Annotated in this window: 47 protein-coding genes, 10 tRNA genes, 2 rRNA genes, 1 pseudogene and 1 riboswitch (1 of these 61 running past the window's edge); of the genes and pseudogenes, 10 read left to right on the top strand and 50 right to left on the bottom strand. The window is 39.6% G+C overall.

All coding sequences use genetic code 11. The features are described from left to right. Positions 1 to 1,996 carry the 5' portion of a DUF5689 domain-containing protein gene (locus BLR93_RS11965; protein WP_093214839.1) on the bottom strand. Its footprint begins 929 nt before the window's first position, so the window shows 1,996 of its 2,925 coding nt (coding positions 1-1,996); it begins with the start codon at positions 1,994 to 1,996; its stop codon lies beyond the left edge, outside the window. 187 nt (positions 1,997 to 2,183) lie between these two features. Next, the gene (locus BLR93_RS11960; RefSeq protein ID WP_093214836.1) at positions 2,184 to 3,095 is read right to left on the bottom strand and encodes an AEC family transporter; all 912 of its coding nucleotides are present in this window, start codon (positions 3,093 to 3,095) and stop codon (positions 2,184 to 2,186) included. A gap of 248 nt (positions 3,096 to 3,343) precedes the next feature. On the opposite strand from BLR93_RS11960, the gene BLR93_RS11955 reads away from it, so the two are divergent. The 3 genes from BLR93_RS11955 to BLR93_RS11945 all read left to right on the top strand — a co-directional run bounded on the left by BLR93_RS11955 (position 3,344) and on the right by BLR93_RS11945 (position 5,818). Beyond that, positions 3,344 to 4,213: an alpha/beta hydrolase gene (locus tag BLR93_RS11955; protein WP_093214833.1), complete on the top strand. Its 870-nt coding sequence runs from the start codon at positions 3,344 to 3,346 to the stop codon at positions 4,211 to 4,213. 309 nt (positions 4,214 to 4,522) lie between these two features. Continuing rightward, a complete protein-coding gene (locus tag BLR93_RS11950) occupies positions 4,523 to 4,852 on the top strand; it encodes an ArsR/SmtB family transcription factor (RefSeq protein WP_425440945.1) in 330 nt (109 codons plus the stop codon). Positions 4,853 to 4,873: 21 nt separating this feature from the next. Further along, positions 4,874 to 5,818, top strand: coding sequence for a cation diffusion facilitator family transporter (locus BLR93_RS11945; protein ID WP_093214831.1), 945 nt, complete (start codon positions 4,874 to 4,876; stop codon positions 5,816 to 5,818). Positions 5,819 to 6,307: 489 nt separating this feature from the next. Here BLR93_RS11945 and BLR93_RS11940 read toward each other — a convergent pair whose 3' ends face one another. The 7 genes from BLR93_RS11940 to BLR93_RS11910 form a co-directional block, all read right to left on the bottom strand. Then, positions 6,308 to 9,157 carry a YhgE/Pip domain-containing protein gene (locus tag BLR93_RS11940; protein WP_093214828.1) on the bottom strand — a complete coding sequence of 950 codons (2,850 nt, stop codon included), beginning with the start codon at positions 9,155 to 9,157 and terminating at the stop codon, positions 6,308 to 6,310. Next, the gene (locus BLR93_RS11935; RefSeq protein ID WP_093214826.1) at positions 9,154 to 9,675 is read right to left on the bottom strand and encodes an RrF2 family transcriptional regulator; all 522 of its coding nucleotides are present in this window, start codon (positions 9,673 to 9,675) and stop codon (positions 9,154 to 9,156) included. Before BLR93_RS11935 ends, BLR93_RS11940 begins: the two co-directional genes overlap by 4 nt. A gap of 183 nt (positions 9,676 to 9,858) precedes the next feature. Further along, a complete protein-coding gene (locus BLR93_RS11930) occupies positions 9,859 to 12,036 on the bottom strand; it encodes an FUSC family protein (protein WP_093214823.1) in 2,178 nt (725 codons plus the stop codon). Positions 12,037 to 12,368: 332 nt separating this feature from the next. Beyond that, positions 12,369 to 14,483, bottom strand: a complete 2,115-nt coding sequence (locus BLR93_RS11925; RefSeq protein ID WP_093214821.1) for a heavy metal translocating P-type ATPase — start codon at positions 14,481 to 14,483, stop codon at positions 12,369 to 12,371. Next, complete coding sequence (locus tag BLR93_RS11920; RefSeq protein ID WP_093214818.1) at positions 14,473 to 14,859, bottom strand: ArsR/SmtB family transcription factor; 387 nt, start codon at positions 14,857 to 14,859, stop codon at positions 14,473 to 14,475. Before BLR93_RS11920 ends, BLR93_RS11925 begins: the two co-directional genes overlap by 11 nt. A gap of 454 nt (positions 14,860 to 15,313) precedes the next feature. Then, on the bottom strand, positions 15,314 to 16,426 hold the full coding sequence (locus BLR93_RS11915) for a DUF1648 domain-containing protein (protein ID WP_093214815.1): 1,113 nt from the start codon (positions 16,424 to 16,426) through the stop codon (positions 15,314 to 15,316). Next, positions 16,427 to 16,822: a GntR family transcriptional regulator gene (locus BLR93_RS11910; RefSeq protein WP_093214813.1), complete on the bottom strand. Its 396-nt coding sequence runs from the start codon at positions 16,820 to 16,822 to the stop codon at positions 16,427 to 16,429. It lies immediately after the preceding gene. Between the two features lie 322 nt (positions 16,823 to 17,144). Between BLR93_RS11910 and BLR93_RS11905 the strand changes: the two genes are divergently transcribed. After that, the gene (locus BLR93_RS11905) at positions 17,145 to 17,345 is read left to right on the top strand and encodes a cold-shock protein (RefSeq protein WP_093214810.1); all 201 of its coding nucleotides are present in this window, start codon (positions 17,145 to 17,147) and stop codon (positions 17,343 to 17,345) included. Positions 17,346 to 17,512: 167 nt separating this feature from the next. Here the strand turns inward: BLR93_RS11905 and BLR93_RS11900 are convergent, their stop codons facing one another. Beyond that, positions 17,513 to 17,710: a hypothetical protein gene (locus BLR93_RS11900; RefSeq protein WP_093214805.1), complete on the bottom strand. Its 198-nt coding sequence runs from the start codon at positions 17,708 to 17,710 to the stop codon at positions 17,513 to 17,515. A 4-nt stretch (positions 17,711 to 17,714) separates the two neighbouring features. After that, a complete protein-coding gene (locus BLR93_RS11895) occupies positions 17,715 to 18,332 on the bottom strand; it encodes a sigma-70 family RNA polymerase sigma factor (protein WP_175559340.1) in 618 nt (205 codons plus the stop codon). A gap of 208 nt (positions 18,333 to 18,540) precedes the next feature. On the opposite strand from BLR93_RS11895, the gene BLR93_RS11890 reads away from it, so the two are divergent. Then, complete coding sequence (locus tag BLR93_RS11890) at positions 18,541 to 18,699, top strand: YvrJ family protein (RefSeq protein ID WP_093214799.1); 159 nt, start codon at positions 18,541 to 18,543, stop codon at positions 18,697 to 18,699. A gap of 85 nt (positions 18,700 to 18,784) precedes the next feature. On the opposite strand, the gene BLR93_RS11885 is transcribed toward BLR93_RS11890, so the two are convergent. The 3 genes from BLR93_RS11885 to BLR93_RS11875 form a co-directional block, all read right to left on the bottom strand. Next, the gene (locus tag BLR93_RS11885; protein ID WP_093214796.1) at positions 18,785 to 19,831 is read right to left on the bottom strand and encodes a DmpA family aminopeptidase; all 1,047 of its coding nucleotides are present in this window, start codon (positions 19,829 to 19,831) and stop codon (positions 18,785 to 18,787) included. Between the two features lie 103 nt (positions 19,832 to 19,934). Beyond that, positions 19,935 to 21,413, bottom strand: coding sequence for a Na+/H+ antiporter NhaC family protein (locus tag BLR93_RS11880; RefSeq protein ID WP_093214793.1), 1,479 nt, complete (start codon positions 21,411 to 21,413; stop codon positions 19,935 to 19,937). 141 nt (positions 21,414 to 21,554) lie between these two features. Beyond that, positions 21,555 to 22,196, bottom strand: a complete 642-nt coding sequence (locus BLR93_RS11875) for a methanogen output domain 1-containing protein (RefSeq protein WP_093214791.1) — start codon at positions 22,194 to 22,196, stop codon at positions 21,555 to 21,557. A gap of 664 nt (positions 22,197 to 22,860) precedes the next feature. On the opposite strand from BLR93_RS11875, the gene BLR93_RS11865 reads away from it, so the two are divergent. After that, positions 22,861 to 24,057, top strand: coding sequence for a chloride channel protein (locus tag BLR93_RS11865; RefSeq protein ID WP_342720566.1), 1,197 nt, complete (start codon positions 22,861 to 22,863; stop codon positions 24,055 to 24,057). 236 nt (positions 24,058 to 24,293) lie between these two features. Continuing rightward, entirely contained in the window at positions 24,294 to 24,905 is a 612-nt protein-coding gene (locus BLR93_RS11860; RefSeq protein WP_093214787.1) for a DUF421 domain-containing protein, read from the top strand. Between the two features lie 177 nt (positions 24,906 to 25,082). Here the strand turns inward: BLR93_RS11860 and BLR93_RS11855 are convergent, their stop codons facing one another. The 3 genes from BLR93_RS11855 to BLR93_RS11845 all read right to left on the bottom strand — a co-directional run bounded on the left by BLR93_RS11855 (position 25,083) and on the right by BLR93_RS11845 (position 27,496). Then, positions 25,083 to 25,382, bottom strand: a complete 300-nt coding sequence (locus BLR93_RS11855) for a putative quinol monooxygenase (protein WP_093214786.1) — start codon at positions 25,380 to 25,382, stop codon at positions 25,083 to 25,085. Positions 25,383 to 25,725: 343 nt separating this feature from the next. Next, positions 25,726 to 26,850 carry an MFS transporter gene (locus tag BLR93_RS11850; protein ID WP_093214783.1) on the bottom strand — a complete coding sequence of 375 codons (1,125 nt, stop codon included), beginning with the start codon at positions 26,848 to 26,850 and terminating at the stop codon, positions 25,726 to 25,728. A 94-nt stretch (positions 26,851 to 26,944) separates the two neighbouring features. Next, the gene (locus BLR93_RS11845) at positions 26,945 to 27,496 is read right to left on the bottom strand and encodes a TetR/AcrR family transcriptional regulator (RefSeq protein WP_093214781.1); all 552 of its coding nucleotides are present in this window, start codon (positions 27,494 to 27,496) and stop codon (positions 26,945 to 26,947) included. Positions 27,497 to 27,747: 251 nt separating this feature from the next. Further along, a riboswitch (purine riboswitch) is annotated at positions 27,748 to 27,847 on the top strand. 65 nt (positions 27,848 to 27,912) lie between these two features. Between BLR93_RS11845 and BLR93_RS11840 the strand changes: the two genes are divergently transcribed. Then, positions 27,913 to 29,097 (top strand): MFS transporter, encoded by a 1,185-nt coding sequence (locus tag BLR93_RS11840; protein ID WP_093214778.1) that lies wholly within the window; start codon positions 27,913 to 27,915, stop codon positions 29,095 to 29,097. A 354-nt stretch (positions 29,098 to 29,451) separates the two neighbouring features. On the opposite strand, the gene BLR93_RS11835 is transcribed toward BLR93_RS11840, so the two are convergent. The 12 genes and pseudogenes from BLR93_RS11835 to BLR93_RS11780 all read right to left on the bottom strand — a co-directional run. Then, on the bottom strand, positions 29,452 to 29,922 hold the full coding sequence (locus BLR93_RS11835; RefSeq protein WP_245690134.1) for a GNAT family N-acetyltransferase: 471 nt from the start codon (positions 29,920 to 29,922) through the stop codon (positions 29,452 to 29,454). 87 nt (positions 29,923 to 30,009) lie between these two features. After that, positions 30,010 to 30,912 (bottom strand): alpha/beta hydrolase, encoded by a 903-nt coding sequence (locus tag BLR93_RS11830; protein ID WP_093214774.1) that lies wholly within the window; start codon positions 30,910 to 30,912, stop codon positions 30,010 to 30,012. Positions 30,913 to 30,953: 41 nt separating this feature from the next. Next, positions 30,954 to 31,478 (bottom strand): GNAT family N-acetyltransferase, encoded by a 525-nt coding sequence (locus BLR93_RS11825; RefSeq protein ID WP_093214771.1) that lies wholly within the window; start codon positions 31,476 to 31,478, stop codon positions 30,954 to 30,956. A gap of 216 nt (positions 31,479 to 31,694) precedes the next feature. Then, positions 31,695 to 33,260: a UvrD-helicase domain-containing protein gene (locus BLR93_RS11820; protein ID WP_139184421.1), complete on the bottom strand. Its 1,566-nt coding sequence runs from the start codon at positions 33,258 to 33,260 to the stop codon at positions 31,695 to 31,697. An 8-nt stretch (positions 33,261 to 33,268) separates the two neighbouring features. Next, entirely contained in the window at positions 33,269 to 33,592 is a 324-nt protein-coding gene (locus tag BLR93_RS11815) for a UvrD-helicase domain-containing protein (RefSeq protein WP_093214765.1), read from the bottom strand. Continuing rightward, positions 33,585 to 34,649: an ATP-dependent nuclease gene (locus tag BLR93_RS11810; RefSeq protein ID WP_175559339.1), complete on the bottom strand. Its 1,065-nt coding sequence runs from the start codon at positions 34,647 to 34,649 to the stop codon at positions 33,585 to 33,587. Before BLR93_RS11810 ends, BLR93_RS11815 begins: the two co-directional genes overlap by 8 nt. Next, positions 34,640 to 35,500: an AAA family ATPase gene (locus BLR93_RS11805; RefSeq protein ID WP_093214760.1), complete on the bottom strand. Its 861-nt coding sequence runs from the start codon at positions 35,498 to 35,500 to the stop codon at positions 34,640 to 34,642. Before BLR93_RS11805 ends, BLR93_RS11810 begins: the two co-directional genes overlap by 10 nt. Positions 35,501 to 35,530: 30 nt before the next feature. Beyond that, positions 35,531 to 36,793, bottom strand: coding sequence for a neutral/alkaline non-lysosomal ceramidase N-terminal domain-containing protein (locus tag BLR93_RS11800; RefSeq protein WP_093214757.1), 1,263 nt, complete (start codon positions 36,791 to 36,793; stop codon positions 35,531 to 35,533). 98 nt (positions 36,794 to 36,891) lie between these two features. Then, positions 36,892 to 37,428, bottom strand: coding sequence for a P-loop nucleotide/nucleoside kinase family protein (locus tag BLR93_RS11795; RefSeq protein WP_093214755.1), 537 nt, complete (start codon positions 37,426 to 37,428; stop codon positions 36,892 to 36,894). Between the two features lie 81 nt (positions 37,429 to 37,509). Beyond that, positions 37,510 to 38,298: an alpha/beta hydrolase family protein gene (locus tag BLR93_RS11790; protein ID WP_093214752.1), complete on the bottom strand. Its 789-nt coding sequence runs from the start codon at positions 38,296 to 38,298 to the stop codon at positions 37,510 to 37,512. A gap of 457 nt (positions 38,299 to 38,755) precedes the next feature. Next, positions 38,756 to 39,427 carry a hypothetical protein gene (locus tag BLR93_RS11785; protein WP_093214750.1) on the bottom strand — a complete coding sequence of 224 codons (672 nt, stop codon included), beginning with the start codon at positions 39,425 to 39,427 and terminating at the stop codon, positions 38,756 to 38,758. Positions 39,428 to 39,841: 414 nt separating this feature from the next. Next, positions 39,842 to 40,180 (bottom strand): annotated as a pseudogene (locus tag BLR93_RS11780) (restriction endonuclease subunit S); the annotation flags it as partial. 201 nt (positions 40,181 to 40,381) lie between these two features. On the opposite strand from BLR93_RS11780, the gene BLR93_RS17800 reads away from it, so the two are divergent. After that, positions 40,382 to 40,681 carry a hypothetical protein gene (locus BLR93_RS17800; protein WP_139184420.1) on the top strand — a complete coding sequence of 100 codons (300 nt, stop codon included), beginning with the start codon at positions 40,382 to 40,384 and terminating at the stop codon, positions 40,679 to 40,681. 155 nt (positions 40,682 to 40,836) lie between these two features. Here BLR93_RS17800 and BLR93_RS11770 read toward each other — a convergent pair whose 3' ends face one another. From BLR93_RS11770 to sigW, 7 genes are all read right to left on the bottom strand, one after another. Beyond that, on the bottom strand, positions 40,837 to 41,643 hold the full coding sequence (locus BLR93_RS11770) for a TnsA endonuclease N-terminal domain-containing protein (RefSeq protein ID WP_093214743.1): 807 nt from the start codon (positions 41,641 to 41,643) through the stop codon (positions 40,837 to 40,839). Positions 41,644 to 41,971: 328 nt separating this feature from the next. Continuing rightward, positions 41,972 to 43,777, bottom strand: a complete 1,806-nt coding sequence (glmS, locus tag BLR93_RS11765; RefSeq protein WP_093214740.1) for a glutamine--fructose-6-phosphate transaminase (isomerizing) — start codon at positions 43,775 to 43,777, stop codon at positions 41,972 to 41,974. Between the two features lie 547 nt (positions 43,778 to 44,324). After that, on the bottom strand, positions 44,325 to 45,677 hold the full coding sequence (glmM, locus tag BLR93_RS11760) for a phosphoglucosamine mutase (RefSeq protein ID WP_093214739.1): 1,353 nt from the start codon (positions 45,675 to 45,677) through the stop codon (positions 44,325 to 44,327). 34 nt (positions 45,678 to 45,711) lie between these two features. Beyond that, positions 45,712 to 46,950, bottom strand: coding sequence for a CdaR family protein (locus BLR93_RS11755; protein ID WP_093214736.1), 1,239 nt, complete (start codon positions 46,948 to 46,950; stop codon positions 45,712 to 45,714). Further along, positions 46,943 to 47,770, bottom strand: a complete 828-nt coding sequence (gene cdaA / locus BLR93_RS11750; RefSeq protein ID WP_093214734.1) for a diadenylate cyclase CdaA — start codon at positions 47,768 to 47,770, stop codon at positions 46,943 to 46,945. The genes BLR93_RS11755 and cdaA overlap by 8 nt, the downstream gene beginning before the upstream one ends. A gap of 268 nt (positions 47,771 to 48,038) precedes the next feature. Further along, complete coding sequence (locus tag BLR93_RS11745) at positions 48,039 to 48,650, bottom strand: anti-sigma factor family protein (RefSeq protein WP_093215285.1); 612 nt, start codon at positions 48,648 to 48,650, stop codon at positions 48,039 to 48,041. Positions 48,651 to 48,666: 16 nt separating this feature from the next. Further along, entirely contained in the window at positions 48,667 to 49,230 is a 564-nt protein-coding gene (gene sigW, locus BLR93_RS11740) for an RNA polymerase sigma factor SigW (RefSeq protein ID WP_093214732.1), read from the bottom strand. Positions 49,231 to 49,394: 164 nt separating this feature from the next. Here sigW and BLR93_RS11735 point away from each other — a divergent pair, with 164 nt between their 5' ends. Beyond that, positions 49,395 to 49,553, top strand: coding sequence for an aspartyl-phosphate phosphatase Spo0E family protein (locus BLR93_RS11735; RefSeq protein WP_093214730.1), 159 nt, complete (start codon positions 49,395 to 49,397; stop codon positions 49,551 to 49,553). A 70-nt stretch (positions 49,554 to 49,623) separates the two neighbouring features. Here BLR93_RS11735 and rocF read toward each other — a convergent pair whose 3' ends face one another. From rocF to BLR93_RS11665, 14 genes are all read right to left on the bottom strand, one after another. Continuing rightward, on the bottom strand, positions 49,624 to 50,529 hold the full coding sequence (rocF, locus tag BLR93_RS11730; RefSeq protein WP_425440944.1) for an arginase: 906 nt from the start codon (positions 50,527 to 50,529) through the stop codon (positions 49,624 to 49,626). Between the two features lie 211 nt (positions 50,530 to 50,740). Next, positions 50,741 to 50,816: transfer RNA gene (locus BLR93_RS11725), tRNA-Ala, on the bottom strand. A gap of 5 nt (positions 50,817 to 50,821) precedes the next feature. Beyond that, positions 50,822 to 50,898 (bottom strand) — tRNA-Gly (locus BLR93_RS11720). A gap of 148 nt (positions 50,899 to 51,046) precedes the next feature. Then, positions 51,047 to 51,119 (bottom strand) — tRNA-Lys (locus BLR93_RS11715). A gap of 238 nt (positions 51,120 to 51,357) precedes the next feature. Then, positions 51,358 to 51,432: transfer RNA gene (locus tag BLR93_RS11710), tRNA-Gln, on the bottom strand. Between the two features lie 61 nt (positions 51,433 to 51,493). Beyond that, positions 51,494 to 51,579, bottom strand: a tRNA-Tyr gene (locus BLR93_RS11705). A gap of 64 nt (positions 51,580 to 51,643) precedes the next feature. Beyond that, a tRNA-Thr gene (locus tag BLR93_RS11700) sits at positions 51,644 to 51,719 on the bottom strand. Between the two features lie 4 nt (positions 51,720 to 51,723). Beyond that, positions 51,724 to 51,799, bottom strand: a tRNA-Val gene (locus BLR93_RS11695). 88 nt (positions 51,800 to 51,887) lie between these two features. Further along, a tRNA-Glu gene (locus BLR93_RS11690) sits at positions 51,888 to 51,962 on the bottom strand. A 277-nt stretch (positions 51,963 to 52,239) separates the two neighbouring features. Continuing rightward, positions 52,240 to 56,586, bottom strand: coding sequence for a S8 family peptidase (locus tag BLR93_RS11685; RefSeq protein WP_093214725.1), 4,347 nt, complete (start codon positions 56,584 to 56,586; stop codon positions 52,240 to 52,242). A 367-nt stretch (positions 56,587 to 56,953) separates the two neighbouring features. Next, positions 56,954 to 57,026, bottom strand: a tRNA-Thr gene (locus BLR93_RS11680). Positions 57,027 to 57,029: 3 nt separating this feature from the next. After that, positions 57,030 to 57,104: transfer RNA gene (locus tag BLR93_RS11675), tRNA-Asn, on the bottom strand. A gap of 79 nt (positions 57,105 to 57,183) precedes the next feature. Next, positions 57,184 to 57,299: ribosomal RNA gene (gene rrf / locus BLR93_RS11670) — 5S ribosomal RNA — on the bottom strand. A gap of 71 nt (positions 57,300 to 57,370) precedes the next feature. Next, a 23S ribosomal RNA gene (locus BLR93_RS11665) occupies positions 57,371 to 57,671 on the bottom strand; the annotation flags it as partial.

The raw sequence follows: 57,671 nt of genomic DNA, 5'->3' as shown, positions 1-57,671 counted from the left end.
CGGCATCGAATTCAAAAGAACTGCCTGCAGCACGAATGTTTTGAATGGTCACCCCGTTCATTCTTACTAGTTGTCCCTGGTTTGCTTCTGATAATTCGTCGACTATTTTAGGCTCTGGTACATCTTTTGCTTCTATTTTTTTAATAGTCGGATTAATGATCTCTTTTTCAGTATTATAAGTAGTCAATTCTCCACTGACTGAAACAATGTCCCCTGCCTGAAGACCATCCTGGCTTTGGTAAACATATATTCCGCCTGTTTCATCCTGAAGGTAAAATCCTTGAGCACCATACAATCCGGGTTCAGATACAATGGTCCCCTGTGCGCTTACCTGCTGGCCGTCCTCCATTTGGCGGATGAGGTTAATAGCAGATGCTTCCGGAAGCTCTGGGGTATCCTCTTCCGGTAATTCTTCAGGTTCCACATCAGGATCAATTGTGACAGTTTCTGTGATTAAATTGGCTGATCCCTTTTTCACACGCAAGTTTGCTTCACCGCTGACTCCAGCTTTGATTCTGACAAATAACGTTTCTGAAGCGGTTCCCTGGTCATCTGCTGTTAACTCAAAATAATCAGAATAGCCATAGTTAGAAGTCCAATGCTCCCCATCCAGGCTAAATTGTCCTACTTGCGTTCCACCATCCAGGTAGATGCCAAGGCGGAAATCACTGGTCGTTGAAAAACGTTCTAGCTGCTCGCCTGTCAAGCGAATTTGGAATTCCTGCATATCTCCCGGAAGTGTATCCTGATATACGAGACTGTACGTCGGATTGACAGCCTCCTCTTCCGAACCATAAGAGCCTGGCTGGAAGGTCGTGCGGTCGTACCACTTATAACCAGATGGCGGGTTGTTCCAAGGCTCTGTCTCCGGCTCTGTACTATTCTCCGGGATTTCAAAATCATGAAGCTCTGTAGGTTGATCCAACTCTATCCCTTGGCCTTCAAGATTCTGATAATCTTCCTGCTCTGCAAGCCAATTGATTAAATTGGTCAAGAGGACGCCGTCATCTGCTTCTTTAAAGCCATCATACGTTGTTTTTGTATTTCCGTTATCCTCTCTCAAATAGACTGGTGTTCTATCCTCTACAGGAGATGAGTCCCCGATAAAGGCTGCCTTTCCTTGTCCCACTTTAGAGATAGCAACAAAGGCTCCTTCATCACGGCCGCCGCCATTATAAACCCCTTGGTCGACTGCAGGTCCCCATGAGGAAACTCCTTCCGGCACATAAACGAGTCCTTTTGCTTTTGATGGATCAGTAATAGCAATAGTCGCGCCAGCGTGGAACGCCACACCTTCTACACCTTCAGTAACCCCAAAACTTTCATTTGGTGCGGTAATATCATTCGCTACTCCATCGCCTATTGCATTAAAGCGAAAGCGGACACCAAAATGGTCGGACAACCAATCGGAATTTGATACTCCTTGCATAGCTTCCGCGTTGATTTCGTCTTCTCTGAATCCTTTGTCCGGATCGTCAAAAGCACCGCGGCGATAATCATTAAAAATTTCAGCTGAGTCCCAACGGTTCAAGTTGCGGTCGGCATTATAATGATCAGCAATATAGAAAACGCTGCCGCCATTTTCCACAAAATTTAAAATAGCATCCTGTTCCGAGTCCTTGTAAGGAATATTCGCTTCCGGAATGACAAACACTTGGTAATCACTTAAGTCTTCATATGTGATAGGGGTTGTCTGTCTTAGCTCTTTAACATAATATCCCTCCCCGGCAATCGCTTGTCCAAAATCGGAAAAAGCACCATTAATGACCCAGTCGGCAGCTCCTGCAGTCTGCCCATGCGTATTGTCAAACAACACTTTGGTATCATTATTGTCATTGACAACCGCCGGTTCAATCACCGGAGCAGGAGCGTCTACAGAGGTGATCGGCAGCCCTTCTGCCTGTGCTGTACCTGCTACAGCTAATCCTTGCAATAAACCGAAGGCCAAAAGTACCGTCAACAAATACAGAAACTTCTTAAAGACTAAATTCCCCACAAATCCCTCTCCCTTAATCTGGTTATAGTGTTTCTCTATTCAACTATACAATTTAAATATTAAGCCAGGGTAAAGGTTTTCCAAAAATAACAAAAACACTGCAATCGGCCTACTGAACTTTGTCGAACAATGGCTTTAACATAAATCATAAGTACTAAGTTTGTTTTTGTGTGTGATTTTGGCATCTTCACAATACTAGATTAGCAATTAACCACAATATTCCAAAACTAATAATAATCGTCATATTAGCAATCGTTCCGACAAATTTAGTATCATACCTGAATTCCACCGAATAAGCTAATGAGGTGGCGGCAGTCGGCAGGATAAGGGCAATCAACAGGGTGTATTTGAACATGTCTTCATACGGCAGCAGCCAAAACAAGGCAAACCCTATGATAATTCCCGATACATAACGGAAAGCCAAAAATTTCATAATTATTTTTAAGTTGCTTTTATCAAATTGCAGGTTTAAATATATTCCCAGAATGAGTAAGGATAACGGCATGTTTGCTTGAGCGATGGTACCTGCTACATCCAGCGCAAAACCAGGTAATTGCAGCCCTATCAAGTTAATGGTACAAACAAGAATATAGGTCATCAATGGGATAGATTGAAAAATTTTAGACGACATTGCTTTGAAATCCGGTTTAATATCCCCACTTGCAAAGTATGTTGCAATTACATAATTCAAACCAAAAATGACAAAAGCGTTCCCGGCATCAAACATGCCAAAGTATTTTAATCCTTCGCTTCCCCATATCCCTTCTACTAAAGGAAAGGCAAACAAACCGATATTAAAGCCAGGCAGCGTCATCAGCAGCATTCCTTTAGTGCGCTGATCCTCCTTCCGGAAGACGATAGCACCAATTGCAGCCATGAATCCACCATAAACAATCGCAATAATGACTAATAGAAATAATGATGGATCGATCACTATTTCGCTGAAGCTGACAATAAGTAAACAGGGAAGAGTGACGTTTAAGACAATGCGCGTCAGCCCTTCCCCCTCTCGTTCGCGGATAATATCAAATCTCTTTAGTATGTAACCTAGAACAATAATAGTAATTGAATATAAAAATTGCTGATTGAAGCTATCCATAGATGATTCTCCTCTGGTAGTTAAATTGATTTCTGATTCTTGGAGTATGAGTTAACTATATAACTAGCAAAAGGAAATTTGCAACTATCCTATTTAACGATACCCGCTTCCCAAAAGCTTTTTCGCATGTAGATGTAAGAATGAAATAGCCAAGTCGTTAGCAAAATTATGGAAATTGGGCCGTTCGAATCAAGGAATAAAGTATAGAGTATAGTAAAATAATATTAATTCACATCAGGAGGAACATCATGGAAAAACTTAAACATCACAAATATTCTTTTTTGCTATTTCTTCTATTATTTTTCATCATTATTAGCTCATTTACCTTCATTAACTCCAAACAAATCAGCTCCCAGGATAATTCGAAAATGATACCGACTGTATTTGTCCATGGCTTTAAAGGTGGTCCCGGCTCTTTCCGGACGATGCTTGATAGAATGGAAGCAAGTGTTCCGGACACAAAACGGATGGTTTTTCGAGTCAATGAGGAAGGGGAAGTCTCCATCAAAGGAAGATATTCCGGACAGTTAAATCCTTTCATTCAGGTAGTGTTTGAAAGGAATCGTGCCAGTTTAGCCAACCAAACCATTTGGCTGCAAAAGGTTATGGCAGAACTTCATGGGACGTATGGGTTTGAAAAAATAAATTTGATTGGACATTCAATGGGCGGATTAGCCTCTACAAATTTTCTGCTGACCAAATCAACAAAGGAATTCCCGATTGTGCAAAACTTGATTGTTATTGGCAGTCCCTTTCAAGGAATAACTGCGGAAAGATACTATTCAGCGAATAGCAGTGCCGCTGCCGTTGACCTACGGTTCCATTCAGACGCACTGCTATCAATGGAAGGCAAAAAGGACAACTTACCGGAGGAGGTAAATGTATTGGCGATAGCTGGAGTGATTAACAGCCAGCCAAGCCAAACGGATGGCCTCGTCGAGTTAGCAAGCGCGCTCGGAATCAAAGATCTTGTTCCGGCAGAACAATACACAGAGAAGGTGTTTTATGATTCAAAGGCTGGTCATTCAGATTTACATGAACATGTAGGAGTTGATCGGGCAGTCTCTGATTTTTTATGGTCTACTGAGAAGGTGGTAAGCGAAGGGGAAATCGACTAAGTCGTTTTTCCCTTTTTTTCTTCCCTATCTGTAAAGAAGTATGAGTCGCTTTAAATACAACCTGAAAAAAAATTTTTTTGTTTTTTTCAGGAAATGATCTGCAAGTGAAAACCGGGAAATAATTGGATTGGAAATCAACACAAAAAAATAGCGAGACAACACCAAGAAGTGATCACAAAACTACAGTACAGATGACATTAGTTAGTCTCTTTGACATTCATATTGAAAAAATATAAAATATGAATATATGCTAATATACACACATATTAATTATGCTTACATAAAATAATATCAGAAAGGGGTATTTTAGTGGATAAGCAATCAGAGCAATTTATAACAAATACCCATGAGAATATTGATGAGGAAACGCTATTCGTTGTTTCGCTAACTTTTAAAGCTTTAGGTGACCCAACGAGAATCAGAATTCTGCATTTATTATTTAACAAAGAACACTCTGTGAACGAAATTGCGGAAAAGTTGCAACTAAAACAATCAACAGTCTCCCACCAATTACGGTTTTTAAAAAACCTGCGGCTGGTAAAATACCGCAGGGCAGGAACTACGCTTTATTATACGCATGATGATGAACACGTCATTGGTCTTCTCAAACAGACGATTGAGCACGCGATGCATAGTTAAACCTGAAAGGAGGAATCGGCATTGGGACATAGTCACAGCCACGGCCATGATCACGGACACGGCACCAATAAAAAAGCTCTCTTGATCAGTTTTATCATTACCACAGGTTATATGATCATCGAAGCAATCGGAGGTCTGCTGACGAACAGCCTTGCTCTGCTTTCCGATGCTGGGCATATGTTAAGCGATTCCGTTTCTCTAGGAGTGGGAGTGCTGGCATTCATCCTTGGCGAAAAGGTTGCTAATTACAGCAAAACTTATGGGTATAAGCGCTTCGAAATATTGGCGGCACTTTTTAATGGAGTTACCCTCTCGTTAATTGCTGTTTATATCTTTTATGAAGCTTTTCAGCGCTTCCAGAACCCGCCGGAAGTTGCTTCTACCGGTATGCTGGTCATTGGAATAATTGGATTATTGGTCAATATTGCTGTCGCCTGGATATTAATGCGCGGAGACACAGAAGCCAACTTAAATTTAAGAGCTGCTTTTCTCCATGTTATTGGAGACTTGCTCGGCTCAGTGGGTGCCATTATTGCTGCGCTGCTCATTATATTTTTCAACTGGGGATGGGCCGATCCGCTCGCAAGTGTTATTGTCGCCATCTTAGTATTGATTAGCGGCATCCGTGTTACGAAAGATGCTTCCCACATATTAATGGAAGGGACCCCCAAAAATGTCGAACTCAGCGAGATTATTACTACTATTGAGGGAGTCACTGGTATCTTAAGTATCCATGATCTGCACGTTTGGAGTATTACCAGCGGGCAAAATGCTTTATCATGCCATGCCGTTGTCAATGACAACTTGTCAATAAACGAAAGCCAAAAATTACTGCGGGCCATAGAAGAGCAACTGAAACACAAAGGCATTGGCCATGTTACGGTTCAAATGGAAAATGGAGAGCATCCACATAAGGACACCTTGTTATGCCAGGAAAGCACCGGTACCTTTCAACACAAACATTAAAACGAGGTTGGGACATAACATATATCCACTTGCAAAGACCGAACGATAACAGCATAGGAAGGTTTAAAAGAAAACTTTTAAGCATTCGATTGATAACGAAATGGATAAACGTTAGTACTGCGCTACGCAAATACACCGCGGTCTCAAGTAAATAAGAAGCATTTGTGTACCGCTGAAAAAAATACGCAGACTTTCAGAGGAGGAAATCCACGGAGACTCCTGCGGGAGGAAAGGCCTCGGTGAGACCCCGCAGAGCGCAAGCTCGAGGAGGCTCACCAGCCGCCCGCGGAAAGCGTAGTGTATTTCCGTAGCAGTCGTCATGCAAGGTGAAAAGACAGCCCATCATCGCACTGTGTTCGTGGGTTATCTTCAGCATTCGAAATGAAAAATCGAACGAGCTCGAATCCTAAGGATTTCGAATCATCGTTCGATTTTTGCTTTGGCCACTATCCTTTTGTCCCAACCTCTTTTTATGAATTCAACCGTCAATCAGCCAGCGATGGCCTCCTTCTCGGCTGAACGCTTCATTTTTGTTGTTTTCACCGTGAAGAATACTATTATTCCCAACTGACAAATGACAAAGATGCTGAGGAGCACCAATAAGTCGGGGACAATAGACCCTCCCAGGGATATCGCCTGTCGATAAGCATCAATAGAATAGGTCATTGGCAAAAATGGGTGGATTGCCTGGAAAAACCAATTCGACAGTTCAATTGGAAATGTTCCTGCAGATCCGCCAAGCTGAAAGGTTAATAAAAGTAACATCAAAAACCGGCCAACATTTCCTAATACTATCGAGAAGAAGCTGATCAATGCCATGAAGGCAAATGAAGTAGTAATTGCTACAGCAAACAGCTCCCCTACACTATTCGGTTTCAGATCAAGTCCCCATATCATGATGCTGACCATGATTGTCGCCTGCAATACGGAAACTAACAATACAATGGAATATTTGCTAATCCACCATGCAAGCGCTGAAGTTGGTGTTGCGTTCGGTTTAAAAATCGGGAACAACAAACAAAAGATGACCGCTCCGACAAACAACGCCACCGACATCATATATGGTGCCAAACCATATCCGTAATTCGGTACGCTGGCAACTTCATCGTTCAACAGCTTTGTTGGAGAAGAAAACATAGCGGTATTGCTCTCACCGGTGTTCGTATTGTCGATTTCTTCTGCACCATCCTGCAGTTTATTGGCAAGTTCGCCAGCGCCGTTTGCCAGCTCAAAACCGCCATCCGCCATTTGGGCGGCACCGGACTCCAACTCTAAAGAGCCGTCATATAACGTTTCTATACCACCGTTTAATGAATTAATACCTGCCTTTAATTTCGGCAGTCCCTGGGCTAGCGTTTTTGCCCCACTTCTCAAATTCTGGCCATTGTCTGCCAATGTTTGTGATCCGCTTTGCAGGTCACTTCCTTTTTCTTCGAGTTTATCTGACCCGTTTGACAATTGTTCTCCCTGTTCATCGAGCTGCTGGGCCCCTGCTTTTAACTCAGAAGACCGGGCTGTCAGCTGTCCAGCTCCCGATTCTAAATTCGCCGCTCCATTATTGAGTTCATGGACGCCGGCTGTATAGCTCTGGATTCCTTCGTCCAACTCTTTCGCTCCATTTTGGAGGTCCGAGGTTCCTTGGGCAAGCCGAGAATTATTGGCAGCTAATTGATTAAGGCCTTCATTTAATGCCGAACTTCCTTCATGGGCATCTTGAAGGCTTTGATTCAATCGAACCACACCACCCTGCAATGTATCACTGTCAGCGTCACCTACGACTACTTTCTCTAGCTGCTGGTACCCTTCAGCAAGCTGTGCAACACCTTCAACAGCACCTGGAGCGGACTCACTGCCTTCAAGACTGGCAATCATGCTGTCCACCGCTATAGCCATGCTTTGCATTTTTTCATTAACAGCATTAAGCTGCTCTTTCATGCTGTCCACTATTGGCTGCATCGATTGCTTTTCTTGTGTGCTTTTCACTTCTTCGATTAATGTTTGTTTCTCCTCAGCAGTCAAGTCCAGCTGGCTGTTTTCAATCGTTTCGATAATTTCTGCATCATGATCTGCTTTTAGCGTATTTAATTGTTCGCTGATTTCCTGTCCAGCCTGATCCGTCTCAGCAGCTTCGATATTGCCTTTTAGTTCCTTCAAGCCGGCAGTAATTTCATTCAAACCTTGGATTAGCTGTTCACTGTTCGCCGAAGATGTCAGCAAGTTTTCAGCAAGTTCGTCAACTCGATCTTGTAATTGATTTCCGCTGTCTGCCAGTTGGCTTAGACCGCTGTCCAATTCGTTGCTGTTCTCTGCTGCTGATTGAGCACCTTGATCCAATTGATGGATGCCCGGACTTAAGGATTCCAGACCCTCTTCTAACTGTGCAGCACCTTCTACCAGCTGTGAACTGCGAGAAGCAAGCTCACTTGTCCCTTCTGCTTGCCGTTCAAGACCGTTCTCCATATTGCCTACACCGGAAGTATATTGGTCAAGGCCCTTATTCAGCTCGTTTACTCCCGCCGTGTACCTTTGAAGCCCATTATTGAGCGTTCCTACACCAGAAGCATAGTCCATGATGCCGCCATTCAGCTGACTAACCCCCGATGTGTATTCTTTTACTCCCTTGGCGAGTTCACTAGCCCCTTGGGCGGCTTCTCCTACATTTACCGCGATTTCTTCCGTACCATTTTTAGCAGATACCAAACCGTTTTCAAACGTAACAATACTGTCGGACAGCTTTTCAAGATTATCGCCAAGCTCTTGGCTGCCATCTTTCATGTCATCGGCGCCATCTGCCCCCTCTGCAAGCCCGTCGCCAATATTGTTAAGCTTCGTAAACATCGTATCTGCATATTCCCTTGTCACAGATTGGGCAATTTCTTTATTAATATCTTCTGCAGCCGAAGCACTGATTTTTTCCGCAATAAAGTTTTGCCCGCTGTTTGTATAATATTCCAAGTTCATCTCCTCGGGATCGGCAGCAAGGACTGTAGACGCGTTTTCCGAAAAATCTTCCGGAATGACGAGAACCATGTAATAATCACCGTCCTCCAGCCCTTTCATAGCTGATTGGCGGTCAGTAAATTGCCAAGCCAGGCTATTATCATCCTTCAAGCGGTCTACCAGCTCGTTCCCAAGCTGCAGCTTTTCTCCTTCGAAATCAGCCGCAACATCTTCATTGGCTACAGCCACAGGTAAATTTTCAACACTTCCATAAGGATCCCACATCGCATCGAGGAAAACACCAGCATACAATATCGGAATCAGCAAAAGTCCAAAGACGATGATTAACAGCTTCTTGCTATGGAACAGATTCTTCCATTCAGCTTTTAACATCTTCATTCCTTATTCCCCCAGTTGGCGGATTGCTGCAGTTTGAAAATATCTTGTTTTCCCATCTCTTTATTCCAATCAACCAAACGAAAATCACTAGTGCCGATTGTTTGTTCTAATACGGCTTTCAGTGATACCGTCCCCAGTTTGTCCCGGTAACTCATTTGGGCTTCTAAAAAAATATCTATAAATAATTCTTCCCCTTTTACAGCCAGTTTGGTTTCCGGAAAAACGCTTTGTATCAATCCATCCACCTGTAAATAAGGGTCTGTTCCTTCTATTGCATCCAATATATCAAGCATCGTAATCTCTTCGACAGGCCTTGCCAGCGAAAATCCTCCCTGATTACCAGAGACAGATGTTATCAAACGGTTGACAACCAGCTTTCTCATCACCTTTTTCAAGTAGGAGGGAGACACATTCAGCCGGCTGCTGATAATATCACTTTTTACAGGCTGCTCCTCGTTCTGGGTTGCTAGCATAACCAGGATGCTCACCGCCTGCTCCACACCACTTTTGATTTTCAAAGGATCATCTTCTTTCTTTATGGTTTTTAATTATCCATAATGGATAAAAATTGTCTATAAAGAATCATACTCCTCTCGCCGTAAAAAAACAAGGATAAAATACGTACTATGAGTTTCTATTACTGGTTTCCTTAAGGAACAATAAAAAAAGCAGCAACCTGCTACTATTTAGCGATTGCTGCTTTATTTCTCTTCTGCACCCAATTCCAAGCTTAGAACAACAATGGATTGATTGATCCTCCAAATATAATACACATGATGAATAAGGTCTCCCTGTGCCTGCTTCCTGCTTGGCGCCAGCCGTTCAATCCGTTCTCTTTCTTCACTTAAGTTATAGATAACTGCCTCTTGCTGCCTTCCTTTTAGAAGTTCACCAAGCGTTTCTATATTGTGGGCTAATTTTGCTTCCATTTGTTTAAAATCTTCTATTAACTCATCAGGATAAATAAACTTTTTTTGATAAGAGGAAGCAATTAAATGTTTCGCATAATAATTAATTGCAGTGAAAATCGTAATCCAGCGCGAGAGATTGGCATTATTAAAGGTTCCAGGCCGCTGTAAAAGTGACTGGGCATCATCTCTGACTGCCTGTAATTTTTGATCCAAATTGAAGGCATTGTCAGCAAAGCTTTTTACATCGACATCTTCTCTGAATCGTTTTACATAGTCAATTACAAATGGTTTAAGCTCTTTTAGGTATTCATCAAACGATTCAGCAACTTTATCTCTTGTTTTTTTCGGGAAAACTACAGCGGAAACGCCAAGTGCTATGGCAGCGCCTGCGATTGTGTCGATAACTCTCGCGCCCATCAACGTTAAACTGATACCTCCCAGCAAAATATCATACAAAAAAGCGATAAGCATCGTGATAAATAGACTCATCAATGTATAGGAAACTGCAAAAAGATAAAAAGCTAAAAAGACAACACAAAATAACAAAGTAACTTCAAGCACGGAGTGTCCGGAAAGAAGATTTGCCAGCAAGAACCCGATCACAGCACCAAAAATCGTACCCAGCGAACGCTGAAACCCTTTAATATATGTCCTTCCAACTGAATCTGTACCTAACTGGATAATGAAAGACGTCAACAATATCCAATAAGGTTGAACAGGCGAGATCAAATAACCGGCAAAAATAGCGATGGTTCCTGTTACGAGAGATTGTAATGCCTTTCTCGTTGATGGCTTCATTCCCTCCTGTAGGGCTTCCTCTTCATCCGACTCGTCCTCTTCCTGGTTTTCATCGTTCACCCTATCCGAATCGTAATCGCTGCCGGATAGTAAAGACTGTTGAATCGTCGTCCCTCCCTTAATGACATGATTGGCGATTGACTCAATCCGCCTAATTAAAAAGAGCCATCCGGCTGGCTCCGCCTGCTTTTCAAGCAGCTCTGATAATAACAAACGAATTGCCTGAACGGCGTGAGCCGCTTCTTCTAAATTTTTCTGTTCGTAGCCTTGGGCCAGCACTTCCGCATCACGCAGGGAGCGGACGATCCAAATAAGCAGACGGCGGATCTCCACAGCTTCCAAAGCTTCTGCCTTCTTCAACCTTTGAATCGAATCACCAAGTGTTTCTACAAGCATTGCCGCATCAAAAACATAAAGTCTTACCTGGGTTGAGTCCAAACCAGGCCACACCTTTTTAACGTCCTGGGCATTTAAATCCTCGGAAACATTACGAGCATATTCACCAAGCAAATGAACATTCTTTTCCAGACTCTTCATCCGCTTTTTGCTTGTATCCAGTTCTTCAATGATTCTTATTAAAATATTAAAGGTAAGATTGGCTTGAATGTGAAAGGAGCGCATGCTCTTCTTCAACACCTGGGCTGAGTCTTTAAAAACGATGAAATTATAAATAAAAGCATAAAAAACCCCAATGAGTATTCCTAAGTAAAACCACAGAAACTGGTCAGGAGATAACTTTAGAAAGGAAGAAAAATAAACAGTCATAAAGCCAATCATGCCTAAGGAAAAATAGCGGCTACCAAAACGCGAAAAATAAAAGGCACTAAAAATAACGAGAATCATCAAGGTCCCTACATAATAAGCGTTCCCTGCCAGCAGACTTCCCAGAGAAACGCCGATTATCGCTGAGACACCGAGCAATAACGTAGTAACCTGCTTTTTCTGTTTTGTATCATCCATGACCGTCATAATTCCCAGCATGCCAACAATACCGGCTATAAGTACAGGAGTGAATAATGGATTCCCGGTAACCCTTAATATAAAAAGCATGGTAAAAACAGATGAAATCAAACTAATCGTAGCCTTTCCAGCCTGCTGGAACCTCTTCCTTCCCGGGTCAGAAGCTAAAAATCTTCCGAGCCAATGATGTTTTATATGTAAATGTTTCATTATCGTAATCAACCCTTTTCTAAGCCTCTGTTTATCCTTTGTTTTTATGCTTGGTCTATTCCCTTATGTTAAGTGCCTTAGCCTCCCAATTCAACTTTTCTGCCAAAAATACAGTATGATACATCCGCTTTAAGCTATCTCTGTACCAACCCTATCTGTATAAGCTGTTCAGCTAACAGCTGCCAGCTCATCCGTACCGTTACTCCAATTGCCATATACTCGTCCATCAGCATTACATTAATTTAGATTACTTTCCTTCTCATTTTTATTTCTCCAATATTTTACGGAAAGCTAAAGCCAGCAGTCCATCTCTGCTGGCTTCTTTCATTTTACTAATCACTATATTTAGCCTTTATTAAGCGCAATGAATTCAGTACCACTATTAGCGTGGCACCCATATCGGCAAAAATCGCCAGCCACAGTGTCAGCCAGCCGGGGATTAGCAGTAATAGAGCCAAAAGCTTCAGTCCCAGGGCAAAAGCAACATTTTGTTTAATGACTGCTAACGTTTTTCTGCTTAATGCAATGGTATATGGCAGTTTATCCAAATCATCAGCCATAAATGCTATATCAGCAGTCTCTAATGCTGTATCTGTCCCTGCTCCCCCCATGGCAATTCCTACGTTTGCAGAAGCCAGGGCTGGAGCGTCATTAACGCCATCGCCTATCATGGCTGTTTTGCCATAGCTTTCCCGGAGCTTTTTAATAACCTGAAGCTTATCCTCCGGCATCAAATCAGCTTGCACTTCGCTTAGGCCAAGCTCGCTGCCTATCGCTCTGCCAGTGAACTGGTTGTCTCCCGTGAGCATGACTGTTTTAGTAATTCCTAGTTCGTACAATTTTTCTATAATGGAGAGGCTCCCTTTGCGCACTTGATCCGCTGCTGCAATCAATCCTTTTATCTCCTGGTTTGTTCCCAAGAGGGAAACCGTTTTTCCTTGCAGCTGAAGATCGTCGATTTTCGTTTGTATGTTGTCAGGTATAGAAAACATTCCTGTGAAAAGGCTAGGTTTCCCAATATAAAAAAGGGTGTTGCCAACGATAGCTTGGGCACCTTGCCCGGTCATGGATTGAAAATCTTCGACCTTGTATCCTGCTGTGTCTTCCTTTCCGGCTTTCCGCAAAATAGCGGCAGCTAGCGGATGTTGGGAATGTGTTTCCAATGCCGCAGAAATAGATAATATAGCCTGCTCATCCAAGTTAGAAAAGGACAGGATGTCTGTTACTTCCGGTTTTCCCTTTGTAAGAGTTCCTGTTTTGTCAAATGCGATCACTTTTAAGCGTCCAGTCTCCTCCAGATGGATACCGCCCTTGATAAGCACCCCTTTGCGAGCAGCATTGCCGATCGCAGTTACAATTGCCACCGGGGTAGAGATAACTAACGCACAAGGACATCCAACTACAAGGACCGCTAATCCATTGTAAACAGACGAGCCCAAGCTGGCATCATAGAATAACGGTGGTATAACTGCGACTAATAAAGAAATGAGCAGGATTGCCGGTGTATAATACTTTGCAAATTTATCTACAAATTGCTGGGATGGCGCACGCTCTGCCTGGGCTTCTTCTACTAAGTGGATTACTTGGGCAATGGTGGTATCCTCAGCTAATTTCGTTACGCGTACTTCCAAATATCCTTCTTGATTCAAAGTACCTGCAAACACCTCATCTCCTGAACTTTTTAGAACAGGAATCGATTCCCCTGTGATTTCTGCCTGGTTGATGGAAGACTGCCCAAGGATAACCTCACCGTCCATGGCAATCTTCTGCCCGGGCTTCACTATTAGAGTATCGTCTATCCGCACATCCTCGACATCCATTTCCAGTAACTCGTTTTCTCGTTTTATGGTAGCACGGTTAGGAGCAATACCCATCAGTATGCGGATGGACTGGCGGGCTTTATCCATCGAGTAACCTTCCAATGCTTCGCTCAATGCAAACAAGAAGACAACTACAGCAGCCTCGGCCCACTCTCCAATAATTGCTGCACCAATAACTGCTATAGTCATTAATGTTTTCATATCAAAATGAAGCTTTGCCAGGTTTTTCAACCCTTCCTTAAACAAACCATAGCCGCCAATCAAAATGGAGGATAAAAATACCCCAATCGTTACGGGACTATTTTCACCGGCCGAAAAATAAAAACCATAGCCAGCAAAGACCAAAAGTAATGCTATTGTGGTCTGAAGATTTTCCCGCTTGCTCCACATAGACTCCTTGCTTTCCGTCTGCCTTTGCCTTTCCGGCAATACTTTTATACCATCAAAAGCACCCGCCTGTTCCAACTGGCTTATCGACGCTTTTCCAATCACTTTCATTTTAGAAGCACCAAAATTCAGCTCTACATCTTCTACTGACTCAATAGACCGGATATTTTTTTCGAATTTAGCCGCACAGTTGGTGCAGGACAACCCTTGCAGCCTGTAAACGTTCGAATTATTTTCCATCGGAAACACCTGCTTCCTGATGAGTTAACGCTATCGAAACCAATTGGCGGATATGTTCGTCTGCCAATGAATAAAACACAAGCTTTCCCTCTTTTCGATACTTCGCCAGCCCCATATTGCGCAGAAGCCGTAAATGATGGGAGGCTGTGGCAGTAGTACACCCGATAATATTAGCCACATCACATACACACAGCTCGGAGTCTAACGTAAGAGCGTACGCTATCTTTACTCTGGTAGCATCGGACAATGCCTTAAACGTAAGCTCCATTCCGTTGGCTTTTTCTATTTGCGGCTGGATCCGATTTACTTTTTCTTCATCAAAACAGAAAGTACTGCATGTTTCAGGCGACCTATGGGCAACTATATTTTCACTCACTTATATCCCCTCATTCAAATGATTGTTTGATTATTTTCTCCAGTGTATGTTAAATAACTTCATCGTGTCAATATTATTACTCAAACATCCATTAGAATGTTATGGCGACAAACTACGCTAAGGAAATACACTACGCTTTCCGCGGACGGCTGGTTAGCCTGCTCTACGAGGTCTCACCGAGGCCTTTCCTACCGCAGGAGTCTCCGTGGATTTCCTCCGCTGAAAGTCTACGTACGGTTTTCAACCAATAAAACTGCTTAAGATTTACTTGAGATCGCGGGCGTCATGCAAGGGATGAACAGCCTATCAGGGCAGGCATACAAGGAAAAAATAGTGTTGTCACTGGGTCCGCAGGTGTTAAAAAAATCGAACGAGTTCGAATCCTAGGGACTTCGAATCATCGTTCGATTTTTGCTTTGGCCGCTATCCTTTTATCCGGACCTCTTTCTCTTTATTATTCTCCCAAAAGCATAGGAATAGCAATGGCAAGTAAGACAATCAGGACAAGGACCGTCCAGGCAAGTGGACGGGCAAAATTGATGGTCCATCCAATTCCAAATCGCTTCTCCAGAAACAATGCCGGATCCTTCTTATTATAATAAATCTGTCCCAGCTTCCAATACCGATCATCATCACGGTCGATTACTTCCCCTTTGCTGTCTATGCCTGTATTAATCCTGCTTCCTCCCTGCCCCGTGTTAAAGGAAAGGATGATCGCACCTACAATGACACCACCGCTGAAAATCAAAGGAATTATCGTTAGTAATTGTGAATTCACCGGAAAGATAAACGAGATTTGGATGAATGAAAACATCAAAGTTAAAGCTGTGCCCGTCAAGATGATGAATGCCGACCACCGCCTGCGGAACTGCACATTCTGCTCAATCGATTTAGCAGGATTTGCCGAACTCGTTTGCTGCTTCGCGTTTGCAATCATTGTATTTATAAATAAGAATAACAGGGTCAAATAAATTTGCATAACCGGCATAATCATTACCGACCGATACGATTTGTCTGACCAGTTGGTAACTTCTCCGTTAAAGTTATATTGCATGGGAATTCGATTCGGAATATTTTCATAAAAAACGAAAGTGGTGATCAATGTTGCAAATGAAATTATAAAGGAGACGATAAACCAAAGGTTCGAAAAAATTAGCTTTTTCTCTCGAAATTGTAAATCTACTGTCACCTGCTGCTGCCTTTGTTCTGTCCACCCTTTTTGAGCCTTCAGCTTTTTCATCTTCTTATGAAACACGAAGTAAACAATAAAAGCAGTGGTCATATAAAAGACAATACTCACAGAAAAACTCAGGCTCACTCTCTCCGTGCTGCCCCCCAGCCATGGAACCAAAAGAAAGAAACCGGCAATAACCATTAAACTTAAAGCACCCGTTATGGACACATATTGTTTACGCATTTCCTTTAACAATGGATCCTGATAAATATCTTCAGGGATATACACACCAAAGCTTTCCGTCTTTCTTGTTATAAAAGGAGTAAACATACTAATGATAAAAATTGGTACCATAATAATAATAAAAATTATCATAGTCATTGAAGTGTTCATCTATCTCCATCCCCCCTCGTTTGTCAGCTGGCCAAACAGCTTTTGGCAAAGCGTTGTAAATTCCTTTTCGGTAATCCCTTTGCAAAAGGACTCTGCTACCAAAGGACTTAACACTCGTTCCAACGATTCTCTGTATTGCTCATCGGCAGCCGGGATTCCTTCAGGGTTAATAACGACGCCCTTTTGCCGGTGGATAAGAATAAATCCCTGTTGTTTTAACTGCTGATAAGCCTTATTCACCGTATGAAGATTTATGCCTAAGTCTGCTGCCAGCCTTCTTACAGACGGCAAACCATCGCCAGGCCTCATTTCATTTCTGGCAATACTGGCAATAATTTGATTTTTTAATTGGGTGTAAATGGGATCATCAGATTGCAAATCAATATTTATAAACACAATGGAGCCACATCCTTTCTCCTCACAATTTGTAATAACTGTTATATATATAGTATAACAGTTATTACAAATTAACAAGCTACTTCTTTGTATTTTTGAACTTTTTTTATATAAATCTGCTTACAAAATGGCTTAAAAACAACATATCCGCCTTTATACCTATATCTTCTCAAAAAAACGTATGGTATAGTTATATTAATTATTGTTGTTCGGTAATATTGTAATGAAAGAAGAAAAAGCTTTTGAGCGATTATCGTCTTGAATGATCTTATAGAGCAAGAATAGTAATTTAATTGTGCTAAAAGCACTTGGAGGAATACACATGAATAATGGTACAGTAAAATGGTTTAACGCAGACAAAGGTTTCGGTTTCATCGAAGTTGAAGGTGGAGACGACGTATTTGTTCACTTCTCAGCTATTCAAGGCGAAGGCTTTAAATCTTTGGACGAAGGTCAAGCAGTAAACTTTGACATCGAAGAAGGCAACCGTGGACCACAGGCTGCTAACGTTGTAAAAGCGTAACTTTAGTTATTAAGAAAAAACCTTTCCATCATTGGAAAGGTTTTTTCTATTTATAAATCAATTTTCCTGTGAGGTATTGATTTATTACACATAATTTTTTAAAAGAAAAGTTCTTACCTTTGTTAAAGCACAGTAAAAAAGTGAACACAAAAACCACGTTTATTTTCTTAATCAAAGGATTTTTTAAATTCCCAAAACCCCGGCGTGTCCTTTATTACCCCTTTTGTCACTATCTCGATGATTTTTAATTTGATTTCCTGTTCTAAATCATCTCTCTCTTGAGAGGAAGTATTGGCGATTGATTTTCTTATCTTCGGTTCCATCTGTATGATTATTTCGGTTAGTCTTCGCTCTTGTTGTTTCATCTTCTTATCCTCCTTTATAATAGTTCTTTATTTTCTCAATAGCACGTTTATGGATTTTCGATATATTTTGAGGAGATGTATTTTTTAATAAAGCTATCTCCTTATTTTTTAATTGATCTACATAAATCAGTTGGAGAATCTCTTTTTGCATAGGGCTTAATTCTTGTAAAGCATAAAATAATTCTTCATCCTGGATATGATCTTCCAATTTAGCGCTGTAGCTAACGACCTCTTCAAAAATTTCAGCAGCATCACTGGCCAAAACATCCACAAACTCATCACCATTAGACTCGGCAGTATTATCAGCCAGCGGCTGGTTTAGGATAGTTAAATAGGTTTCTTTTTGTTTACGAATACTTTTGTCAAAATTAATAGAGTTGAAATAAATTAAATTCGACAAATATTTGGTCATCCTGGCTTGTTGATAATGGTCATGAAACTTAGCATCTAGTTTATTGCGGCTTTCCTGATCGTTTTCGATAAGGGCATTCTTCAAAAGCACCCTGTTCTCATGCTTAGAGAAAAAAGATTTTACAATTGGCTGATTTACAAAGTCCTGGTTTTTTTGATAGAAGTCTTTTATTACATTATTATTTTCCTCTAGGAAGCAATCATATTCCATAAGTGAACCCCCTCCTACTATGTAAAGAGCAATAAGAAGAGAAAAGTAAACTATTTTATCCAAAAATAAGAACATATGTTCTTATTTTTTGTAATTATATCGCAACATTTGTTCCTGTTTCTAGGGTAAATGTAACCAATTTCCGCCAGTTTATATTTTCTTTTCAACTACTCTTTAAAAATAGAGGGAACAGGAGAGGGGGGATAAAATGGAAGAGACCGCTAGTAATGCATTGGTTACTCTTTTAGGAAACCATGGTTTTCCTGTAGTCTTGGCTATGTATTTATTAATAAGGTTTGAGAAAAAGATTTCTGATTTATCTGTTGCCATTCAAAAACTTAGCAATGTAATAACTAATAATAAGTAGAATCCATCAGCTTTATATTACTGCAAATACAAAGAATCCATTTTGGATTTATCCAAAATGGATTCTCTTTTTTGCTCTCTAGTTTTCACAGGAGATCGTCGATGTACTTTCGTAAAGAGTATAACGTATGGCCGTCTCTTCCTTTCACGGTATTAGCAGTGATCATCGAATTGAGTACAGCTTCTTCCGTTGCATCAGCAACCGCTGTGAATGCCTGATCGATATCATCCTCGTGGATCGCTGTAAGGGAAACCAGGTCTTGGGCTGGGTCATGGCTAACCTTATTTGCGGTTGAGAAACCAATAACAATATCGCCACTTCCATTCCCAATATAAGAGCCCGTTCGGCTAAGGCCAACTCCAGCTCGCTTGATCACTCGTTTTAATTGACGGGACGTCACCGGCAAATCCGTGGCAACCAAAACTATTACAGACCCCTTATCAGGTTCACTGCTATTGTCGGGCAGCTTGTTTCTTATTTTTTCTCCGGCATGAATGCCATTTATACGCAGGTTCTCCAACACTCCAAAATTAGTGAGCGTAAGTACGCCGATCGTGTAAGCTCCATGAGGGAATTGGATAACTCGAGAGGAAGAACCAATTCCGCCTTTTAATCCAAAGCATTTCATACCAGTTCCCGCACCAACTCCCCCTTCCTCAAAATCATCCGCAGCGGTCTCTAATGCTTCCAAGACATGGTCCTCCCGAATAGCCAATTCACGAATATCATTGAGAAACATGTCATTACACTCGCCAATAACAGGATTGACCGTTCCGGTCGTCCTGCCAATTTGCCCGTTTTTGTCTAGCATATATGTGATTAAACTGTTCGTACATGTTCCGATACTTAACGTGTTTGTCAACAATATTGGCGTTTCAATTGTCCCCAGTTCTTCTATTTGCAGCAAACCTATCGATTTACCAAAACCGTTAAACACATGCGCCGCACTCACTACTTTCTGTTCAAAAATATTTCCGCTATGGGGATGTAACGCTGTAACCCCTGTATTTACCACTCCATTACTGATGGTTGAATGTCCGATTTTAACGCCGCTTACATCCGTTATCTTATTTAACCTGCCTGTATTCAATTCACCTATACGAACGCCATAATCTCTTATTCTTGTCTGCACCGGGGCTCTCCCTCCTGTCACCCTATTTTCCCTTTAAAAATAACTCCCTCATCCAACGGTTCGAATGAGAGAGTTAACGATAAATTATTAGCGTATTTCCATGTTAGTCACGCGGAGCTTCTTTTAATTCTTCTCCATTTTTTCCTTCATAACGCAGTCCCCAGCCAGTAAGTGCTGCAATCAGCATAACAATTACTAAGAACCAGCCTTGGAAGACAAACGGAAATACAGAAGTAGGAGCTACCACTGGCAGCCACTCATAGGTATCCTGCATAAGTTGTATCGTAGACCAGCCTAATAGGACTGGAGCTCCCCATGGAAAAATATAACCAAGGGCCGAGGTAACTGCATCCAGCATATTCGCCCGCCTGTAACGGTGTATCCGGTATTTTTCCCCTAACTCTCTTACAAAAGGAGCTGCTGCTATTTCTGCCGCAGTATTAATCGTAATAGCGCTATTCAATAGAGCAACAATGCCCCAGATAGCGAACTCGGCACGTCGAATAGATGACTTTATCCACTTAACAAGTCCATTTGTGATTACTTCCATCGTGCCTCCTAATCGCAGCAAATGAGCTGCTGCTACAATTAACAGAATCAGGATCGCCATATTCACATACCCGGTAATCCCCGAAACAAGAGCTCCTTCTACAATTGCATCCGAATCAGGATTAAATCGAATAATATCACTAAAGCTCCCTAAACTTAATATAAGAATAAGCGGAATAGAAGAAAGAATACCCCATGTTAAAGATGTAATTAAATGATGGCCTGATAATGCCAGAATTAATACTAGAGCAAACGGCAGCAGCATCATTAACCCTTTCGGATTTGCAGACTCAAGCATAGCCGTTTGGGCAGCCTCGTCAGCCGACACACTACCTGCCCCTCCGCCAAAGACAGCAAAAAGAATTGTTGTTGGAATAGCAGCCACGATTGCATACTTGAACCGACTGCGTACAACCCCAGGTACATCTGCATCCTGAGTCGTAGCCGAAACAATCGTTGTATCTGACACAGGGGCCAGGTTATCACCAAATACAGCACCCGCTAATATCGCGGCAAACAGCATGACAGGTTCAGCCTCTGTAGCAATCCCAGCTGGGTACATCAATGTACAGAAAGCTACTGTTGTGCCATAACCCGTGCCGACTGCAGTTGAAAAAACCGCTGCCAGCAAAAACGTTAATGCTACAAACATGCCGCCTGTCAGACCTGTGATCGCTCCAATCCAAACCAGCCCTTCTACAAGTCCGCCAACTTGGAGAACCTGCGCAAACATTCCTGCATAAAACCAAGCTACCATGGCAATTACCCCGATTGGCTGGGCCAAGCCATCAAACAGTCCTTGGGCATAGTCTCCCCATTTACTTTTACTAAACAACAGTCCTAATGTTAATCCAATAACTGCTCCCATTACCAAGCCGATTTCTGAAGACAGCTGCAGTACACTTGTTGTGATTGCCCAAATAACAAAAAACAGCAACGGTACCGCCGCTCCAAAAGCCCCCGCGCGGAATTCCAGCTGTTGTATCTGCTTACTGCCTGTTACACGTGCTAGTTCTTCGGCATCTTTTGCCATTTTTCCCCCTCCTCATTCAATCAAAAAACATAGAATAAGCTTGTCGTTCCCAATGCCCACTTACACTATGTCTAAGCTTCTCTCTGAAGCACATTTTATCATATTCTTATTAAGAGGAGGGAAGGAAAATGAAAGAAATGTCTAACTATTGTTTTCCATTTTCACTTGTTTTCTTAAATCCTCTAATTCATCTACAAGCGAATTAATCATCTTATCGCTTTTTTCCAATTCTGCATGTAATGCCTCAATCGTTTCCTGTTCCCACTCAAAAGGATTTCCCTGCTTCGGCGTAACCGGCAAGTCCTTATATTCATCGCCCTCTTCTTTATCCGTAGGCTGGAAATAAATCGCCACTTCACAACCAGCATGCCCTAAGGCTATTCTTTTTCGAAGGTTCACTTTTCCGTATCCAAACCTTCGGGCTGCAATACCGCCAAACACACTCGAGGTCATATTGCAAAGATGTGGAGCATCCTGGACAACATCCCCAAATGGACATCCTGTCGCTTTAACGATGACATGATCAGGATGCACTTCGGATATAGAAAAATGGCCGCCGATAGAATTCTTTAAATCGACAATAACTTCCGCATACTGGTCTGGCGTCCAGTTTAATTCTTTACTTTCATCGTAAAAGGACTCTATCCATTCCCCCGCCCTGATGCCAATTTGGCGTATGTATTCCTGTGCACCATTGCCAACAGTTTTAGAATGTAACTGTGCATACTGGGTAATCAGCTTGGACAAAAAAACGGTGCCTGTTAAACTTGAAGTCTCTGTCATATCGTCACCCTCCAATTAATCTTATAAAGCCGTAAACTAACAATATCTGCAAACTACTCCGAACCGATTCCTTGGCAGGATAGAAATATTAAGATATAGGCTAATGTCTTAAATCTATTGTTACATACTTAATTTGTTTAAGTATAGTGGTTATGCGTTCATTTATCCATTGTAAGCCTTTCACACAAGGAAACCCCCTCAGTTCCAAAAACCATAGGGGGACTCCTAACTAACCTTCGCATTCGAATTTTATTTAATTACCAGAGCGTGGTATGTAAAAAATACGAAAATTCCCTGTAGAACCTGCCTTCCAAAGCGGTAGGTACCATCTCGTGGAGGGGGGTTGTTCGTCATGTTCAACAAATTTCTCTGTAATCTAAATCGTGACCTTTCTACCTTATATGGAGTTTTAGTTTTTGAAGACTATTTTTCAGTTTTTCTCGTTCATGCCTTTTGCTCCCTTCTTCATCGGCTATTCAATATTCAATTTAGTAATTTTAATGCAATAGGCAACAATAAAATTGAATTTCCCAAAGAAAGAATAGAGGAGAATTGGTGAATGTTGTTAAAGTATAAAAAATTTTTTTCAGTTCTGGTTCTGTGGATTATCTTTGGAAGCATCATTGGTATAGTTGTAGGATAGACAACCTATTGCCTTTTAGAGATAAATGATTATCTAGGAGATGATATCCGATTAAAAAGGGATTGGCTTATTTTCCTTCTCCCCTTTGGAGGAATTATCATAGGGTATATATATATGAACTACGGAAAGGTATTCTTGAATAATACTTTGAATGATACTGCTAAACTAAACAATCTGGTAATTGATTCAGTACATGGAAAAAAAGAGGTGCCCCGGAGAATGGGACCTATCGTCTATTTTGCGACTTTTGTCACGGTCCTTTTTGGAGGTTCAACCGGGAGAGAAGGGGCAGCTGTCCAAATGGGAGGAAGTGTAGCTGCAACTGTCAACAAATTTTTTAAGGTAAACAGATTAGACAAGAAAATTTTAATGATGAGCGGTATTAGTGCTGGTTTTGGTGCTGCCTTTGGAGCACCTATCACAGGTGCTGTTTTTGGGATGGAGATGGCTGCTTTAGGAAAGCTGAAATTTGAAGCCCTGGTTCCTTGTCTTACGGCAAGCTTTGTTGGTCACTATGTAACTACAGCAGCCTGGGGACATAAACACGAAGAATTTATCATACGAACCGTACCGGAAATATCTATTAGTACATTTATGATAGTTATTCTTCTATCAGTCATTTTTAGCCTAATAAGTGTTTTATACTGTCAATTGAGGCATGGAATAGAAAAATTCTCTGAGAAACTTTTCAAAAAAAACCATATGAAAAGAGCCTTTTTTGGAGGTATTGTCATTGTAGTATTAACTTTAATAGTGCGTTCACAAGATTACAATGGCCGAGGATTACAGATGTTAGAACAATCTTTTATAGAAGACGTTCCACCCTTTGCTTTCCTTGCCAAGCTATTATTTACAGCAGTAACTCTTGGTACCGGCTTTGTTGGCGGTGAAGCCATACCCTTATTTTTCATTGGTGCCACGTTAGGCAATACCTTACACACATTCATCGATTTACCTATGTCATTTCTCGCTGCATTAGGATTAATCGCAGTTTTTTGTGGAGGGGCTAATACCCCTATAGCAGCTTTTCTGCTGGCAATGGAGATGTTTGATGGAAAAGGGTTAGAGTACTTTTTTGTGGCTTGTTTAGTCAGCTATCTATTCTCAGGACATCATGGGCTATGGCCTTCTCAAAAAATATATGAGCCTAAAAGCAGGTTATATAATATTCTTCGCGCGGAAACGATTGAAAATGTTGAAAAAAAGAAAAAACTTTAGAAAATTAGGCTTAAAAATATATGCTGCCGTTTATTGCTCTAGTTACAAAAAGACACTTCGCTAAAGAATAAGTACTTACAGAAGGATTCATTGGTTCTAGCCATTACCGTGTATTTGTCTTGGTTTACCTCACTATTTTTTGATGATCGGAGTATAGTTTCCTTTTAAAGAATAAAGTAAAAGATATCATCCACAATAAACAATAAATATGCAACTGTTGAAAAGAGGGGATGTTTGTGGATTTACATTTCATATGGAAGGCTATTGTCGTCGTTTTAGGTGGAGTCCTGATTTTGCGGTTAGCTGGCAGAAAATCCATCTCACAGCTTACGGTTGCTCAGACAGTCATGATGATAGCTGTTGGTTCATTAATTATTCAACCTGTTGGCGACAGGAACATTTGGATTACAATGGTGATTACCTTTCTAATGGTCATTACACTTCTTTTTATTGAATATATCGTGATTAAATCGAATACTCTTGAAACATTAATTTATGGGAAAGGACTTTTAGTAGTTGAAAACGGCCAAATTAATGAAAGAAATTTAAAGAAACTGCGGTTAACGGTTGATATGCTTGAAGTCCGAATGAGACAACAAAACATTCAGCATTTCACTGATTTAAAATGGGCTACAATAGAATCGAACGGTCAGTTAGGGTATATGTTAAAGCCTGATAAACAATACGCTACTAAAGAGGATATTCAAATGCTTAAATCGCTGATTGAATCAAATCAATTAAATCCTCCAAATGAAACCTCCAAAACTAAAACAAGTGTGTCAGATAACATATTTACGGAGGTTAAAAATAGAAAGCATACAGAAAAACCTAAAGAGAATTTGGATTAACAATAATGATAATAGTTTCTAACTAAGTAGACGTTCTCGGTAAAGGGGTATTCATAAAAGGTGCATCTTCACCAATTGCTAATTCCTCCATAAAAATAACAATCCTCCCTGCGATTAATTGAACATGCTATCTTAACTCCCACGAGAACATCAACCTTTTCTTTAATTTAGGATTCCTTAAAACGGCGGTCCAGATTTATCGATTTCATGCTTTAGCATTTCTACCCTGAGCATCGGAGTAATTTGTTTTGGGGGATTTGCTACAGCACGAAACGATTGCAAATCCTCTTCTGACTGCCAAAACTCGAAGTTGTTGATTCGTGCAGGGTCAACAGGATCAGCCGTTATTGCCAGATCAAGGCAACCAGGAGTTTGCCTCGCACGTTTCACGAGATCCTCGTGTGCCTTAACAACTTCGTCACGCTTACTTGGATCAACTGTAAACCATCCTGCTATGATCACCTTATGTGCATTCATGAAAACCCTCCTCGTGATATGGTTTTTTTACCATATTTAAAATATAACACGCATATGGAGTTCCCATTTCTTTTTTATTGCTGTTTTTCGTAAGAAAGACCACATTCCTTCAGAGCATTTCTATATCACTATACTTCCAGTAATACAACATTATATAAATATAATTTTTTGCGCATATTGTTCATAATGTACAGACTTCTTTCGTTTCCCTTTTCAAAAAATAGTGACTTTCACTGTAGTTTATTCAATTTTATCATTCATCTTTATACTTTAACGTTTTGGCTAAAAATGCTTCATTTCTCTCGGCTTCCTTGTTCTGGCCGGAAGGTTCGGCATAAAATATCTACTTTGTTTTGGGTTTAAATACCAAGGCTACATAACCAATGATAGAAGACCAAATAAAAAGGGTGTAATATGCTGATATATCAGCTACTATTCCTGAAAAAACAGACCCTATGGCTTGCCCAAGAGCGAGTATTAAGAACGGCACTCCTAGGCCAAATGATGGGTTAGTTTTAAATACGGTAATCCCCCATACGATTAAGACCCCTGTCAGGAAAATATAAGAGCTTCCAAAAAGAACTGGTGACAGGAACCCTGCTATATTGTTATCTGGATAAATTCCCAGGATAAGCGATGAAGTTGAAAGTGCTAATACAGAAATCCTGTATGCACTCCTAACACCAAACTTATCTATAAATGCACCAGCAGTTCCTCCTAGTAAACCCGCGGCTCCAATTATTACCCAAAACCACTCTCCCAAGTATATAGGTACGCTCTCTAAACTTAACATAAAGTCTCTTGAGAATGTCCAATAAGCCGAACAAGATAATCCTGAAAATAATGATGCAAAAATTAGTTGAATAGAACGTCTCCATTCCTTTTTAGAGTAGCCAACCGTGACCTTCTTTTCTGAAACCTGATGTCCTGGAAGCACTTTATAATTAGCGATGAGCACAAAAATAGCAATGACCATAAATATCAAATACGTCTCTCGCCAACTATCAGCCATTATAATAGCAATTGCCCCGGTACAAGCAGTTCCAATACTTGTACCAGAATTAATCCATGAATTAGTCTGATTCTGTAACCTTGTTTCTACGGTAGTGCTAACGATATTAGCGTATGGCGGGGAGGAGACCCCTGTACTCATCCCTGCCAGAAATATTCCTAAGCCTAGCAATACCGGATTAGAAGAAATGGAGATGATACCTAAGCCAATAATTGATAATAATCCAGCTACTACAAGCAAAGACCTTGGAGGAACCTTATTAGAAAATGCCATTGCTAATACAATTGCTATACAGTAAGCAATGTATGATAAAGACGATATTACTCCACTAGTTGATTGATCCATATTAATCGATTCGTTAATATATGGAAGCATTAGACCATAACTAAACCGTGATAAACCATACGTGACGGCAATCATTGGCAAGCCCACTACTATTAATTTTTTTGCCCTCATATAGCTCGCCCCTTTTTATATATAACGTTCATTATAATAACTTGATAAAAAAAATAGTGAAGAATATATAACTTTTTACTACACTATTCTTTCCCTATTCGGCAACCTCAATACTTTTCGCTAAATCAATGGCAGTATCTTTTACCTTATCTAACTCAAGTATTTGGGCCATCGATGTTATCCCCTCTAATATAATAGATATTTGTACGCTGAGAGATTGTTCAGCATGTAAAAGCTTTAAATCATTTTCAATTTTGTTTAGGAATCTCTTTTTATGTTCTCTACTTACTGAAGAAATTTTATCGTTGACACCTTCGTATTCTTGTTTCGCCCTCAAAAATAAACAGCCATTGTAATCATCAGTTTTTATCCAATCAAGATGTGCTTTAATTATCGACTCCACATATTGATTAATATCATTACCCCTGTCGATTTTAGTTTCTAAAAATTGAAAGTAATGTTTTTCTCTTTGAACTAATACTTCTTTGATTAGATCTTCCTTCGATTTGAAATGATAGTACATGGTCATTGTTGCTACTCCTGCTTGCTCCAATATATTCTTTACACCAATTGCATGAAAGCCATGCTGATAAAATAATTTTTCAGCGGTGTTAATTATATCTTCTTTCTTCTGTGATTTTTTCATACAATAACCTCCATGTAGAACGTTCATTATAAATGATAGCATGTTACTTAATTGACAGCAAGAATAAACGAGATAAAGCAAGCGTTCAACCTCGCCCTTTCTCTGCGACAGGCTTTTCATTCGCTTATTTGAATCAACAGCAATTTTTATATGTTAAAGAGAGCTTATCTCCACGACTATCGCTAAAATTAACCAAATCGTTTTGACCCTTGAATACTCCGAGATTATCTGATAAAATTTTTAAAGTGTTTCATAAAAATAAATATATACCCTGTATAACCTCAAGAATATGGCTTGGGGGTTTCTACCAGGAACCTTAAAATCCTGATTACAGAAAAATGAATTCTATTCGTTTTCTGTAATCAGGATTTTTTTATTTTCTGCCTAAAACATAATATGGAAGGACGTTAATACAAATGAATATCAAAGTATTTATTCTCGCACTATCAACTGTTGCAGTTGGACTAGTTGAATTAATCGTAGGTGGGATACTTCCTACTATCGCAAATGATTTTAACATTTCATTAAGTAGTGCTGGACAACTAATAACAGTTTTCGCGCTAATTTATGCAGTTGCCGGACCCGTTTTGCTTGTTATAACTAGTAAAATTGAGCGAAAAAAACTGTATCTCGTATCCTTGTTTGTCTTCTTTATCGGTAATATAATGACATATTTCAGTGCAAGTTTTACATTTATGATGGTAGCAAGAGTTTTGACTGCAATGAGTACAGCACTTATCGTTGTGCTTTCCTTAACCATTGCTGCTAAGATTGTTACTCCTGCACATCGAGCAAAAGCTTTGGGGCTTATATATATGGGGATTAGTTCATCACTTGTTATGGGCGTGCCGCTTGGAATACTTATTTCCAATACATTCGGCTGGCGAGTCATATTCCTTGGAATTGCAATTTTATCAATTGGATCAATTGTGCTTATTTCAATCTTTTTGGAGCGTGTACCAGGAGAAAACTCAATCCCTCTTTCACATCAATTAAAGGCCGTTGGCAGTGCAAAAATAGGCAGTGCTCATCTTGCAACCATGTTTATGCTAGCAGGACACTATACACTTTATGCCTACTTCACTCCATTTTTAGAAGCGGAACTTAATTTGAACTCCAATTGGATTAGTATTTGTTATTTATTATTTGGGGTTGCAGCTGTAAGTGGAGGAGCATTTGGTGGAATTCTCTCGGATTCAATCGGAGCTCAAAAAAGCATTATCGTTGTTATTAGTTCCTTTGCCCTTGTCCTTTTCTTATTACCATTAACGACTTTTTCACTTATACTATTCATACCAGTTATGATGGTGTGGGCAGCATTAAGTTGGAGTCTGGCACCGCCGCAACAAAGCTACTTAATTCAAACTGACCCTACTACTTCTGATATTCAGCAAAGTTTTAATAATTCTTCAATACAAGTAGGTATTTCACTTGGTTCTGCGTTTGGCGGCATAGTGTTAAATCATTCCGGCACGGTCTCCCATACAGCCTGGTTTGGGAGCGGCATTGTTATTATTTCATTACTATGTGCGGTCTTTTCTCTAACAAGAACAACCATTTTAAAAGAAAATACTATTGCCATTTCATCTTCAAATGATTAAGCTCGGATAACTGCAAACTAGTCCGTTATTAATTATCAGCTAACTTTATAAAAATGCATGGAATAAGAAAAAATCCTGTTGCTTAAACACAACAGGATTTTTTATCAATCTTTATTACAAATGTTCAAACTTTGTTTTAATTTATAAGCCTACTGTAAAGTGACAATAAAGTTATTTAATATTAAAACCTCAAACAAGCATAACCCCGTTCTAAGTATGAACGGGGTTAAAAATATAGTTATTTAATTTTTGATTTAAGATACTTCATTACATTAAAAAAATAACAATAAAGTCTTTTAAAAACCTAAGTTTTCTTCAACAATTGCGCCCGTTTGTTTAAATCATATAAAATCCTTATAATAGCCTTTTTTGCATATGATAATCTGTAACTTCATAACCCGTTTTCTCATATAGCGATTTGGCACGGTGATTATGGCCAAACACGTGCAACCTTATTTGTTTAACGCCTACTGATTTTGCATATTCATCAAGTGCTTCCATTGTCCGCGTGCCTAATCCTTTGCCTCGCTGCTCTTCATCAAGTTTTACATCATAGATAAAGGCCTGCTTTTCTTGATTCCTTATCCGAATATTTAACCATAGAATCCCTATTGTTTCTCTCCCATGCATAACCGAGAGGAGAACATGCCCTTTCGTCTTTAACCCATCTGGAAGTAATTGTTCAAACTCTGCCTGTGCGTTTTGAACTGCTTCATCTTCTTTCCAGTTTCCGGCCTTCACATGTTCATATGCGTACTCTTTAAGGGATTGTCGGTAATATTCCGCGAACGTACTTTCATCCATAGCAACTAAATTAACAGTCATTCATAACCCTCCTATCACACTAATTATTCCATTAAATGGCCCTTTAACGAAATTCGGGCGCAATGTTTATTCCGTTCTTGCGCTCGATTATTGAATACTAGCCAGTAAAGAAAGAATTGCATTTTTTATAACAACCGGATTATCTGTATGTATGTTATGACCTGCTTTTTTAGCCAGCACATACTCAACCTTATCATTCAATTTTGTCTGGTCTTTTATTAATGTTTGCCAGATGTTTTCTATTTTTTCGGCCTCTTGAAAACTAATCCCCTCTTCAACGATCATATCGTTAATCGATACGTTTGGATCTCTTCCAATAATAATAGTAGGGATATCAGGAAGTTTTCCGAATTCCTTTATTTCTTTTGTAAACTTAGGATCTTCTTCTAATTCCTCTCCCAGAGCCTCAAACATCACAGGATTACTCATATACTCTTTAATCTGCGCATGTCTATTTTTCGGCACCACTTCTTGTAATCCGTTAATCCAATCCTTCATTTCTATTTCAAGCTGTTTAGGGGGTAGCGTTGAATACCAGTTACATTTTTGAATCCATGCTTCGGTACTATTTTCATCTTCACCCTCAATTTCTACTTCATCCAATAAATGCGAATCTACAGAGGTTGAATCTATCAAAATAAATCCACTTGCTACATTTGGATATTTTATACCAAAATATTGAAGGCATAGCCCGCCGTAAGAGTGTCCAATTATTACCGGAGCATCCAAGTCAAGCGTATCAATTAATGCCTTGAGATCTTTCGTGTTCTCACTAACATTTCTTGTTTTTATTCCTTTTTCACTTTTTCCGCACCCAGCTCTATTATAAAGAATGACTTTTGCTTCCTTTGACACTTCAGTAGCCAAAGCCTCCCACTCAATGATTGAACTCACCATACCTGGGTGGATGATAATTGGCGTACCTTCCCCTTGAATCCAGACTTCTAATTTTTTATCGCCAATATCAATTATATTATTAATATGCGTCACCCCTTCTGTTGAGAAAAGCGCCCGATTGCATAAGGCAATTATTAAAGCCGACTAAAGGCATATCTAATATAATCACTAGTTTCTTCTGTTTCTGTGTACTCCATCCCTATTTTTTCGGCAACTCTTATTGAGCCTTTATTCATCTTATGAATTTCTGCAATTACCTTTTGTAATTTAAGGATTTCAGCAGCATATTGTATGATTACTCTTGCTGCTTCTGTAGCATAACCTTTACCCCAATATTTTGGTCTCAACCTCCATCCAATTTCGATGTCTGGCCCAACCGTATCTAATGGAATTAGCAGAACCCCTCCCGCAAATTGTTGGGGTTCTTCTTTTGTCACTATAGTCCAGTATCCCATACCTTCTGGATAATCAGTCTCAAACCTTTTCTTAACAAATTCCCTATGCTTTTTTTCACTAGCTGATGTACCATTTATAATCCTTTTTAGCTCTGGAATATAATTCACGACTTCTGGTTCACGATCCAATTCAACACAACGTTCAAAATCCTTAAATGTTCTTTCACGTAGAATTAATCTATCTGTTTCAAAAGTCTCCAACACTGGAAGTCACCTCATTATAAATTATTTCATTTACACTCTTTAAACTAGCTCAAATTTATAAATTTCATTAAAGACTTATTCAATTAAATGGCCCGTTTGTTGAATAATATGACTAGCGTTTAAACGACTTTATTGTTACTTAAAAGGGTTCTGACCTAAATAAACATTGGATTCACATGTAACGTAAACTTTTGGCTACTTTGTCATAATAATTATTTATTGATCTAACTTTGATACATACTCAATATTCCATCCAGCTTTTTTTAAATCTTCTTCATGATCTTTAATTGTTTCCTCATGAACTGCAACACAGAGTAGGTGAGTTGGCCTCGTTAGACCAACATACGTCATCTTTAAGTTTTGGAGTGTACGTTTCTTATCTGTCGACTCATGGTTCCCTTTTAAATAATATAAAATCCTAGATATATCATATTTATGATAAAATGTTTCAAGATAAAGTGTTGCTGTATGCGTTTCCCCCTTTACTCCATGTATTGTATCAAGTTCTATCTCAATATCTGTTTTCGATTTACTATAAGTATATATATTAGGGTTTAAAGAAGTGAGTATTTCTTGTTTCTCTGCTTCTACTTCAAAAAAATAAACTAACTTACCGTTATTCCCCCAATTAAAGACAGTTTTAAGTTCTGATTCAATAAATTCTTTTACTTCTTTGTGAACATCCTCACCATTTTGAATGGCTAAACACCATTTTGCTAACTTTAACAACAATTCTTCATAGATTTCCTCATGTTCTTCTTTCAGAAAGTTAAGCAACGATTGGGTTGTAAAAAACCTGTTATTCTTGTCCCGTTTTTCCATTAATCTTAAGGATTTTAATATTCCCTTAATAATCGATTGTTTATATAAAGAAGCTCCCTCTTTACTTACATCTTCAGGAGAAAGTGGTGTTAAATATGAACTTAAATGATCGAAGTCGATTCTTTGTTTAACACCTTTATTAAATCCTTTCCAATAGTCCAAAAGAGTATCATACTTTGGATTTTCATTTGTAACCCAACCAACAGCTTTAAAAATGGGTTTTACCTCTTTTTCCAATTGATTTCTCAAAATCATATCCCCAAAGTATGGAATTACCCTGTCAATCGTTTCCCTATTAAAAACAATAATAGTGGGCTGAATGTCTGGTATATTTGGATTTCCTTTTAAATCTTGAGGGTCAACACAAATATTTCTTACAATATTGGCTATTGACCGAGAAAAACGTTTACTTTCAGAGATTGATAAAGACGGTTCAATAATATTCCATGTACCCTCCGCATCACGATTATCATAAATCGATTGATTCGTATCACCGATTCTTTGCACTACTACCGAATCATCAAATAGTCTGTTTAAAATATCATTTTGATGGCTCATTGTATCTTGCATCTCATCGATAAACACATAAGAAAACCTTTTAGAAAAAACTTCTTTTATTTGAGAATACTTTTCCAAATAATAATTCGCCAAATAATAAGCATCTTCATAGCATAAGACTCCAAGACTAAGCATTTTCATCTTTAATTCGTGTAAATATTTATAAGAATCCGTTTCTTTGTTCTTGTAGATTAAATTCCCGTATATCCCATTAATCAAGTCACCGTTTTGCAGCCTAAATTTCATTTTATAGATTATATCTGGATCCTTCTGCTCTATTCCGAAACGAATTCTGGAAGGCACAATCTTATAGTATTCTTTTAGTATCGTTTCATTATAGATTTCATCGTCAATTCTAATAGGCCGTTTACCATATAGGTCAATGTAAGCTGGTATAGCCAAATATTTATTTACAAATGACTGGATTGTACTACAATTGTTTGGATGCCTGAAAAGCTTCGATCCATTAACCCTAACTTTGTTTTAATTTCGTTTATAGCCACGTTTGTATGTGTTAATACACACAATCCGTTATTATAATCAAGAGGTAGTTTTTTTGTAATTATCGCTAGCTTAGCCAACAACGTCGTTGTTTTCCCGCTACCCGGGCAAGCTTTAATATCTTTCGTTTCTAGACATTTTATGATATTTCTTCTCTCACCGTTGAACGTGTTTCCCTCTGGTAATAGCAAAGTCTCTGCATACTGTATATCTTCTTGGGTTATTTCAATCATCTATACCTTCTCCATCAGTTACATAAGATATTGCATTAACAAGATAGTTTAGTTTTTCATCTGAAAAAATCCTTGACTTAACATCCTCTTTTTCTTCCTCTTTTAAAATCTTGGCAAAACATTGGGCTGTAATGGCTTTTGAAATTTGCTTTGTAATCATTAACCCATGATATATAAAAAATGCCCTTTCCTCGTTTGAGACAGCCTTCTCATCCCATTCTTCATATTTCTTATCTATTACCCGATCAACCTCTTCTATTTTTTTATCCGTTAAACCATACTGATCACTGTTTTGTATTTTCTCCGCATATAGAACTGCTTTAAAAAGCTCTTTTTGAAAATACCCTAATGCAATATCATATTCAAGAGTCCACTCTGGAGAGATAAACAACTTTACGCTTTGGCCTTGTATCCTTTCCTTTCTTTCTTTTCTCCTTTGGGCAATCGATTTTACTTCTTCTAGATTCGACCTAGTTTCAGCATCAATTTTAACTGACTTGTAGACGTCTGGTTTAATATCATTATCCGTTATACAGGAAACCGGAATATCTAAAACACCTAAATCTTGTTTCTTTCTTTTAAATACTCTTGAATATCGAAGGAATGCTGTATTACCAACGTTAACCAATGAAACACCATACTTGGAAAGAGGTTTATCAATTATTTCCGCTATAGTGGGAATTAGAAGATTTTCAGCATCACCTTCTACCAAAATTACACCCTCAGCAAAAAACAAGTTAGCCTTTGTGGAATCCAAAAATCTCTCCAAGAAAAGATAGTCTCCCAGTTCCAGCTCAGTGTATGATGGACCCATCGGAAAAGCATTGTCATTTTTACAAACAACCAAACTCTCCAAACTTATTTTAGATGCAAGTACTGGACTATGAGTTGTAAGAATCAATTGAATGTCAGATTGAGCAGTTTCTTCTTGCAAAAAATTGATCAATCTAACTTGAGCTTGTGTATGTATATGAGCCTCAATTTCTTCAATCAAAGCTAGTTTTAGTCCTGAATAACCTTCTCTTTTTAAAAGTAAAAGTTCTACCGCTATAAACAACAATTATGCGAACCTAAACCAGACTTTGTAGATAATAAATGCAAGCTCAACTTTTCAAGAATGTTTTTCAATTTCATATCGGAAATTGAAAAATTGGAATTCAACTTATTATTTACACCTGAGAACTCGCCTAAATATTGATTTATTTCTTTTAGCAATTCTTCCCCGTGCAAGTCTTCCAATGGTTTTTCATTCTCGTCTAAACCTTCAAAGTATTTTTTAATCTGTTTATTCGCCTTGTCCATGACTTCAAAAAGATAGTGATCTTCTTCTTTATCTTTAAACGATTCATGACTGTCAAGAATTTGTGATAATCTTGAGTTTCTCCGAGGTGCTAATTCTCTTTCGGCATCTCGCAATGGTGTAAGGTATGTCGATCGCAGTAAATTTCTGGCTTCTCCACTTAATGGATTTCCTTCTTCATCTGGACCCGCATTTATATCATAATAAATATTTCTGCCTTTCCTTTTTGCAACTAAAAAGATTTTTAGAAAATACTGAAATTCTTCACCGATTTTTTCCATACCTAGCCATTCTAAAAAATTCTTTGCTTCATTATTGGTAAAACCTCTAAAGATACACTCAATCCGAATTTCAGAAGCTCTTTTCCCCTCGTCTTGCCCTTCAGGTAAATGAAAATCCTCTTGTTCTAACCTAATATACTCGTAGCTTTGAGTTAATATCGTATATTTAATTGCATCAACTATTGCTGTTTTACCTGAATCATTTTCCCCAACCAATAAATTAAATCCTTTATTGAATTGCAATGAGAGACCCGGATAAACTTCTTCATCTTTTTCTGCCTGTCCATATTTTCTAAAGTTCCATATTCTTAGCTCAGATAAAAACATAGACACATCTCCACCATCTCCTATATGGCTTTATTTATAGTATAGTTCCATCACCTTATCAACTACCAATTCAGCCGTATTCTCGACCGGAGGCATCCATAGACTTGTAATGGGTCCATAAACAACTGGATTAAGCTCCACTTCATATCCTCCATATGGGTATGCTTCCTTTGTAGGCAAATAACCAAGATAACCATTTGTATAGCCCCCAAAAAAAGCAAGTTTATTACTTAGCCTTTCTTGAATATTAAGAGCCATTTCAGAAAAAGGCTCCATTGGTATTCCTGAAAATGAACCTTCGTTAATTTGGAATAGTTGGATTTCCAAATCAATAGATAATTGTTTTTTCTGCTGTTTGTGCTTTTTTAAAATTGTCGTAAGCCATTTGTTTGTATTAACTCCCCATTGTTCATCGGCTGAGGATGCCATTCTTTTTAATTCCTCAGTTTCGGGGATCTCCTTTAAATTCATTGGTAGTTTATCAGAAATAATTTTTAGATGTGAAATCGATTTGAAATCAATTGTGGGTACCATAGTTAGAACTTTACCACTTAACGCGTAAGCCATTTGTCTTATAGCTTCCATTGAACCACGATATTTTGCATTAACGTTACCAGTAGCACCTTGTACAATTATCACAGGACATTTAAGTATTTGTTCAAGTATTTCTCTTGTTAACCCTGGATAATCTGCTGATAAGATGTCACTATCTGACTTTAAGACATTAGGGTGGGCAGTACAAAAAACAATTGCACCTGTTAACTTTTGTGTAGTATGGTTTCTAATTGCCAAAATTCCTATTCGCTTGTCAACGATACCTTTTTCATTTGTTCCCATTTTCACCTTGCCATCAGGGGTTACTTCTCGTCGATTCACTCCAATATCTCCTGTTGTAACATTCCACCCAATCTCAGAAGGTTGCAAGTTTTTACTTGCCTTCACCGTAGCTTTTACTACATTTTTTAGTAAGGTTGTTTTATAAGCCTTTACTACCTCACTATGGCTAATGGTTGCAGGTCCTGAATGAGTATGAGTATAAACAATAGTAATATTTTCAACGGGGATACTTAATTCAATTGCTATTTGTTCACGTATTATTGAGGTATCTTCTATGAGCATCCCTATATTATCTACACTAATAAATACAGTCTTAGTTTTGTTGCTTTCAAACACAAACGCTGTTGCATAAATTCGTTCATCAACATTTGTAATTCCTGTTTGTCTATGATATCCAATAAATTCAATGCCTAATGGTGGTGTAATATCCACCGTGTAAACTCCTGCTTTACTCATATAAGTCTCTCCATATTTCTTATTGTTTGTTCAACTAAAATGCCCTTTAATTCAATAAGAAAAAAGAATTTCTAATCTTCAAGTTTTCTTCCATTAGCTTAACAGTTTAGGTTGTATCTTTTGTTGTTTATTATCTCATTTATAATATACGTCATATCATTAGTTGTTTTTTGACTAGTGTCTAAAAGGTGTTTTTTATCTAACTCTGAATTACTAAATTCATCCACTAAGGTAAGACATCGCTCGCCCATTCTGTGCTCTTCTTTTCTCATATTGTCTCTATTAACTAAAGTTTTCTTGTCAGTCCACAAAACTACATATTTGACGGTTACTCCGAATTCTTTTAATTTTTCTTGTAGCCATGTTGCTTCTAAGGGAAATGTAACCGAATCAATTACGACATCATTACCATAGTTAATGAAGTTTCTTGTTAAACTTAAAATATTCTCCCATTTCAATGATGTCTCATCTTTATTTTCCCACGGTTTTTGGCGACCTCCGATATGCATATGAGAAACATAGTCTCCAGAAATATAAGCACTAAAATTAAGTGTTTTAGCCAGTTCTTTTGATGTTGTTGATTTTCCAACGCCAGCTGGACCCGACACTAAGAAAACAGTTCGACCTTTCCTCAATTAGACCCCTCCCCACCCTTATGCTTTACACCTAATTAAATATTTACCAAAGGGTATTCGATGTTTAACTAAACTTCTACATTAATTGAATAGGTTTACCAGCCATTTTGTCCAAACATCCCAAGTTGAGGTTCTCAATCTTTTACCGTGGCCAACACCTTCTTTTATTATAAATTCAGCTTTCTCAGCACCACTTCTTTTTAATTTCGAATAAAAATCCTCGGTGTGGTGTGGACGTATCCCTTTATCTTCACTTCCGTGAAATAAAAGCAAAGGACGGTCTTTAATCTTAGTTATAAATCTTGAAGGGTCAACTGGATGTCTGCCTTCAATATATTCATTCCATTCATTATCATCCAAATTGCGATACACATTTTCGTGACATCTTCTTAAATATGGGTACAGAGTGGATAAATCATCTTCTTTTTGAGAATTGTCCGCATTCTGCAGACTTGGTTCCAATAAGGGACAAAATGCAATTGCAGCAGAAGCCAGGTTGGAAGAACCAAGTGCCGAAACAGCTATTCCACCACCATAACTATTACCAATTAAAACAATATGTTTAACGTCCCAAGTAACTATTTTTTCTGTATTCAGGTTTATAGTGCTACCATTTGCTAAAAGTTCTACTCCCATTAATGCCCCATCCACTGAGGAACTTGGGCCAAAATTACCGTAGCTTTGCCAATTTCCGGGGTAGCGAGCTTGTAGGACCGTAAAGCCTAAATCAGACAATGGTTTCCCCATCTCAGGCGCCATCGGGTTATTTGGCAAACCTGGTAACCAAACAATCCCAATTTTATTACTTGACTCTACATTTGGAAGATATAGTTCTCCAAGAATTTCTTTATTTTTTACAAACGCTATCATATTAGCTTCTCCCTTCCCCGTAGCATAATCAACAATCCTGCCCGTTAGCCATCCATGCAGCGCAAAAACCAGCGCTCTAAGTTGAAGAACTTAATTTTCTAAACCTTACATTAAATTTTAACATAAAACACCATCAAACCTTTCAAAAATTTCCATAAATGAGTCTGTACATAAAAAAACACACAGAGAACCAACTTACTGTGCGTTTCGGGTGTGAATTTAGTGAGGTTTATACCGCTATTTACTACGTGAAAATTAATGTGAATTCTCTTATTTTACCCCCAAACCATACCCGTTAATATTTTACCAACCTCTTTTATTTGCAATTCCTTTCAAGAAGAGGCTGACAAATAACCGCGGTAGAAGTACCTTGAAAAACCGTGGAAAGAGGACATACTCGAAGCGTCTTTACTAAACTTAGACGAAGACAATAAGGCAGAAGCTCGCGTTGATTCTCTTATTCCTCTAACTTTTCTAACCTTATAGTAAAAATCAAATCATTTTCTAGGAGTTGTTTCGTTTCAATAATCGAGACATGCTCGCTAATATCTCCAAGTTCAAGTTGAAGAGGACCAGATGGGTCTCCCCCAAAAGCCACTATACGATATTCATTCTGATACTTAAAGAAGGTGTCTTTTTCAAAGTAAAGATCCAAACTCCCTTTATTAAAAGCTTCTATTCTCTCTGAACGGTTAATGGATTGGTCTTCATATCTCACAATATTTGATGCCACATTAACGCCTTTTTTCTTTGCAGCTACATCTACTTGTTCTAAAAACTTCCCAACATTTATCAATGCAACGTGGTCACCAAACACATTTTCTGCTTTTTCTATAATTTCATTTGATAACACGAGTTTAACTTTTGCTATGCCCGTTTCTTCATCAAGGCTCACCACTTCTAGAACATCAGGAGTGATCGCTGTCGCACAATACAAGTGATTTTGAAGGTCATCATCACTTCTTAATACTGATTCAGAGGCTTTTCCTTGTAAAACGACTTTATCACTACCCACAGGCATTAACTTCCACTCAACATCGTTTAAGATTAGTGCTAACTCATTCTTATCGCCTTGCCCACGGTTACCTTCTTTTTCTTCTTGCTCTTTGAATAATTTAAACTGATTCATATAAAGCAAGCCGTTGGATAAACTTACTAAATATTCTTTCTTTGAAAACTTAAGCAGTCCTATTAGTTTGTTCTCATCCGGAACAAGTTCTCTTAACTTAATAAGATCCTTCCTTTCTAGTTTAGTTATACAAATTCTTAGAAAAAAACTATATTATCTCAGCTTAATAATAAAAAAACATATTTATTAAGTGCTGATTCCCTGTCGGATAAAGTAAAAATGGACGCGATTATATATCATAAGCCCAATCCCCCGCTAAAAATACGAAAGAATTAGGCTTTTTTATGTCCCTAGGGTTATATTGCTCTTTCCCTGACGTTACCCATTGGTAAATACACTGTTGATAAATGATAGAGCTAGTGGAGATCACTACAGGCTTGTGACCGTACTCAACATGAATACGATTAATTTCTATTAAGCACCTTTTATCTTGATGTTTTTCGCTTCTTTTATTAATTTGTTTTCTTGCCTCTTCATATACTGTTCCATAAATACAAAATCAGGATTTCCTTTCGAATCTACAGGTACCATAATAAGTTGTCGGGACATTCGTTGACCATTAAACTTATAGCCGTATTCAAACTTTGATTTCTGTTTTAGAATTAATGTTTTGAAAAACAGGAGTACATACTTATTATCACGATAATTTTTTAAATGCAATCTTTTAACATCATCAGAAAACAATGCTTCATATGGATGATAAAAGTTTTCTACCACACTTCCGTTATAGTTTACGCCGAGAACGTTAGAATCTAAACTTTTATTAGAATTAGAAACCCTTTACTTATAAAATCTTTAAAGAAGTTTGGATGGGGAGGGTATAGTGCTACACTAGGACGGTTTAGAAAAACAAGACTACTTTTACCGGTAAAAGATGGCCAGCCGGATTGGGGTTTTATGGAACAGTATATGAAAGAATTGGAAAGTGGAATTCCCTCTAAAAGAGTGCAAGAAATGAACGAGGTAACAGATAATCGAGAGTTAAGAGATGTAAAATGGAGCCAGTTTATGATTGATGAATACTCATTTAAAGATCTAGGGGATTATAAAGAGTTGTTATTAGAGGTAGCCACAGAAAGCAGGAAACTTTTAGAGAGCGAAATAGACCTTTCGAATATCGTAACTAGTTATTACACTGTTCTATTTAAGACAAATACTATCTCTTACGGAATAATGTTTTATCTCATACTCGGAAGAATAGTTCTTAATATACTTGTCCTCTTTTATTTTTCTCCACTGATCAAGAACAATTAATTCTTCCAATTTAGATATGGGCTTCTTTTCTGGAAAGGCATTCTTATTATTTAATTCAATGAGATAAAGGATTAAATTACCCGAGTCTACCCATACTATCCTATATTGTTTTTCAGAACTGTTATCCTGTATTATTTCATTTACATAGAAGTTCATTAAGCCCACCTCTTGCCACTATCACTATTTTTTTGTACTTTTATATTTTTAACATCTTCATGCAAGGAAATCCTTTTTGACATATCAACCTTGAATATTTTCTTCGCAAGGGCATATTTATATAAAGTTAATGAGGTCCCTACCTCCAAATTATATTTGGAATCCAAGGATTTTAAGTTGGGTAACAATTCTCCAGTAAAATTATTCCACTCTTTTACAAAAACACCAAAATATTTAGTATCAATATCGTAAGACTGTCGGATGAACTTTATATTGTCTAATATAGTGACAGGGAGTTCATGTTCAGTGACTATAGCCCAATCAATTCCTTGTCTTTCCCAATACTCTCTCTCTATTTCAAACTTCTCTAAGACCCTTTGGTTATTTAGGTCTTCACACATTTTAAGTGTTCTTGCCTTATACTTAACTTGTCCATTATCGTTAACTACTAAGAAAAAATCAGTAGTCATAACTGTTGGAGTAGTAGTTTTATTGTCCTTGGGATGCTTAATTTCCTTTTCATCAGCAATACACATTGTAATTTCCCTATCTAAAGGAAATTGTTCTCTAATATCAATAACGTTTTCTGCCCATTCAGCTAAACAAAAATAATTGAACTCTAAATCTGATAATAAATGATGCGGGCGACTTGTTTTCCATCCCATTACACGATGAACTCGACCTGTTGAAGGAACATCCTGAATAGTTAACCAGGGTTTATAATTATTTAATTCACCTTGACCCCTACCTTCTTTTAAATAACGATTGATTTTTGTTTCCGTCCACCCGGTTTGACGTTTAGCCATTGGAAAGAGTCACCTCGTATGATTTTCTTTGTATTATTGGTGATAACCACCTAAATTATTAATATTTTCCATCAGAAATAGCTGCTATTATTTAATCTCTTATAGAACCCTTACTTATCGATAATCCTATGTAATATCAGTTATTTTAAAATTTTAGTATGAACTGGCCAAAAAACAATCCCGTATCACTGTAAAAGTGATACGGGATAAGTCATTTAATACTTACTCACTTATCAAAGTGTGGTTAATCCTATATTTTAATCAACTTTATTTCAAATTAAACAACTATATTTTTAGCTTACACCTACCGCTAACTGTTCGGCTACTATTATTCAACAGTAACACTTTTAGCAAGGTTACGCGGTTTATCCACATCACAATCGCGGTGCAATGCCGCATAATAGGCAAGCAGCTGCATTGGCACGACGCTTACCAGCGGTGTAAGCAATTCATGTACATGCGGCAAGACCATCGTGTCACCTTCCTGCTCTAAGCCTTTCAAGCTAATAACACATGTTTTCGCTCCACGGGCGGCGACTTCCTGGACATTGCCTCTAATCGAATAATTGACACTCTCCTGTGTAGCCAATGCTATCACTGGTGTTCCTTCCTCAATTAAGGCAATGGTACCGTGCTTCAACTCTCCTCCGGCAAAGCCTTCCGCCTGGATATAAGAAATTTCCTTCAACTTCAGGGAAGCCTCCTGAACGACAAAGTAATCCACCCCTCTGCCAATATAAAAAGCATTACGGGTTTCAATGAAAAATTCTTTAGTAATTTCTTCAATAACTTCTTTTTGATCTGTTAAAGCCTCCATAGCATTGGCGGCAATTGCCAGCTCTTGTAATGGATTAAATTCAATCGTTAATCCTTTTGTCTTGGCTGTATCAACTGCCAAAATAGCCAATACAGCAATTTGGGCCGTGTAAGCTTTTGTAGAAGCTACAGCTATTTCCGGTCCTGCATGGAGGTGTAACGTATAATCTGCTTCGCGAGAAAGGGTGGAACCGGGCACATTCGTCAATGTTAATGATGGATGTCCCAACTCCTTGATTTTTACTAGTACAGAACGGCTGTCTGCTGTTTCGCCGCTTTGGGAAATAAACACAAATAACGGTTTTTCCGACAATAACGGCATGTTATAAGAAAATTCACTGGCAATATGCACTTCTACAGGTACATTGGCAATGTTCTCTAAAAACTGTTTTCCGACTAACCCTGCATGATAGCTGGTTCCAGCTGCAATAATATACACCCGGTCAGTCTGCATCATCGCTTGTCGGACATTCTCATCCAGCTTTATTTCATCATTTGTGTCTTGATATTCCTGGATGATTTTCCGCATGACAAATGGCTGTTCATCGATTTCTTTCAACATAAAGTGTGGGTATGTTCCCTTCTCAATGTCCATAGCATCAATCTCGACTGTAAAAGGCTCACGCTCCACCTTTGTTCCATCAAGTTTTTGCAGCTCTACATTCTCCCGGGAAACAATGATAATTTCTTTGTCCTCTAACTCCATGTAGCGGTCTGTCACTTGCAATGTCGCCATTGAATCACTTGCTACAACATTAAACCCATCACCTAATCCGACTAACAACGGGCTCTTATTTTTAGCCACATAAATTGTTTCCTGGTCTTGGGCATCGATTAACGCAACAGCGTAAGAGCCTTTCAGCAAATCAATCGATCTACGGAATGCTTCTGCTACGTCGCCTACCTGGTCATAAAGTGTTTCAATCAGTTGGACAATAATCTCCGTGTCAGTATCACTCACCAAGTTTACGCCCTCCAGATATTCTTTTCGAATATCCTGGTAATTTTCAATCACACCATTATGAACAATCGTAAATCGTTCAGACACACTCTGGTGCGGGTGGGCATTTTCCTCACTTGGAGCGCCATGTGTTGCCCAGCGAGTATGGCCAATCCCCATCGTTGCAAAATTATTGTCCATATCCACTTTTTCCCGAAGTGCTGCAATGCGTCCTTTCACTTTAAATACATCAACGCCGTCATCATTTAATGTTGCAATTCCTGCTGAATCATATCCGCGGTATTCCAGTTTTTCCAATCCGTTCAAAAGTACTTCTTTCGTATCGTTATTTCCAATATATCCTACAATTCCACACATATCGTTGTTATCCTCCTTGGTTAAAAGGGGCAAACAAACGACCTATAAAAGAAAAAAAACAAGCCGAGTCCTATGCTTATTAACAAGCAGCAGTTTCGATCAAACTTTTCTCCTCATGTTTATCCGGGGCGTTTCGTTTGCCCCTTTCTCGCAGTTAATTTTAGGTTGATCATCTTGTTTTTATTCTTGTTCAAAGAGTCGCCTCTTTGTTTTCGAATAATAAACATGACGGTTGAGATGTGTGCAACCGGGAGGCATCCGCCGAACTCGTTCGATAAACCTCCTCCTCGTCAACTATCCCCTTAAACAGGAAATAGCCCAGGCGCTTTTAAAAAATCCTTTCCCATCGATCCTCCTTCCTTTTCGAATGAAGCATCCATGCTTTCCTTATTTAACCGTATTAGCAAGCTGTTAAACACTAAAAAGCAAGAATACACTTTATTTTACTGTAAAATCTTCAGACTGGCAATAATCTTTTTTACCAGCCACAATAAAATATGCACAGAGCAGCCATCAAGTGCTGCTCTGTGCATATTTATTTAAGCCTTTATTCTTCTTCTAGACCAAGAAGATTATCAATCACTTCGACGACTTCATCAACATATCTTTCACAATCTTCTTTGGTAGGAGCCTCCACCATTACACGTACTAACGGTTCTGTACCGGACGGCCTTACAAGCACCCGTCCTTGGCCATTCATGTCGCTCTCCACCTTTTCGATTACTGCTTGGATTTCGGCATTGACTAATGCTTCATGTTTATCAATTACTCTAACATTTTTAAGCACCTGAGGGAATTTCTCCATTTCTGCTGCCAATGCGGATAATGGTTTGCCTGTTTCTTTTAGAACATTGACAAGCTGAAGGGCAGTCAACATCCCATCACCAGTAGTATTATAATCAAGGAAAATGATATGTCCAGATTGTTCTCCACCTAAATTATAGCCGCCTTTCCGCATTTCTTCCATCACGTATCTGTCACCGACGGCTGTTTTATCACTTTTCATTCCATGACTTTCCAAAGCTTTATAGAAGCCGATATTACTCATTACCGTAGACACCACTGTATGGTGGCGTAGCAGTCCTTTATCATTAAGGTATTTACCGCATATATACATGATTTGATCGCCATCTATGATATTACCAAGTTCATCAACAGCAATTAAGCGATCTCCATCTCCGTCAAAAGCTAGTCCAATATCTGCTTCTTTTTCAAGAACAAGATCCCGAAGTGTTTCCGGATGGGTCGAACCTACACCCTCATTAATATTTAGTCCATCTGGCGATGTTCCGATCGAGGAAATATCTGCTTCCAAGTCGGCAAATAAGTGGGAGGCCAATGACGAGGTTGCACCGTGAGCACAATCTAAAGCAATATGGAGCCCTTCAAAGTCATTATCAATCGACTGCTTCAAGTATTGAATATATTTCTGGCCGCCCTCAAAGTAATCATTGATTTGCCCTATGTCTCCTCCAACTGGACGAGGTAATTGATCTTCTTCCTGTTCTATCAGTGCTTCAATCTCTTTTTCCTGGGCGTCGGACAATTTAAAACCGTCTGAACCGAAAAACTTAATTCCGTTATCCGCTACCGGGTTGTGGGATGCAGAAATCATCACCCCAGCTTCAGCACTTAAAGCCTTTGTCAGAAAAGCAACTCCAGGAGTTGAGATGACACCAAGACGCATTACCTCCGCTCCGATGGATAAGAGGCCCGCAGCCAATGCGCTTTCCAGCATATTTCCGGAAATTCTTGTATCGCGTCCAATTAATATTTTTGGTTTGCTGACATCTTTGGTGACGACATAGCCGCCAAACCTGCCAAGTTTAAAAGCTAATTCTGGAGTGAGTTCTTTGTTCGCTACTCCTCTCACTCCGTCTGTTCCAAAATATTTTCCCATGATGCACCTCTCCTTTATTCCTTCACGTAAAATGTCATTCTATTTGTACGGTAACTTCTTCAAATTCCGGTTCTACAGCGATTCCTTCTGGCCCGCTGACTTCGACAGGAAGTTCATGCTCTCCCTCTTCCAGGCCGCCTGCGTTTACAGATAGTTGAAAGTCGCCTGCCCCTAAGTCGCTGAGCTCTTCTTCTGTTCCCAACACCTCAATGTCCATGGAATTTTCTTCCGGTGTCAAAAAACGGAGGGACAAATCGTCCGGCAGATTATCGACGTCGATAGGAATATCACTAAAAGTGGATGTCTCTGTACGTTCTAATTCGATCGTCACTTTCACTTGCTCCGGATCTAGTAACCTTATTTCTGGCGTAGAAGCCAGACTAACTTCCATTGTAGAGGCTTCAGTTATTTTCGATAAATCAATTTCTTCCGTTTTCAATTGTTCAATCGCTGCCAAGTTTTCTTCTGAAGCAAATACGGTTGCATTTTCTGGCTCTATTTCAATTGATTTTATTGAAATTCCGTCCTGAAGTTCACCCGTCGTCACTGCTTCTATAGGGACTTGCTTGCTTGGAGAGTTGACATCCACGGAAACCTCCACAGTTTCCGGTTCTACTCTAACGCTTAATTCATTCCCCTGGCTATCATAAACTTTTACAGGCACTTCTCTGGAATCAATAGGCTTGTCCACTTCTTTTAAATCAACATAAGCCTTTACCACGGCAACTTTATCCACTTCACTCTGAGAGCTGGTGATTTCTACTGTTCCCGGGTCTGCTTTGGCTTTGCCTATTTCAAATCCATCGGCTATTTGACTTGGGTTGATGTAATCGACTGTTACATTGAAGGTTTCCGAGGCCCGCTCCTCTATGGTAACTTCGGCAGAAACAGGTTCAATGTCGACATCCACATCATCTGGTATGCCTGAATATTGGATATTCACATTATGGGTGCCTGGATCCAGCCCCTCCAAATCAACAAAAACTTCAAACGATCTCTTCCTAACAAGTGGTGTAATGGAACTATTAGGCCCTTCCATATTCATGTTAATCGTTTCCGGTACACCGCTTACTACGTAATTTTCTTCATCAATTCTAATATTTACAGGAACATTGTTCATCGTTTCTATTTGATTGGAACCACTTGGAATGAAGGTTGGATTGTTATCCGGCGGTGTAATATTCTCATCCAATCTTACTGCAGTAAAAAGCAAAATTGCCATTATTAAGGCTAATGCTCGAATAACCCAGGGACTTTTCAACCAATTATCCATTCTTTTTCCCCCTCCAGTTCCAACTTTTCGCCATAGGGGTCTTAGAAGTAAAATCCAGTTCCTGTTTTAGCATTTCAATCAATTTTTCTTGGTCCAAATCTCTATGTAACTCGCCATTTTTCGTACAGGAGATTTGGCCTGTCTCTTCGGATACAACAATCGTCAAGGCATCGGTTACTTCGCTAATGCCCATTGCGGCTCTATGCCTTGTTCCAAGTTCCTTTGAGATAAACGGATTCTCGGAAAGCGGCAAATAACAGGCCGCCGCAACTATTTGTTCGTTTTTTAAAATTACAGCTCCATCGTGCAAGGGAGTATTAGGAATGAAAATATTAGTCAATAATTCATTGGTCAACCGACCATTGATCGGTATTCCTGTCTCCACATAATCCCCCATCGGTGTTTCTCTTTCTATCGTGATGAGCGCTCCGATTCTTCGCTTCGCCATATAGTTGCATGATTTAACAATAGCTTCGATATTACGGGTTAACAACTCTTCTTCCGATGTTGTATTCCGGGCAAAAAAACTGCCTCTTCCTAATTGTTCCAAGGCACGCCTCAATTCAGGCTGGAATAAAATAATAATACCGAGAAATCCCCAGGTGATTGCCTGCCACATCAACCAATTAACTGTCCTTAGATCAAGTATGCTTTCACTGCTTAAAAACCATATCCCGAGCACGACAAATATGCCCTTTAACAGCTGTATTGCCTTTGTGCCTCTTATTAACATGATTAATTTATATAAAACATACCAGACAAGGGCAATGTCAATGCCGATCCTTAATAAGTCAAGTACTTCAAATCCCCCATCAAACATGTTTCCACGTCCTTCTATCCATGAAATCTTCTTCCTATCTATTCATCAATGGTTTGGTAAGGTGCTATTATACACTGGTCAAGCAGAAATAATTAATAAATAACAATCCATATATTTATATGTTTCTTTATTATATCATATCTTAATCTTATTCAATAATCTGTACTCAGATGTACCTAGTTCCTCTTTTTCTCCATACTAAAACCTTTGCTGGCAAGTTTAACAGCAAAGGTTTTCGTTTTTTTACTGATATAAGAGAAACCTGAATTTATTTCCCAATGGAAAATACATTTTCTGTAACTTCTTTAATATGGTACCATATCCAGTCAAATACTTGATTTACTTCTTTTAAATCTCCGCTTACTTGTCCGGCGGAGGCTAGCAATGGTTCCCCGTTTATTATGACTACATCTCCCTTGACTTCTCCTTCTATCTTCACATCGCCATTTTTGACAATCAGGTCTCCGTCAACAACTACATCTTCAGGGACAATTACCGTATCATCCTGGATAACCAAGTTTTTCTGTTTAGAAACCGACAGCTGACTATCCTGATTCCAGGCAGAAAATATCCCACTCATCATAAACAGAAAGAAAATCGCCGCTGCCGTAATAATTGGATGAGCTTTAAACCAGCGCATATAGCCAACACGCTTCTTTTCCTGGGGCAGCCCTTCCATCACGTTGGCCGTGAAATTGACAGGGGCCTGGATATCACTGCTGCTTTTCAGCATCGCAACTGTCCGTTTTAACTCGTGAAAGTGCTTTTGGCACGCTTCACAGGATTGTAAATGGGAGCGTAATTTATTCTCTTCTGTCTTCGCCAAATGGCCATCTAAATATTCATGCATTAATCTTACAATTTCTTTATCGCAATTCACTAGCATTCACACTCCTTTACACGTGGCGAAGCCTCTTTCTCAGGGCTTCCCTGCCTCTATGAATTCGCGTTTTCACGGTTCCCATCGGAATGTCCAATATCTCGCTTATCTCTAAGAGTGACAGCTCATCTAGATAACGTAAAGCAATGACCCCTCGATATTTGGGCGGCAGAGCCATGATTTCCTGTTGAATATAACTTTGTAATTCCAGGCTCTCCACTTCTTCTTCAGGCAATGCTTGTTCCGCTGGTAGCTGCGAATACATATCCAATCCATCTGTTCCTTTTACCTCTGCATCGAGAAAGTAATCCGGCTTTTTCTTGCGGATTCTGTCAATTGATAAGTTGGTCGCAATTCTATATAGCCATGTCGAAAACTTTCGGCGTTCATCAAAGGTATGGATATTAACATAGGCACGAATAAAAGCTTCTTGAGCTATATCTTCAGCTTCGTGAGTGTTTCCCAGCATTCTGTAGCATATTTGGTATACCTTGTTTTGATAAAAGGAAACAACATCTTCAAATGCTGCTTGGTCCCCTTTTTTCACTTGCTTTATTTTTTGCTTTATCATCATATCCATTTCTAAATACCTCCGCTGCCGTTTGCGGTCACTATCTATACGAGTGACAAGTAATTGAGGTTTCATAATTTTTTCATACACAAACATTTTTTTAAAAGAAGTTTAAAAGTCACAAATAATGGGTAATTTTTAACAAATATATTATACCAGTTTAGGAGGAAGGTATGGATATGAAAATGTATCTTTTGGAAAAAATTGAAGCGTGCCGAAAAGAAATGTTGGAATTATCCTCTAAAAAAGATCTAACTTCTGAGACGGTAATATCTGCGAGCACTAGGTTGGATTATTGGTTAAACCAATACGAAAAAGCAGAAAGCGATTAGAAAGATTAAAGAAATCAACCATATCCGAAAAAAAACCCTTGCTTTTCCATGACAAGGGCCTGTTTTACCACTATTTTAATTTTTCCCCGAATAAAGAACCCATCAATCCAACAGCTATTGTAGCTGTTTTATTTTTTTCATCCAAAATCGGATTGACTTCCACGAATTCTGCCGAAGTAATCATATTTGTTTCAGCAAGCATTTCCATTGCCAGGTGGCTTTCTCGATAACTCAAACCGCCTATTACAGGTGTGCCCACTCCTGGAGCATCACTTGGATCCAAACCGTCTAAATCAAGACTTAAGTGTACACCATCTGTCTTATCCTTTAAGTACTCAATTATTTCAGTTATTACTGCTGTCATGCCCAGACGGTCAACCTCATGCATGCTGTAAACTTTGATTCCTTTTTCTCTAATCAATTCTTTTTCCCCTTGATCCAGAGACCGGGCACCGACAATGACGATATTCTCCGGTTTTATTTTTGGCTGATAATCAAGAATGTTAGTTAACCGTTCATGTCCCATGCCTAAATTTACTGCCAACGGCATCCCATGGATATTTCCCGAAGGAGACGTATCCGATGTATTCAAATCGCCGTGAGCGTCATACCAGATAACCCCCAAATTTTCGTAATGCTTGGCGATACCAGCCAAGCTGCCGATAGCAATGCTGTGGTCTCCTCCTAATACTAAAGGAAACCTACCATCTGCCACAGCTTTATCGACTTTTTCAGCAAGCTTTTCATTTCCTTCTGCAACTTGCTTCAGGTTTCTCAAGTTATCTTGCAGCTGTTCTTGACCTCGGCTGGGACGAGCAATCTCTATATCTCCCAGATCTTCAACCATATACTCTAAAGTTTCCAGCGTTTCCAAAACACCTGCATATCGAATAGCGCTTGGCCCCATATCAACTCCCCGGCGATTTTGCCCCAGGTCCATCGGCACACCTATGATTGATAATTGTTTGTTCAACATAACCCCTCCTTAAATACTTTCAAAAAATGTTATCGGTTACAATTATCTGAATTATATACTCTCTATTGTAGACAGAAAAAACCGAATGACTCAACCAGACACAAAGTTGTATATATATACGTTAGGCAATTACTTGATTTCAGATAAAAAGGGTTGATCTAACTGCTTTTGCAGCAAAATCAACCCTGGAAATTGCATTTAATTATGTAAATGGTGGAGCCTAGCGGGATCGAACCGCTGACCTCCTGCGTGCAAGGCAGGCGCTCTCCCAGCTGAGCTAAGGCCCCGAAATTGGAGCGGAAGACGGGATTCGAACCCGCGAGACCCCCACCTTGGCAAGGTGGTGTTCTACCACTGAACTACTTCCGCATACCAATGTGTTTGCTACTGCATTAAAAACTTTATTTCTTTGATGAGCCATGGAGGATTCCGACGCGCAGGCTAGTCCTTGCTTCTTTACGTTACTTAGTGAAGCAAGGAGAACCGTGGGTGAGAATCCTTACCACTACTTCTTTGATGAGCCATGGAGGATTCGAACCTCCGACCCTCTGATTAAAAGTCAGATGCTCTACCAACTGAGCTAATGGCTCTTGATTAAATGAGAAAAAGTGATTTTATCTAGTTAAGTGCTTATCCTATTACATGAGTGAAGCAGTTTCTTCTGTGCTCGTCACGTCAATAGGTAATTCAGCGATGCTTACGCTCCTCGCAAAACCTCTCAAGATGTTCATACGATGAGGCTTACGGCTTCTCTACCAACTGAGCTAATGGCTCTTGACTAAATGAGAAAGAGTTATTCTATCTAAATCACCATTTACAGGAAGAAAATGGCTGGGCTAGCTGGATTCGAACCAGCGAATCACGGGATCAAAACCCGATGCCTTACCGCTTGGCTATAGCCCAATAAAAACAAAATAGTGCCAATTACAGCACTTTTACCTTTTTGTATGCTTTTAAATGAAAATGGTGGAGGGAGTAGGACTCGAACCTACGAACCCGATGGGAGCGGATTTACAGTCCGCCGCGTTTGGCCAACTTCGCTATCCCTCCATAAAAACAAATATCAGGCAAAGCTATTATAAGCTCTGGCATCCGATTTTATACATTAAATAAATGGTGCCGGCCAGAGGACTTGAACCCCCAACCTACTGATTACAAGTCAGTTGCTCTACCAATTGAGCTAGGCCGGCAAAATGGTGGAGGATGCAGGGCTCGAACCTGCGACCCCCTGCTTGTAAGGCAGGTGCTCTCCCAGCTGAGCTAATCCTCCGAAGCACAGGATGTGCAAGTGCAAGTGTTGCAACAGGACGTTGCGTACTTAACTTGCCTTCCTTAATCTGAGATTATAATAATTAAAGTGGTGACCCGTACGGGATTCGAACCCGTGTTACCGCCGTGAAAGGGCGGTGTCTTAACCACTTGACCAACGGGCCAAATATAGTTTCTTTAAACTGACAGATATTATTATAACCATATTTCATAGTGTTTGTAAAGAGGAAATTTTATTTTTTTAAGATCAACTATTTAGGGTGGGTTTTATGCTTGTAAATCGATAGAGAAAACAGGCACGAATATGATTATAATAGGAATTACGTTGTTTGACAAGCCTTTTCTTTTGGTAATTTTGTTCTTTTTTAGGCAATAAAAAATGCCCCCTAGTCAATTATGACTAAGGAGCTGTATATATAATTTTAGGGGGAGGTATTATCCTTACTGTTCCGTGTTTATAAACAATTTACCGTTAGCAGTTTCTTCTGATACATTACCGTAATCATCACTAGCTTTTACGACAATTTGCGCTCCGTCTGCAACTAGATTAGACGTTGCGGTCCAATATCCAACATAATGGCCCTCTTCCGTTTCCCTCATAGGAAGTTCATTCGCATTGTTTGTCAGATTAGTTAATGGCATTTTAATATAGAATGTTGCATCCAGACCAGGCTCTGCATCAAACTCAATCATGACTGATTCACCCGCTTGAAGATTGGTATCTTCTTCTGGAGTTACATTACTTATAGCAGGGGCAGTTGTTTTGGCATCGACGGTGATTGTTTTCACTTGCGCATTCCCGGCTTTATCAACAGCCCTTACTTTTATTTCATTTTCTCCCTCATTCAGGAGTATACGCTTGGAATATTCTCCATCTTCGGTTACATCTGCTCTCTGGCCATTTATAACAACCTTATCGAGGTTTTCTTCCTCAACAACGCCTGTTACAGATACTACTTCTTTATTCGTCTTTTCCCCATCTTCTGGAGAAGTAATGGTAAGGTTCGGCCGTTGTTGATCCAGTGTTATCAATACGGGCTCTGAAGGATCTGTGGAACCATTTTCTGTAGAAGATACGGCTGTTAATTCATTAGCCCCTTCATTAAGTGTTATTTCCACGGAAAATTTACCTTCATCTGTCACTGGAGTAGAAGCAGCTTCTTCCCCATTATTATAAACAGTCAATGTGGTAGAAGGAGATGCACTTCCTTCCACAGTTATCGACTCTTCATTAGTAAAAGAGCTGTCTGCTGGAGACTCAATAACCGGTGCTTCTGCCGCATAATCGACAAGCGCTCGAATCATATAGTTTCCTTCTGATTCAGGTGCTTCACTCCAGCCCCCATCAACGAACTGCCAGCTCCTTCCAGAATATTCTCCATCCTCATCCGTACCTAATCCTGGAGTATTTGGATTTGGTTCGGTTTGAATATAAACCATATAGAAATCACCGGATACAGAGATTCCCTTATCAGCCAAGTCTACATGTGTCCATTCTCCGTTTCTCAATGCAGTTGCATCATATGGACCGCCAAGCTTCTCGCCAGGCGCTCCTCCAGGACCACTGGCATCATAAACAGCTACTTGGAAACTTTCGCCTCCCGGTACCGGCCAATCTTCTGTCCAGAACCGGAAAAGTCCTCCAGTTACCATGGCTGATTCCTGCCCTTCATCTAAAGACATTTTCACAGCCCAGCCATTGCCAGCATCATAGAATGCACGCGCATTTTCTGCTGTACCGTCATCATAGCTGATCTCTCCTGGGTAGCCAATAAACGGATCTAATTCGATATTCTTTTCTACAGTAGAATCTGCCTCAATAGAAACACTAACATCTTTGGCATGGAAATTTGGAGCCATCACACGGATGGTGTAGTCCCCTTCATATGCTTCTATCGAGTAAGAGCCGTCCTCTTCTGTTTCAACTGCTTCAATAGCTGCATCCTCAACAAGCATCAAAGTAGCACCTTCGATTTGCTCACCAGTTTCTTCATTTACAACTGTTCCAGATACGACTCCTGTTGGAATGGGGTTCAAAGTGAAGTTTGCTTCTACAGAACCTTCCTCCGGAACTTCAACCGATTCCTCGCTAGGATAATATCCGTAAGTGTCCGCTTGCAGTGTATATTCCCCTGCAGCATGGAGTAAATGGAAACTTCCATCAGCCGGATTGGTATTTACCGATCTGTCTGTTTCCAACACAGTAACTTTTGCATTCAGAGGTAAAAGGTTTGGTTGATATTGGTCATCAATTTCACCTTTTGGCAATTGAGGCGCCGTTGCTTCCTTCAACGCTGACGGTCTCAATTTTTTCGGGTTAACTTTTTTCTTCTTAGCTACAGTTTTATCGTTTAATGTTTTCATTTCTTTTTTATCAGCTTTTTCAGCTGTCTTTCCCATCAATTTGTGAAGGGAGGCAGTCGACTCTTCTGGCTGATCTGTAATTAGCACATCATCAATATACCAGCCTTCACGAACTACACTGCCGTCTGTATCTACATGGAAACCTACATAAACACTTTCACCGGAGTAATCAGATAGATCAACTTCAACATTCGTCCAACCATCTGTCTCTCCATTAAATTCTTCTACTTGCTCCCAATTCTCCAAATCGGAAGATACAACAATATGGCCATAATCATAATTGTTTTCTAAATTATGCCATGACTTGAATTGGAGGAAAGTTTGTTCATCAGGAATCTCTACAGGAGGCATAACAAGCGTCATGTTGGAATTGTTTTCATAGTCGCCTGACAGGTTAGTGCCATAAACATTTTCTCCAGAAGCAGCTTGTTCAGGGCCTGCTTCAGGCGTGCCCCATTGCCAGGAATTACTTTCACCAAAGGATAACCATCCGACCGGGTTGCTTTCAAAGTCTTCTTCGTATCCTACTGATATAGCTTCTTTTACCGAAACTTCATAAATATCTGTTTCCAGTTCGTTCTCTCCAAAATCTACAGCACGCCATTTATATTCCAGGCTTTCACCTTCTATAGCTTCACCAGGAATAATTGCTTGGTAGGTGCCTTCTTTATAATTCCCTTGTACAAGATCCGCTTCAATTGATTGCCATTGGCCATTGCCATTTAAGCGATAGGCCAATTCCACCGATTCAACACTCACATTATCATTTACTTCCGCTGACAGCGAGAGTAACACTCCTTCGTAAGTATCTTGTGGTGCTTCATGGTCAATTGTTGGCGGTTCACTATCATCGCCTTCTTTGTAAACATGTCCTGTTATATCGCCTAACCCGCTGACAACTGCAGAAACAGCATTAAATGCGTTCACTATCCCATGGCCAAACCCTTCATTTGGGTCTTCTGGATACTGGCTGCTCGTTGTCGTATCAGCAGTTTCCATTAAAATTTCTTTAACCTCTTGCACAGTTAAAGCATTGTCCGCTTGCAGTAAAAGCGCTGCGGTGCCTGCAACATGAGGTCCTGCCATCGATGTACCGTTCCAGCCGCTCTCATAATCACTGCCCGGTACAGACGATCTGATATTTACACCTGGCGCTGCTATGTCAGGTTTGATCTCCCCGTTATAAGGGGAAGGGCCTCTGGAAGAAAAGCTGGCCAATCCATCGCTTGCATCTGTGGCAGCAACTGCTATAACTTCTGGATAGTTAGCAGGAGCGGCAATTGTTCCATCTCCCGGGCCGTCATTTCCTGCTGAAAAGACTGGTACAATCCCTGCACTAATCCAATTTTGTACCATTGGCCGGTACCATTCATCTAATCCAGGTCCACCGCCCCAAGAGTTGTTTACTACATCAGGCGCAGCTTCTGGGTGTGGTGTTCCTTCTGCGTCCTTTGGAGCAAGCACCCATTCGCCTGCTTCCAGCAAATCAACATCCGTACCACCTGCAGCTGTAAAAGCTTTGACAGCAATCCATTTGGATCCAGGTGCTACACCTACTTGGTTTGTTTCCCCTGAATCAGAACCAGCGATTGTACCCATTGTATGCGTTCCATGTCCCTGGTCATCATATGGGGTTTCTTCACCAGCCGTAGCATCGAACCAATTAAGTTCGTGGTTCGGTTGATCCGGGGCGTCCGGATTAAATCCCCGATATTGACTTTGTAATGCAGGATGATCCCATTGGACACCTGTATCAATATTGGCAACTACTACTCCTGTTCCATCGATGCCCGTTTCCTCCCAAACTTGAGGAGCACCAACTCGATCAATGTTCCATTCAGCAGCATTCGTTTCCTTGTGGAGTTTCATTTCTTTTACAGTTTCTTGCGCTGCCGGGGTTAATTGACGAGTGCGGTTAGGAAGTATTTTTTCTACGTCGGGCATCGCAGCAATTTGCTTCATTGTTTCTTCATCACTAGTCACAGCCAAGGCATTGACTATATAATACGACTTATATGAAGAAACACTTCCAGCTTTTGAAGCCTTCTCTAAAAACTCATTTAACATTTGCTGTGATTCTATAGCAGTTGATTTTAGTTCTGTTACAACCGCCGATGTTTTTAATCGTTTCAATTGGGTTGATGTCATTGAGGAATTTTTTTCTGCTTTGGATACAGCAGCCTCCGCTGCTTTAGTGGTATCTGCTTGATCCTTCATCTTCACAAGATAAGTAGTTTCCTTCTTGTCTTTAAAAGAAGATGTTAATTCCTTACTAATCTTGTTACTTACTTGTTGAGTATCTTTGATGGAGAGACTAGGTGAGGAGCTCTGTGCCGAGGCAGTGGTGTAAGTGAATAACTGTAAAACCAAGAGAGTAATCAAACTAATACTTAACCATTTTAAATTACGCTTTTTTGGCCTCAATGGCTTTTCCCCTTTCTGTTATTTACTTACTGGATACCTTTTTTCACCTCCTTAGGACTATTTTCTGAATATTCTTTAGAAGTTAGAATGATATTACTAAAAGATCGTCTGCTTGGCTAGATGAATTAGCAAGAAAAGGTAAATATACTCTCTTTTTGTAATATTTGGTCGCGGAAAAAGTCCCTGAACTTGCTTTTATTTTTTGTGAATAAGGTATAATTGCTCAATTATGTTAGTTGTCGCCTGTGACAATAGCCACAGATTAAAACAACATGAAACAAAACTACTGAAAGTTTTGAAGCTTTTCCCAAAAAAAAGACAGGTTTTCGTCTAAAACACGAAAACCTGTCTTTTTTATAAATTGAAGAGCTTCCAGCCGGACTTGAACCGGCGACCTCTTCCTTACCATGGAAGCGCTCTACCGACTGAGCTATGGAAGCAAATGGCTCCAACGGTAGGATTCGAACCTACGACCGATCGGTTAACAGCCGATTGCTCTACCACTGAGCTACGTTGGAATAAAAGTAATGTAATTACTTTACAATATTCGCAAATTCCTATTGTCAGCTCTCATAAAAGCTCAGCTTAAAAAATTCTGCCTGGCGGCGTCCTACTCTCGCAGGGGCAAAGCCCCAACTACCATGGGCGCTGAAGAGCTTAACTGCTGTGTTCGGCATGGGAACAGGTGTGACCTCTTCGCTATTGCCACCAGACATAATTTACTTGTACTTTCAAAACTAGATAAGAAAGAAAGACATCAACGAACACGATTTATTGCTTGTTTTAAGTTAAGTCCTCGATCGATTAGTATCCGTCAGCTGCACGTGTCACCACGCTTCCACCTCGGACCTATCAACCTCATCGTCTCTGAGGGATCTTACTCATTTAAAATGATGGGAAGTCTCATCTAGAGGGGGGCTTCATGCTTAGATGCTTTCAGCACTTATCCCTTCCACACGTAGCTACCCAGCCATGCTCCTGGCGGAACAACTGGTACACCAGCGGTGTGTCCATCCCGGTCCTCTCGTACTAAGGACAGCTCCTCTCAAACTTCCAACGCCCACGACGGATAGGGACCGAACTGT

It is taken from the genome of Sediminibacillus albus, assembly GCF_900101125.1.
GTDB lineage: Bacteria > Bacillota > Bacilli > Bacillales > Amphibacillaceae > Sediminibacillus > Sediminibacillus albus.
This window is presented reverse-complemented; position numbering and strand designations above follow the sequence as displayed.

Bases quoted from the DNA above. Each gene is read 5' to 3' on its own strand.
- BLR93_RS11960 (WP_093214836.1), bottom strand. From the start codon at position 3,095: ATGGATAGCTTCAATCAGCAATTTTTATATTCAATTACTATTATTGTT.
- BLR93_RS11955 (WP_093214833.1), top strand. From the start codon at position 3,344: ATGGAAAAACTTAAACATCACAAATATTCTTTTTTGCTATTTCTTCTA.
- BLR93_RS11940 (WP_093214828.1), bottom strand. From the start codon at position 9,157: ATGAAGATGTTAAAAGCTGAATGGAAGAATCTGTTCCATAGCAAGAAG.
- BLR93_RS11930 (WP_093214823.1), bottom strand. From the start codon at position 12,036: ATGAAACATTTACATATAAAACATCATTGGCTCGGAAGATTTTTAGCT.
- BLR93_RS11925 (WP_093214821.1), bottom strand. From the start codon at position 14,483: ATGGAAAATAATTCGAACGTTTACAGGCTGCAAGGGTTGTCCTGCACC.
- BLR93_RS11915 (WP_093214815.1), bottom strand. From the start codon at position 16,426: ATGAACACTTCAATGACTATGATAATTTTTATTATTATTATGGTACCA.
- BLR93_RS11905 (WP_093214810.1), top strand. From the start codon at position 17,145: ATGAATAATGGTACAGTAAAATGGTTTAACGCAGACAAAGGTTTCGGT.
- BLR93_RS11900 (WP_093214805.1), bottom strand. From the start codon at position 17,710: ATGAAACAACAAGAGCGAAGACTAACCGAAATAATCATACAGATGGAA.
- BLR93_RS11895 (WP_175559340.1), bottom strand. From the start codon at position 18,332: ATGGAATATGATTGCTTCCTAGAGGAAAATAATAATGTAATAAAAGAC.
- BLR93_RS11890 (WP_093214799.1), top strand. From the start codon at position 18,541: ATGGAAGAGACCGCTAGTAATGCATTGGTTACTCTTTTAGGAAACCAT.
- BLR93_RS11880 (WP_093214793.1), bottom strand. From the start codon at position 21,413: ATGGCAAAAGATGCCGAAGAACTAGCACGTGTAACAGGCAGTAAGCAG.
- BLR93_RS11875 (WP_093214791.1), bottom strand. From the start codon at position 22,196: ATGACAGAGACTTCAAGTTTAACAGGCACCGTTTTTTTGTCCAAGCTG.
- BLR93_RS11855 (WP_093214786.1), bottom strand. From the start codon at position 25,382: ATGAATGCACATAAGGTGATCATAGCAGGATGGTTTACAGTTGATCCA.
- BLR93_RS11850 (WP_093214783.1), bottom strand. From the start codon at position 26,850: ATGAGGGCAAAAAAATTAATAGTAGTGGGCTTGCCAATGATTGCCGTC.
- BLR93_RS11845 (WP_093214781.1), bottom strand. From the start codon at position 27,496: ATGAAAAAATCACAGAAGAAAGAAGATATAATTAACACCGCTGAAAAA.
- BLR93_RS11840 (WP_093214778.1), top strand. From the start codon at position 27,913: ATGAATATCAAAGTATTTATTCTCGCACTATCAACTGTTGCAGTTGGA.
- BLR93_RS11835 (WP_245690134.1), bottom strand. From the start codon at position 29,922: ATGACTGTTAATTTAGTTGCTATGGATGAAAGTACGTTCGCGGAATAT.
- BLR93_RS11815 (WP_093214765.1), bottom strand. From the start codon at position 33,592: ATGATTGAAATAACCCAAGAAGATATACAGTATGCAGAGACTTTGCTA.
- BLR93_RS11805 (WP_093214760.1), bottom strand. From the start codon at position 35,500: ATGTTTTTATCTGAGCTAAGAATATGGAACTTTAGAAAATATGGACAG.
- BLR93_RS11800 (WP_093214757.1), bottom strand. From the start codon at position 36,793: ATGAGTAAAGCAGGAGTTTACACGGTGGATATTACACCACCATTAGGC.
- BLR93_RS11790 (WP_093214752.1), bottom strand. From the start codon at position 38,298: ATGATAGCGTTTGTAAAAAATAAAGAAATTCTTGGAGAACTATATCTT.
- BLR93_RS11785 (WP_093214750.1), bottom strand. From the start codon at position 39,427: ATGAATCAGTTTAAATTATTCAAAGAGCAAGAAGAAAAAGAAGGTAAC.
- BLR93_RS17800 (WP_139184420.1), top strand. From the start codon at position 40,382: ATGAACGAGGTAACAGATAATCGAGAGTTAAGAGATGTAAAATGGAGC.
- BLR93_RS11770 (WP_093214743.1), bottom strand. From the start codon at position 41,643: ATGGCTAAACGTCAAACCGGGTGGACGGAAACAAAAATCAATCGTTAT.
- glmS (WP_093214740.1), bottom strand. From the start codon at position 43,777: ATGTGTGGAATTGTAGGATATATTGGAAATAACGATACGAAAGAAGTA.
- glmM (WP_093214739.1), bottom strand. From the start codon at position 45,677: ATGGGAAAATATTTTGGAACAGACGGAGTGAGAGGAGTAGCGAACAAA.
- BLR93_RS11755 (WP_093214736.1), bottom strand. From the start codon at position 46,950: ATGGATAATTGGTTGAAAAGTCCCTGGGTTATTCGAGCATTAGCCTTA.
- cdaA (WP_093214734.1), bottom strand. From the start codon at position 47,770: ATGTTTGATGGGGGATTTGAAGTACTTGACTTATTAAGGATCGGCATT.
- sigW (WP_093214732.1), bottom strand. From the start codon at position 49,230: ATGGATATGATGATAAAGCAAAAAATAAAGCAAGTGAAAAAAGGGGAC.
- BLR93_RS11735 (WP_093214730.1), top strand. From the start codon at position 49,395: ATGGATATGAAAATGTATCTTTTGGAAAAAATTGAAGCGTGCCGAAAA.
- rocF (WP_425440944.1), bottom strand. From the start codon at position 50,529: ATGTTGAACAAACAATTATCAATCATAGGTGTGCCGATGGACCTGGGG.